General features: G+C 63.4%; 56 protein-coding genes and 1 pseudogene (2 of these 57 only partly in view). 41 read left to right on the forward strand and 16 right to left on the reverse strand.

Annotation, left to right across the window (positions count from 1 at the left end):
* The 6 genes from ACMGG9_RS01355 to ACMGG9_RS01380 all read left to right on the forward strand — a co-directional run.
* Positions 1–549: the 3' portion of a CoA transferase subunit B gene (locus tag ACMGG9_RS01355; RefSeq protein ID WP_046688166.1), read on the forward strand. 105 nt of this gene lie to the left of the window's left edge; only the last 549 of its 654 coding nucleotides appear in the window; its start codon lies beyond the left edge, outside the window; the stop codon is at positions 547–549.
* A gap of 14 nt (positions 550–563) precedes the next feature.
* The gene (locus ACMGG9_RS01360) at positions 564–1,748 is read left to right on the forward strand and encodes an acetyl-CoA C-acetyltransferase (protein WP_414161864.1); all 1,185 of its coding nucleotides are present in this window, start codon (positions 564–566) and stop codon (positions 1,746–1,748) included.
* Between the two features lie 18 nt (positions 1,749–1,766).
* On the forward strand, positions 1,767–2,690 hold the full coding sequence (locus ACMGG9_RS01365; RefSeq protein ID WP_414161865.1) for a 3-hydroxyacyl-CoA dehydrogenase family protein: 924 nt from the start codon (positions 1,767–1,769) through the stop codon (positions 2,688–2,690).
* Positions 2,691–2,732: 42 nt separating this feature from the next.
* A complete protein-coding gene (locus ACMGG9_RS01370) occupies positions 2,733–4,127 on the forward strand; it encodes a GntP family permease (protein ID WP_197761378.1) in 1,395 nt (464 codons plus the stop codon).
* Positions 4,128–4,139: 12 nt separating this feature from the next.
* Entirely contained in the window at positions 4,140–4,910 is a 771-nt protein-coding gene (locus tag ACMGG9_RS01375) for a 3-hydroxybutyrate dehydrogenase (protein ID WP_047025151.1), read from the forward strand.
* A 369-nt stretch (positions 4,911–5,279) separates the two neighbouring features.
* Positions 5,280–6,416: a porin gene (locus ACMGG9_RS01380; RefSeq protein WP_342174175.1), complete on the forward strand. Its 1,137-nt coding sequence runs from the start codon at positions 5,280–5,282 to the stop codon at positions 6,414–6,416.
* 22 nt (positions 6,417–6,438) lie between these two features.
* Here the strand turns inward: ACMGG9_RS01380 and ACMGG9_RS01385 are convergent, their stop codons facing one another.
* Complete coding sequence (locus ACMGG9_RS01385) at positions 6,439–7,260, reverse strand: AraC family transcriptional regulator (RefSeq protein WP_164119948.1); 822 nt, start codon at positions 7,258–7,260, stop codon at positions 6,439–6,441.
* Between the two features lie 120 nt (positions 7,261–7,380).
* Here ACMGG9_RS01385 and ACMGG9_RS01390 point away from each other — a divergent pair, with 120 nt between their 5' ends.
* The 3 genes and pseudogenes from ACMGG9_RS01390 to ACMGG9_RS01400 form a co-directional block, all read left to right on the forward strand.
* Entirely contained in the window at positions 7,381–7,758 is a 378-nt protein-coding gene (locus ACMGG9_RS01390) for a hypothetical protein (protein ID WP_047025152.1), read from the forward strand.
* 10 nt (positions 7,759–7,768) lie between these two features.
* Positions 7,769–8,644, forward strand: a complete 876-nt coding sequence (locus ACMGG9_RS01395; RefSeq protein WP_047025153.1) for a helix-turn-helix domain-containing protein — start codon at positions 7,769–7,771, stop codon at positions 8,642–8,644.
* 233 nt (positions 8,645–8,877) lie between these two features.
* Positions 8,878–9,795: pseudogene (locus ACMGG9_RS01400) on the forward strand (L,D-transpeptidase family protein); the annotation flags it as partial.
* Positions 9,796–9,969: 174 nt separating this feature from the next.
* Here the strand turns inward: ACMGG9_RS01400 and ACMGG9_RS01405 are convergent.
* Positions 9,970–10,272: a hypothetical protein gene (locus tag ACMGG9_RS01405; RefSeq protein ID WP_033651388.1), complete on the reverse strand. Its 303-nt coding sequence runs from the start codon at positions 10,270–10,272 to the stop codon at positions 9,970–9,972.
* Positions 10,273–10,764: 492 nt separating this feature from the next.
* Between ACMGG9_RS01405 and ACMGG9_RS01410 the strand changes: the two genes are divergently transcribed.
* The 5 genes from ACMGG9_RS01410 to ACMGG9_RS01430 are packed head-to-tail and all read left to right on the forward strand — an operon-like array spanning position 10,765 to position 16,140.
* Positions 10,765–11,172, forward strand: a complete 408-nt coding sequence (locus ACMGG9_RS01410) for an ExbD/TolR family protein (protein WP_004933244.1) — start codon at positions 10,765–10,767, stop codon at positions 11,170–11,172.
* Between the two features lies 1 nt (position 11,173).
* Positions 11,174–11,917 (forward strand): TonB N-terminal domain-containing protein, encoded by a 744-nt coding sequence (locus ACMGG9_RS01415; protein WP_342175096.1) that lies wholly within the window; start codon positions 11,174–11,176, stop codon positions 11,915–11,917.
* A 39-nt stretch (positions 11,918–11,956) separates the two neighbouring features.
* Positions 11,957–14,200, forward strand: coding sequence for a TonB-dependent receptor family protein (locus tag ACMGG9_RS01420; protein WP_033651386.1), 2,244 nt, complete (start codon positions 11,957–11,959; stop codon positions 14,198–14,200).
* 46 nt (positions 14,201–14,246) lie between these two features.
* Positions 14,247–14,897, forward strand: coding sequence for a MotA/TolQ/ExbB proton channel family protein (locus ACMGG9_RS01425; RefSeq protein ID WP_016929215.1), 651 nt, complete (start codon positions 14,247–14,249; stop codon positions 14,895–14,897).
* Positions 14,890–16,140, forward strand: coding sequence for a phospholipase D-like domain-containing protein (locus tag ACMGG9_RS01430; protein ID WP_414161866.1), 1,251 nt, complete (start codon positions 14,890–14,892; stop codon positions 16,138–16,140). Before ACMGG9_RS01425 ends, ACMGG9_RS01430 begins: the two co-directional genes overlap by 8 nt.
* A gap of 34 nt (positions 16,141–16,174) precedes the next feature.
* On the opposite strand, the gene ACMGG9_RS01435 is transcribed toward ACMGG9_RS01430, so the two are convergent.
* The 4 genes from ACMGG9_RS01435 to ACMGG9_RS01450 form a co-directional block, all read right to left on the reverse strand.
* Positions 16,175–17,284 carry a P1 family peptidase gene (locus ACMGG9_RS01435; protein WP_089192538.1) on the reverse strand — a complete coding sequence of 370 codons (1,110 nt, stop codon included), beginning with the start codon at positions 17,282–17,284 and terminating at the stop codon, positions 16,175–16,177.
* 2 nt (positions 17,285–17,286) lie between these two features.
* Entirely contained in the window at positions 17,287–18,663 is a 1,377-nt protein-coding gene (locus ACMGG9_RS01440) for an APC family permease (protein WP_414161867.1), read from the reverse strand.
* Between the two features lie 125 nt (positions 18,664–18,788).
* Entirely contained in the window at positions 18,789–20,297 is a 1,509-nt protein-coding gene (locus ACMGG9_RS01445; protein WP_042783620.1) for a CoA-acylating methylmalonate-semialdehyde dehydrogenase, read from the reverse strand.
* A 10-nt stretch (positions 20,298–20,307) separates the two neighbouring features.
* Positions 20,308–21,648, reverse strand: a complete 1,341-nt coding sequence (locus ACMGG9_RS01450) for an aspartate aminotransferase family protein (RefSeq protein WP_033641748.1) — start codon at positions 21,646–21,648, stop codon at positions 20,308–20,310.
* A gap of 135 nt (positions 21,649–21,783) precedes the next feature.
* Between ACMGG9_RS01450 and ACMGG9_RS01455 the strand changes: the two genes are divergently transcribed.
* A complete protein-coding gene (locus ACMGG9_RS01455) occupies positions 21,784–22,713 on the forward strand; it encodes a LysR family transcriptional regulator (protein WP_033651382.1) in 930 nt (309 codons plus the stop codon).
* 135 nt (positions 22,714–22,848) lie between these two features.
* On the opposite strand, the gene ACMGG9_RS01460 is transcribed toward ACMGG9_RS01455, so the two are convergent.
* Entirely contained in the window at positions 22,849–23,976 is a 1,128-nt protein-coding gene (locus ACMGG9_RS01460; protein WP_308383131.1) for an iron-containing alcohol dehydrogenase, read from the reverse strand.
* Positions 23,977–24,205: 229 nt separating this feature from the next.
* On the opposite strand from ACMGG9_RS01460, the gene ACMGG9_RS01465 reads away from it, so the two are divergent.
* The 3 genes from ACMGG9_RS01465 to ACMGG9_RS01475 all read left to right on the forward strand — a co-directional run bounded on the left by ACMGG9_RS01465 (position 24,206) and on the right by ACMGG9_RS01475 (position 26,751).
* A complete protein-coding gene (locus ACMGG9_RS01465; protein ID WP_089192541.1) occupies positions 24,206–24,964 on the forward strand; it encodes a helix-turn-helix transcriptional regulator in 759 nt (252 codons plus the stop codon).
* 101 nt (positions 24,965–25,065) lie between these two features.
* Entirely contained in the window at positions 25,066–26,367 is a 1,302-nt protein-coding gene (locus ACMGG9_RS01470; RefSeq protein ID WP_414161868.1) for an NAD(P)/FAD-dependent oxidoreductase, read from the forward strand.
* Positions 26,368–26,385: 18 nt separating this feature from the next.
* A complete protein-coding gene (locus tag ACMGG9_RS01475) occupies positions 26,386–26,751 on the forward strand; it encodes a cupin domain-containing protein (RefSeq protein WP_015376517.1) in 366 nt (121 codons plus the stop codon).
* 46 nt (positions 26,752–26,797) lie between these two features.
* Here ACMGG9_RS01475 and ACMGG9_RS01480 read toward each other — a convergent pair whose 3' ends face one another.
* The 5 genes from ACMGG9_RS01480 to ACMGG9_RS01500 form a co-directional block, all read right to left on the reverse strand.
* Positions 26,798–27,604 (reverse strand): alpha/beta fold hydrolase, encoded by an 807-nt coding sequence (locus ACMGG9_RS01480; protein WP_197666610.1) that lies wholly within the window; start codon positions 27,602–27,604, stop codon positions 26,798–26,800.
* Positions 27,605–27,699: 95 nt separating this feature from the next.
* Entirely contained in the window at positions 27,700–28,812 is a 1,113-nt protein-coding gene (locus ACMGG9_RS01485; RefSeq protein ID WP_414161869.1) for a class II histone deacetylase, read from the reverse strand.
* Positions 28,809–29,996, reverse strand: coding sequence for an MFS transporter (locus ACMGG9_RS01490; RefSeq protein ID WP_414161870.1), 1,188 nt, complete (start codon positions 29,994–29,996; stop codon positions 28,809–28,811). The genes ACMGG9_RS01485 and ACMGG9_RS01490 overlap by 4 nt, the downstream gene beginning before the upstream one ends.
* Before the next feature lie 140 nt (positions 29,997–30,136).
* Positions 30,137–30,784, reverse strand: coding sequence for a helix-turn-helix transcriptional regulator (locus ACMGG9_RS01495; RefSeq protein ID WP_033651375.1), 648 nt, complete (start codon positions 30,782–30,784; stop codon positions 30,137–30,139).
* Between the two features lie 328 nt (positions 30,785–31,112).
* The gene (locus ACMGG9_RS01500) at positions 31,113–31,310 is read right to left on the reverse strand and encodes a hypothetical protein (protein WP_033651374.1); all 198 of its coding nucleotides are present in this window, start codon (positions 31,308–31,310) and stop codon (positions 31,113–31,115) included.
* 96 nt (positions 31,311–31,406) lie between these two features.
* Here ACMGG9_RS01500 and ACMGG9_RS01505 point away from each other — a divergent pair, with 96 nt between their 5' ends.
* Genes ACMGG9_RS01505 through ACMGG9_RS01525 form a run of 5 tightly spaced genes read left to right on the forward strand, consistent with a single transcriptional unit; the run spans position 31,407 to position 35,844 of the window.
* Positions 31,407–32,900 (forward strand): APC family permease, encoded by a 1,494-nt coding sequence (locus ACMGG9_RS01505; RefSeq protein WP_042783631.1) that lies wholly within the window; start codon positions 31,407–31,409, stop codon positions 32,898–32,900.
* Positions 32,875–33,465 (forward strand): DUF3156 family protein, encoded by a 591-nt coding sequence (locus ACMGG9_RS01510; protein ID WP_042783632.1) that lies wholly within the window; start codon positions 32,875–32,877, stop codon positions 33,463–33,465. The genes ACMGG9_RS01505 and ACMGG9_RS01510 overlap by 26 nt, the downstream gene beginning before the upstream one ends.
* The gene (locus ACMGG9_RS01515; protein ID WP_046688188.1) at positions 33,458–34,240 is read left to right on the forward strand and encodes an SDR family NAD(P)-dependent oxidoreductase; all 783 of its coding nucleotides are present in this window, start codon (positions 33,458–33,460) and stop codon (positions 34,238–34,240) included. Before ACMGG9_RS01510 ends, ACMGG9_RS01515 begins: the two co-directional genes overlap by 8 nt.
* Before the next feature lie 10 nt (positions 34,241–34,250).
* A complete protein-coding gene (locus ACMGG9_RS01520; protein ID WP_089192546.1) occupies positions 34,251–35,048 on the forward strand; it encodes a molybdenum cofactor biosynthesis F family protein in 798 nt (265 codons plus the stop codon).
* A 4-nt stretch (positions 35,049–35,052) separates the two neighbouring features.
* Positions 35,053–35,844: an SDR family oxidoreductase gene (locus ACMGG9_RS01525; RefSeq protein ID WP_096242788.1), complete on the forward strand. Its 792-nt coding sequence runs from the start codon at positions 35,053–35,055 to the stop codon at positions 35,842–35,844.
* 93 nt (positions 35,845–35,937) lie between these two features.
* Here the strand turns inward: ACMGG9_RS01525 and hpaR are convergent, their stop codons facing one another.
* Positions 35,938–36,390 carry a homoprotocatechuate degradation operon regulator HpaR gene (gene hpaR, locus ACMGG9_RS01530; protein WP_042783637.1) on the reverse strand — a complete coding sequence of 151 codons (453 nt, stop codon included), beginning with the start codon at positions 36,388–36,390 and terminating at the stop codon, positions 35,938–35,940.
* 328 nt (positions 36,391–36,718) lie between these two features.
* Between hpaR and ACMGG9_RS01535 the strand changes: the two genes are divergently transcribed.
* The 11 genes from ACMGG9_RS01535 to hpaC all read left to right on the forward strand — a co-directional run bounded on the left by ACMGG9_RS01535 (position 36,719) and on the right by hpaC (position 47,134).
* Positions 36,719–37,351, forward strand: coding sequence for a fumarylacetoacetate hydrolase family protein (locus tag ACMGG9_RS01535; protein WP_033651368.1), 633 nt, complete (start codon positions 36,719–36,721; stop codon positions 37,349–37,351).
* Positions 37,348–38,112: a fumarylacetoacetate hydrolase family protein gene (locus ACMGG9_RS01540; RefSeq protein ID WP_164106864.1), complete on the forward strand. Its 765-nt coding sequence runs from the start codon at positions 37,348–37,350 to the stop codon at positions 38,110–38,112. The genes ACMGG9_RS01535 and ACMGG9_RS01540 overlap by 4 nt, the downstream gene beginning before the upstream one ends.
* Complete coding sequence (gene hpaE, locus ACMGG9_RS01545; protein WP_033651367.1) at positions 38,109–39,563, forward strand: 5-carboxymethyl-2-hydroxymuconate semialdehyde dehydrogenase; 1,455 nt, start codon at positions 38,109–38,111, stop codon at positions 39,561–39,563. Before ACMGG9_RS01540 ends, hpaE begins: the two co-directional genes overlap by 4 nt.
* 50 nt (positions 39,564–39,613) lie before the next feature.
* Positions 39,614–40,471: a 3,4-dihydroxyphenylacetate 2,3-dioxygenase gene (gene hpaD / locus ACMGG9_RS01550; RefSeq protein ID WP_015376537.1), complete on the forward strand. Its 858-nt coding sequence runs from the start codon at positions 39,614–39,616 to the stop codon at positions 40,469–40,471.
* 9 nt (positions 40,472–40,480) lie between these two features.
* Positions 40,481–40,867 (forward strand): 5-carboxymethyl-2-hydroxymuconate Delta-isomerase, encoded by a 387-nt coding sequence (locus tag ACMGG9_RS01555; RefSeq protein ID WP_004933172.1) that lies wholly within the window; start codon positions 40,481–40,483, stop codon positions 40,865–40,867.
* Positions 40,868–40,881: 14 nt separating this feature from the next.
* Positions 40,882–41,685, forward strand: coding sequence for a 2-oxo-hept-4-ene-1,7-dioate hydratase (gene hpaH / locus ACMGG9_RS01560; protein WP_033641768.1), 804 nt, complete (start codon positions 40,882–40,884; stop codon positions 41,683–41,685).
* Positions 41,686–41,761: 76 nt separating this feature from the next.
* Positions 41,762–42,556 carry a 4-hydroxy-2-oxoheptanedioate aldolase gene (gene hpaI / locus ACMGG9_RS01565; RefSeq protein WP_182074365.1) on the forward strand — a complete coding sequence of 265 codons (795 nt, stop codon included), beginning with the start codon at positions 41,762–41,764 and terminating at the stop codon, positions 42,554–42,556.
* Positions 42,557–42,559: 3 nt separating this feature from the next.
* Positions 42,560–43,930, forward strand: coding sequence for a 4-hydroxyphenylacetate permease (gene hpaX / locus ACMGG9_RS01570; RefSeq protein WP_021505400.1), 1,371 nt, complete (start codon positions 42,560–42,562; stop codon positions 43,928–43,930).
* 34 nt (positions 43,931–43,964) lie between these two features.
* Entirely contained in the window at positions 43,965–44,861 is an 897-nt protein-coding gene (gene hpaA, locus ACMGG9_RS01575; protein ID WP_414161871.1) for a 4-hydroxyphenylacetate catabolism regulatory protein HpaA, read from the forward strand.
* 178 nt (positions 44,862–45,039) lie between these two features.
* Complete coding sequence (gene hpaB / locus ACMGG9_RS01580) at positions 45,040–46,602, forward strand: 4-hydroxyphenylacetate 3-monooxygenase, oxygenase component (protein WP_004933158.1); 1,563 nt, start codon at positions 45,040–45,042, stop codon at positions 46,600–46,602.
* A gap of 16 nt (positions 46,603–46,618) precedes the next feature.
* On the forward strand, positions 46,619–47,134 hold the full coding sequence (gene hpaC / locus ACMGG9_RS01585; protein ID WP_016929186.1) for a 4-hydroxyphenylacetate 3-monooxygenase, reductase component: 516 nt from the start codon (positions 46,619–46,621) through the stop codon (positions 47,132–47,134).
* A 33-nt stretch (positions 47,135–47,167) separates the two neighbouring features.
* Here hpaC and ampH read toward each other — a convergent pair whose 3' ends face one another.
* Both ampH and ACMGG9_RS01595 read right to left on the reverse strand, forming a co-directional pair.
* Positions 47,168–48,310, reverse strand: a complete 1,143-nt coding sequence (gene ampH / locus ACMGG9_RS01590) for a D-alanyl-D-alanine-carboxypeptidase/endopeptidase AmpH (RefSeq protein WP_164057717.1) — start codon at positions 48,308–48,310, stop codon at positions 47,168–47,170.
* A 125-nt stretch (positions 48,311–48,435) separates the two neighbouring features.
* Positions 48,436–49,194 (reverse strand): FadR/GntR family transcriptional regulator, encoded by a 759-nt coding sequence (locus ACMGG9_RS01595; protein WP_033641770.1) that lies wholly within the window; start codon positions 49,192–49,194, stop codon positions 48,436–48,438.
* A 236-nt stretch (positions 49,195–49,430) separates the two neighbouring features.
* On the opposite strand from ACMGG9_RS01595, the gene ACMGG9_RS01600 reads away from it, so the two are divergent.
* The 7 genes from ACMGG9_RS01600 to fucP are packed head-to-tail and all read left to right on the forward strand — an operon-like array spanning position 49,431 to position 55,592.
* Complete coding sequence (locus ACMGG9_RS01600) at positions 49,431–50,171, forward strand: SDR family oxidoreductase (protein ID WP_033651365.1); 741 nt, start codon at positions 49,431–49,433, stop codon at positions 50,169–50,171.
* Positions 50,172–50,196: 25 nt separating this feature from the next.
* Positions 50,197–51,042: a fumarylacetoacetate hydrolase family protein gene (locus tag ACMGG9_RS01605; RefSeq protein WP_414161872.1), complete on the forward strand. Its 846-nt coding sequence runs from the start codon at positions 50,197–50,199 to the stop codon at positions 51,040–51,042.
* Between the two features lie 14 nt (positions 51,043–51,056).
* Positions 51,057–52,334, forward strand: coding sequence for an L-fuconate dehydratase (locus ACMGG9_RS01610; RefSeq protein WP_223084973.1), 1,278 nt, complete (start codon positions 51,057–51,059; stop codon positions 52,332–52,334).
* A 14-nt stretch (positions 52,335–52,348) separates the two neighbouring features.
* Positions 52,349–53,212, forward strand: coding sequence for an amidohydrolase family protein (locus ACMGG9_RS01615; protein WP_414161873.1), 864 nt, complete (start codon positions 52,349–52,351; stop codon positions 53,210–53,212).
* Positions 53,190–53,966, forward strand: coding sequence for an SDR family oxidoreductase (locus ACMGG9_RS01620; RefSeq protein ID WP_033651361.1), 777 nt, complete (start codon positions 53,190–53,192; stop codon positions 53,964–53,966). Before ACMGG9_RS01615 ends, ACMGG9_RS01620 begins: the two co-directional genes overlap by 23 nt.
* On the forward strand, positions 53,963–54,322 hold the full coding sequence (locus ACMGG9_RS01625; protein WP_015376547.1) for an L-rhamnose mutarotase: 360 nt from the start codon (positions 53,963–53,965) through the stop codon (positions 54,320–54,322). The genes ACMGG9_RS01620 and ACMGG9_RS01625 overlap by 4 nt, the downstream gene beginning before the upstream one ends.
* Positions 54,323–54,362: 40 nt before the next feature.
* A complete protein-coding gene (fucP, locus tag ACMGG9_RS01630; protein ID WP_033651360.1) occupies positions 54,363–55,592 on the forward strand; it encodes an L-fucose:H+ symporter permease in 1,230 nt (409 codons plus the stop codon).
* A gap of 1 nt (position 55,593) precedes the next feature.
* Here fucP and ACMGG9_RS01635 read toward each other — a convergent pair whose 3' ends face one another.
* On the reverse strand, positions 55,594–55,882 hold the 3' portion of the coding sequence (locus ACMGG9_RS01635; protein ID WP_414161874.1) for an MFS transporter. 914 nt of this gene lie beyond the right edge of the window; 289 of the gene's 1,203 nt are visible here — the last part of the coding sequence; its start codon lies off the right edge, out of view; its stop codon occupies positions 55,594–55,596.

Here is a 55,882-nt window from a genome sequence, read left to right on the forward strand (position 1 = left end):
CCGGCGGGCATGGACGTGATGCTGCAGTCGGAAAACGGCCTGCTGGGGATGGGCGAGTTCCCGACCGAGCAACAGCTGGACGCCGACATGATCAACGCCGGCAAGCAGACGGTCACCGCGCGCCTCGGCGCGTCGATCTTCGATTCGGCGCAGTCGTTCGCCATGATCCGCGGCGGCCATGTCGATCTGACCGTGCTGGGGGCGTTTGAAGTGGACGTCGAGGGCAACATCGCCTCGTGGATGATCCCCGGCAAGATGGTCAAGGGCATGGGCGGCGCGATGGATCTGGTGGCGGGGGCGGAGAACATCATCGTGGTGATGACCCACGCAGCGAAGGGCGGCGAGTCCAAGTTGCTGCCGCGCTGCACGCTGCCGCTGACCGGTGCCAACTGCATCCGCAAGGTATTGACCGATCTGGCCTATCTGGAAATTGAAGACGGCGCCTTCGTGCTGCGCGAACGCGCGCCGGGCGTCAGCGTGGCGGAGATTGTCGCCAAAACCGCCGGCCGGCTGATCGTGCCGGAGCATGTGCCGGAAATGCGTTTCTGAAACGGGAGGTGAATGTGCAACAACGTGAAGTGGTGATTGTGGCGGCGACGCGCACGCCGGTCGGCAGTTTTCACGGCGCGCTGGCGCCGCTGACGGCGGTGGAACTGGGTACGGCGGCAGTGCAGGGGCTGCTGGCGCAAAGCGGCGTGGCGCCGCAGCAGATCGATGAAGTGATCCTCGGCCAGGTGCTGACCGCCGGCTGCGGGCAGAATCCGGCGCGCCAGACCGCGCTGAATGCCGGGCTGCCCGTGACGACGCCGGCGCTGACCATCAACAAGGTGTGCGGCTCCGGTTTGAAGGCGGTGCATCTGGCGGTGCAGGCGATCCGCAGCGGCGACGCCGACGCGGTGATCGCCGGCGGCCAGGAGAGCATGAGCCAGTCGCCTTACCTGATGGCCGGCGCGCGCGCCGGCCTGCGCCTCGGTCACGCGCAGATGGTGGACAGCGTGATCCACGATGGCCTGTGGGACGCGTTCAACGACTACCACATGGGCATCACCGCCGAGAACCTGGCGGAGAAATACGCCATCAGCAGAGAAGAACAAGACAGGTTCGCGCTGCGCTCGCAGCAGAAGGCGCAGGCGGCGCAGCAGGCCGGGCGTTTCGCGCAGGAGATCACGCCGGTGACGGTGCCGCAGCCGAAGGGCGAAGCGCTGCGGGTAGAGCGCGACCAACAGCCGCGCGACACCAGCCTGGAGGCGCTGGCGCGGCTGCGCCCGGCGTTTCGCAAAGAGGGGACGGTGACCGCCGGCAATGCCTCGTCGCTCAACGACGGCGCCGCCGTGGTGCTGCTGATGAGCGCGGAAAAAGCCGCCGCGCTGCGTTTGCCGGTGCTGGCGCGCATCGCCGGTTACGCCTCGTCGGGCGTCGATCCGGCGATCATGGGCATCGGCCCGGCGCCGGCCGCGCGCCGCTGCCTGGAAAAAGCCGGTTGGCGGCTGGAGGAGGTCGATCTGATCGAAGCCAACGAAGCCTTCGCCGCGCAGGCGCTGGCGGTGGGCAAAGAACTGGGCTGGGAGGCGGAGCGGGTGAACGTCAACGGCGGAGCGATCGCGCTGGGGCATCCGATCGGCGCGTCCGGCTGCCGCATTTTGGTGTCGCTGCTGTACGAAATGCAGCGCCGCGAGGTGAACAAGGGGCTGGCGATGCTGTGCATCGGCGGCGGGCAGGGCGTGGCGCTGGCGGTAGAGCGCCCGTAAACAACCGAGGAAGGCACGATGCAGTCATCTGACTATGCGGTACTGGGCGCCGGGCTGATGGGGGTGGGCATCGCCACCCACTTTATTCACCACGGCCATGAGGTGTTGCTGTATGAACCGGATCCGCAGCGCCGGGTGGAAGCGCCGGCAGTGGCGAGCGGCATTCTGGCCGAGCTGAGCGATGTCGGGCAGTTTGATCGCGACGAACGCGAAGCTTCGCTGGCGCGGCTGCGCGTGACCGGCGATCTGAACGCGGTAGCGCACGCCCGGCTGCTTATCGAGGCGATCCCGGAACGGCTCGAGCTGAAGCACGCGCTGTATGAGCAGTTGGAAGGGCTGATCGCTGACGACGCGGTGATTGCCAGCAACACCAGCGGCTTGCCGCCGGACGAGCTGGCGGCGCGCATGACCCATCCGCAGCGGCTGCTGATCGCCCACTTTTGGCACCCGCCGCACCTGATCCCGCTGGTGGAGATCGTGCCCGGCAGCGCCACCGAGCCGCACCATCTGGCGGCGGTGCAGGCGCTGCTCGGCGAGATGGCGCTGGAGGCGGTGATGCTGGAACGCGCCGCGCCGGGGTTTGTCGGCAACCGGCTGCAGTTTGCGGTGCTGCGTGAGGCGCTGCACATCGTCCACAGCGGCATCGCCAGCGCCGAGGTGGTGGATCAGGTGATGCGCGCCTCGCTGGGGCGGCGCTACGCCATGGTCGGCCCGCTGGAGGCCGCCGACATGACCGGGCTGGGGACGGTGGCGGACATCGCCCGCCACCTGTTCCCGGAGCTGGCGACCGGCGACGAGATGATGGCGCTGGTGGAACAGCGGCTGCAGCGCGGCGATATCGGCCAGCGCAGCGGCCGGGGATTTTATCTTTGGGATGAAGCGCGCAGGGAACGCATTCAACGGCGACGGGCGCATCAGCTGCGCTTTGCGCTGAAACCGTAATTTCGCACGCCGTACCTGACAATAACAACGATAGCGAGGTGCCTGATGAGCGTTTTGATTGCCCTGGCAGCACTGGGATTACTGATGCTGGCCGCCTACCGCGGCTACAGCGTGATTTTGTTCGCCCCGATAGCCGCGCTGGGCGCGGTGCTGTTGACCGACCCCGGCGCGGTGGCGCCGACCTTCACCGGGCTGTTTATGGAGAAGATGGTCGGCTTCGTGAAGCTCTACTTCCCGGTGTTCCTGCTGGGGGCGGTATTCGGCAAGCTGATCGAGCTGTCCGGCTTCTCCCGTTCGATCGTCGCGGCGGCGATCCGCATTCTCGGCCGGCGTCACGCCATTCCGGTGATCGTGCTGGTGTGCGCGCTGCTGACCTACGGCGGGGTATCGCTGTTCGTGGTGGCGTTCGCGGTTTATCCGTTCGCCGCCGAGCTGTTCCGCCAGAGCGGCATCCCCAAGCGGCTGATCCCGGCCACCGTGGCGCTCGGTGCCTTTTCCTTCACCATGGACGCCTTGCCCGGCACGCCGCAGATCCAAAACATCATCCCGACCAGCTTCTTCGGCACCAACGCCTGGGCCGCGCCCTGGCTGGGGCTGATCGGCTCGCTGTTCATCATCGCGGTCGGTTTGCTGTATCTTGAACGCCAGCGGCGCAAGGCGCAGCTGAAGGGGGAGGGGTACGGCAGCGATCTGCTGAACGAGCCGGAAACCCCGGACGACATCAACCTGCCGAACCCGCTGATCGCCATCCTGCCGCTGATTTTGGTCGGGGTATTCAACCTTGGCTTCACCCATTGGATCCCGCAGTGGTACGGCGCCAGCCACGAGCTGACGCTGCCGGGGCTGGCCAAGCCCATCACCACCGATGTGGCGAAGATCACCGCCATCTGGGCGGTGGAAGCGGCGCTGGTGTCGGGTATTCTGCTGGTGGTGGCGTTCGGCTTTCGCAATATTCGCGGGCGGCTGGCGGAAGGCAGCAAGACGGCGGTCGGCGGCGCAATTCTGGCGGCGATGAACACCGCCTCCGAATACGGCTTCGGCGCGGTGATCGCCGCGCTGCCGGGCTTTTTGGTGCTGTCGCAGGCGCTGTCGGCGATCCCCAATCCGCTGCTGAACGAAGCGATCAGCGTCACCCTGCTGGCCGGCATCACCGGGTCGGCCTCCGGCGGCATGAGCATCGCGCTGGCGGCGATGTCCGACAGCTTTATCGCCGCCGCCCATGCGGCACACATTCCGCTGGAGGTGCTGCACCGGGTGGCCTCGATGGCCAGCGGCGGCATGGACACCTTGCCGCACAACGGCGCGGTGATCACCCTGCTGGCGATCACCGGCCTTAGCCACCGGCAGGCCTATGGCGGCATTTTCGCCATCACCCTGATCAAAAGCGCCGCGGTGCTGTTTGTGATTGGCGTGTTCTACCTGACCGGCATTGTTTAAAGGAGCGATACCATGAGTGTACAAGGCAAGACCGCGCTGGTGACCGGCTCGACCAGCGGCATCGGCCTCGGGATAGCGTCCGTGCTGGCCGCCGCCGGCGTGCGCGTGATCCTCAACGGCTTTGGCGATGTGGAAGCGGCGAAAGCGCAGGTTGCCCGGCTGGGCGCCGCGCCGGGGTATCACGGCGCCGATCTCGGCGATGCAGCCCAGATAGCGGACATGATGCACTATGCCGAGCGTGAGTTCGGCGGCGTGGACATTCTGGTGAACAACGCCGGCATTCAGCACGTGGCGCCGCTGGATCAGTTCCCGGTGGAGAAATGGAACGCGATCCTCGCCATCAACCTGTCGGCGGTGTTCCACACCTGCCGGTTGGCGCTGCCGGGTATGCGCGAGCGCAACTGGGGACGCATCATCAACGTGGCGTCGGTGCACGGGCTGGTGGCGTCGAAAGACAAATCGGCTTATGTGGCGGCCAAGCACGGCGTGGTGGGGCTGACCAAGACGCTGGCGCTGGAGACCGCCCGCACGCCCGTGACCTGCAACGCCATCTGCCCCGGCTGGGTGCTGACGCCGCTGGTGCAACAGCAGATCGACAAGCGCATTGCCGCCGGCATCGATCCGCAGCGGGCGCGCGATGAGCTGCTGGCGGAGAAGCAGCCGTCGCAAGCGTTCGTCACGCCGGAGCAACTCGGCGAGCTGGCGCTGTTCCTGTGCAGCGATGCGGCGGCGCAGGTGCGCGGCGCCGCCTGGAACATGGACGGCGGCTGGCTGGCGCAGTAGTGAGATTTTCCCCGGAGCGCGCAACGCGCTCCGTCGTTATTTCCCGCCTTTAATTAATTCCCTCGCGTGACGGTTTACCTGCGGCAATAATATTTATTTGTTATTTGCTATCTTTATTCCCAGATAATCACGCCGGGTTATTTTGGGTAAAAGATGCGGATTGGTTTATTTCGTGCTGCGGTTATTACATTATTTTTCTCCGTGTTACAGGTGAACACGTTTCTGCTGAAAATAAATCCAACCTGAAATAATGGCAGATTATGACGTGAATTTTTATATCTTGCGTGCGCTGTTGACATCGGGTAATTATTTCCGCGTGGCTTAAGACCACCGTGTTTATAACAATAATTTTTTCGGGCAGGGGTAATAATGAGAAAGAATACAACGCCAATATTCATTGGCGGCGTCTTGCTGTCGGCGTTATCCGCCGGCGCACAGGCCGAGATCACCATTCTGGATAAAAACCCGCAGAGCAATGTGTTGCTGGCGCCGCTCAGTTTAAAAGTGGGCGGCAGCATTCGCCCCGAGTGGATCTTCAATAACGGCCCGGAGCCGGGCTATGACAAAAACGGTCACGACGGCGGCACGCGTTTTCGCTTCAGCGGCGACTATGCGCTGACGCAGGACACCTCGATCATCGGCTATTACGAGTGGGGCGTCGATCTGGCGCACGCGCTCAGCTGGGACGGGCACTACAATGAGGACGGCAAACGCGACTATCAGCGCCAGCTGTACGCCGGTTTCAAGGACGATCGTTACGGCACCCTGACCTATGGCCACCAGTACGGCATCTATTATTCTGTGGTCGGCATCAAAAGCGACGTCTGGGATAACGACGGCCACGCGGGCGGCACCGGCATCGGTATTTCCGGCGATTATGACGGCGGCAATAAACCGAAAAACAGCATCAAATACACCAATGATTTCGGGCCGGTTACGCTGTACGCCAACTATTTATTGCCGGAAGACGATCTGCACACCGCGGATAACCTGATTTACCGCCGCAAGGGCGGTGGCGGGCTGGGCTTCGATTATAAGGTGACGAAGGATTTCACCTTCAGCGCCGCCTACAGTTATACCGACGCGAAGATCAAAGATAATCTGTACAACGAAAAGGATTATCACCAGCAGCTGTCCGGCACCGCGTTGACCTGGCAGCCGAACAACTGGTACATCGTCGGCACCGCCAGCTATTACAAAGACTATGTGCCGAGCACCCACCAGCGCACGCTGTCGCACTTCTTCGCCGGCGACGGCTACGGGCTGGAAGGCTTCGTCGGTTACACCTTCAATATCGACAAGCCGTTCCTCAAATCCGTTCAGCCTTACGTCGCGGCGGACTCGCTGCGGCTGAAAGGAGACGAGGCGTATCACGCCAACCACGTCTACCTCGGCGCGGGCACCACCATCGGTTACGGTCTGTCGGTGTATGTGGAGCGCACGCTGGCCAACAGCAGCGACAACGAGCCGGATTCCACCTGGATTACGGTGTTCTACGACTTCTGATGCGACTCTTGCCGCCGGCCGTTCACATGCTGATCGCACCGTCCAGGGGTTGCCCTGAGGCGTTGCGCTCCGCCAGGTAACGCGCCGGCGGTTTGCCCACCGCCTTTCTGAACATGGTGACGAAGCCGCTGGCGCTCTCGTAACCCAGATCCAGCGCCACCGTCTGTACGCTCTCGCCCTGCGTCAAGCGCTGCAGCGCCAGCATCACGTGCAGCTGACGCCGCCAGTGGCCGAAGCTCATGCCCATCTGTTGTTGCAGCGTGCGGCTGAGGGAGCGCTCGCTCATGCCGATGCGCTGCGCCCACTGGCCGAGGGTGGATTTGTCCGCCGGGCAGCTCAGCATGCCTTCGGTTAACTGCCGTATGCGCGCGTCGTCGGATACCGGCAGATGCAGATTCTCGATCGGTGCGGCCACCAGCTGATCCAGCAACACCGCCGTCAGGCGCCCTTCGGCGCCCTGTTCGTCGTAGAGCGGTTCGAAGGTGGTGGCCTGCAGCAGCAGTTCGCGCAGCAGCGGCGAGACCGACAGCGTGCAGCAACTCTGCGGCAAGCCGGCGACGACGTGTTGATCGACGAACAGGCAGTAAGCCTCGGTCGAGCCGGCGCCCTGGGCGTTGTGCAACACGTTGCCCGGCATCCACAGCGCGCACTGCGGCGGCACCAGCCACAGGCCGTTTTCCACTTCGCAGCGGATCATGCCGCGCACGGTATAGATCAGCTGCGCCTTTTGATGACGATGCGGCTCGACTTCCCAGTCCTGCTCGATGGTGGAACTCTGCACGGCGAACAGCGGGCGCGGCACCTGATCGATATCAATATTGCGGCGTGGGATCTGGACTTTCATGAGAACAATTCTCAATTTGGCGGAATTGAAAAGTATTATGTCCTGATTGCGCAATGTGGTCTAGCGCCGGTGCCGATAAAGTAAGCGCCAGTCCTAAACCCTTTCGCGAGGAAACTGATTATGTCACTCGATACTGCCGATTTTCCGCTGGTGTGGATGCGCCGAAACGGGCGCGATACCCAGGCCGAGCTGGCTGAATTCAGCGCGCTGCTGGCGCGCGCCGAGCCTTTCGTCCTGATAACCGATCGCAGCGTCGGCGATGAAGGTGAAGAGCACGATCGCGACGCCCGCACTCAGGTGGCGCTGTGGAAGCGCGATAACCGCGCGGCGCTGAAGCGGTGGGCGAAAGGCATGATCATGCTGGAACCGGACGACGCCAAACGCGCGGCGGCGGAAGCATTCGCCGAATACGGCGCCAAATTCTGGGGCTATCCGGTACTGGTGGCCGCCGATGAAGCCGCAGGCCGGATGTTGGCGCTGACATTACTGAGCAAATAAGGGGAACACCATGCACCAGCAACAGGTGATTGAGCAGCTGCTGGCCTGGATCGAGCAGAGCCTGGATCAGCCGCTGACGCTGGACGACATCGCCGCCAAATCCGGCTATTCCAAGTGGCATTTGCAGCGGATGTTCAAGCAGCACACCGGCCATATCCTCGGCACGTACGCCCGCCGCAGAAGGTTGACCGCCGCCGCGCGCGAACTGCGCCTGACCGGCACCAGCGTGGCCTGTATCGCCGATACGTACCAGTTCGATTCGCAGCAGACCTTCACCCGCTGCTTCCGCAAGCAGTTTGGTCTGCCGCCGGCCAGCTATCGTCGCAGCCAGGATTGGTCGAGCTACGGTCTGCAGCCGCCGCTGCGGCTGACCGAAGCGCCGCTGCCGCAGGCCGACATCGTGACGCTGCCCGCCATGCAGCTGGTGGGCAACACGCAACGCCGCAGCTTTACGCTGGGGCAGTTGGCGGCTTCCAAATGCGAGCTGCGTCGCCATGCCTGGCGGCAACTGCTGCGGCCGCAGACGCTGCCCGAGGTGATGTATGGCCTTACCAGCCTGGAGATCGACCGGCAGCGTCGGGGCTGCCCGCGCATGGCGTATACCGCCGCTTTGCCGGACGAAGGGGCGGTGGGGGAACGGGTGACCATCGAACAGGGGGAATACGCCCGTTTCACCTATCAGGGGCAGGCGGAAGGGTTACAAAACTTTATTGTCCGGCTGTATGACACCGCCATGCCGCAGATGAACGCCATCCGCCGGCCAGGGCAGGATATCGAGCGGTTCTACCCGGCGCAGGAGGGCAGTTGCCCGCTTGGCGGCGCGGCGATCCGCTGTGAATATCTGATCCCCATTCGGCGGGCGGAGGCGCTGGCCGCCGCCAGTTAGGCGGCGGTTCTCGCAGAAAATCGCCTTCGTGGCGCGTCAGGTTACAAAAAATTGCGATATTACATCGGTAATGGTTCACACTTTGATTGATGTGCACATATAATGCGCATCCGGTCAAATCCCCCCTGGTTTTTCAGGCCGCAGCGCCGTTGGCTGCCGGCTGAAATTCAACGGGGCAAAGTGGCCGTAGAAACCAATACCCATAATCGCCAGTGGCCTTGACCAACACGAAGATGAAAATGAGCATTCGCGCGTTATTAACCCTGTTTACGGCACTGGTTGCATTCAGCCAGGCTGCCTTCGCCGTCGTCTACCCGCTGCCGCCAAAAGACAGCCGTTTGGTGGGCGAAAATATCCAAATCACCGTACCGGAAGACAGCAAACTGCCGCTGGAGAGCTTCGCCGCCCAGTATCAGATGGGGCTGAGCAACATGCTGGAGGCCAACCCGGGCGTGGATCCGTTCCTGCCGAAGGCCGGCAGCACCCTGACCATCCCGCAACAGCTGATCCTGCCGGACGCGCCGCGTGAAGGCATCATCATCAACAGCGCCGAAATGCGTCTGTACTACTACCCGAAAGGTTCCAACACCGTCGTGGTGTTGCCGATCGGCATCGGCCAGCTGGGTAAAGACACCCCGCTGAACTGGACCACCACCGTGCAGCGCAAGAAAGACGGCCCAACCTGGACGCCGACCGCCAAAATGCGCGCCGAATACGCGGCAGACGGCGAGATCCTGCCTGCGGTGTTCCCGGCCGGCCCGGATAACCCGATGGGGCTGTATGCGCTGTATGTTGGCCGCCTGTATGCCATTCACGGCACCAACGCCAACTTCGGCATCGGCCTGCGCGTGAGCCACGGCTGCGTGCGTCTGCGCGCCGACGACATCAAGTACCTGTTCCAGAACGTGCCGGTCGGCACCCGCGTGCAGTTCATCAACGAACCGATGAAGGCCACCGTCGAACCGGACGGCTCGCGCTACGTGGAAGTGCACAACCCGCTGTCGGCCAACGAAGAGCAGCTGCAATCCAAGGATCCGGTGCCGCTGACCATTTCCGCGCCGGTCGGCAAAGTGCTGATGGACGCCGGCGTCAACCAGAGCGAAGTGGACGCGGCGATCAAGGCTCGTTCCGGTATGCCGGTGAAAGTGAACTGATCGCCTCGGGCTTCAGTGACAATGCCAAGAAGACGCCTGCGGGCGTCTTTTTTTATGAACCGAAGTGCTGCCAGGATATTTGCGCCGGCGCGTCTCCGGGATTAACGGTTTTTTTATTCCCCGCGCGTCAAAAATAAAATAGCCGCCGCGCCGGCGGCCATTTTATTTCTATTACAGGCTGCCGCCGACCGAGGTCGAGGTGGAGCCGATCGTCTCGCGGAAATGTTTCGCGTAGTCGGCCACTTCCTGCTGCGTATGCGTCAGGCCATAAAGACCCAGCCCCACACCGCCTGCAACGCCGCCGATGAGGGTGCCGACCAATTGGCCGACCGCACCGGCAATAAAGCCGCCTGCGCCTGCGGATTTGCCTGCAATCAGCGCGCCGGTCATGGCGCCGTCCAACAGCCCATCCCAGGCCGCGTTCAGATCGCCACCGCTAACGTACTGTTCTTCATATTGACTAAGTACTTTCATATACAATCCTTATAAATAAAAGGGTGACTTAGTGGGTTTAATTAAATTCTAAAATAACGCCGTAGCGCTATTTCACTTTAAAAATATAACAGCTGATATTTGATTGGCAATATTCTATTCAATGAAGGGTATTATTTGGTTAAATATAGGCGCATTCATTTTTGGCGAGTGTTTTAAAGAGGGGGATTGGGAATGTTCTTGGGAAAAATAGCAGATATCGCTGGAAGGTGAGAGGCAAAGCCGTCGCCGGTTGGCGCAGCTTGTCACTATTTTCACATTTATTGTCTCGTCATCCGCGCGGCGTTAGGCCCACATTGCAATTATTCCGATAAAAACTATCGCTAATTAATGGGTTATATAGCCCTTGCCATCGTTAGTTATTGAAAAAATTCTCGCAAAAAATCCGCACTGTGAAAATAAGATCACACAAGCGTAACAAAAGGTAAACAAACCCCTCCTATATTGGCTGCTTCGCTTTTGTGAGGGAGTGTCATGCGTAACTGGAACGAACCGAAAAAGAACAAAGCGCACATCGAACTGATCCCGATGATCGACGTGATGATGTTTTTATTGGTGTTTTTCGTCTTGATCAGCCTGAACGTCATTCCGGCGCTCGGGTTGAAAACGCAGCTGCCGTCCGCCGGCAGCGCGCAACAGCTGAAACCGCAGAAGAAAGCGATTATCACGCTGGGGGCCGACGAACAGCTGCAGCTGGATGGCCAGCCGATCGCGCTCGACGCGTTGGTCAACACGCTGAAGCAACAGCAGCAGGCCAACCAGACCACCACCATCATCGTCAACAGCGACAAAGGCGTGGCGGTCGAGCGGCTGGTGGCGGTCATGGATAACCTGCGCCAGGGCGGTTTCTTCTCCGTCTCCATCGCGACACGGAAGCTGTGACATGTATCTGCTCTATCGCTCACGTCATCTTTTCAGCTGGTTGCCGGCGCTGATTGTCGCCGGCTGCCTGCTGTTCGCCAGCCAGCAGGCGGCGCTGAAGATCCAGCCGCGCTACGACGAAACCGCCATCGAACTGGCGCTGGTGGAGCCTGAACCGGCGCCTGAACCTCAACCGCAAACGCCGCCGGACCCCCAGCCCGAACCGCCGCCCGAGCCGGAGCCGATCCCCGAACCGGTGGTGCCGGCGCCGGAACCGATCGTGGAAGCCAAGCCGGTGCCGAAACCGCAACCGAAGCCCAAACCCAAGCCGGTGAAAGAGAAAGCCAAACCGGTGGAAAAGCCTAAACCGACGCCGGCGCCCGCCGCGCCGCGCGCGCTGGTCAGCAAACCGGCGGCGCAACCCGCCCCGGCCGCCCCGGCGGCGCCGAAGGTGAATGCGCAGGCGATTGAAAACGGCTATCTGCTGGCCTTGCGCCGCGAACTGGAACAGCGCAAGCGCTACCCGACCGGCCGTCAGGCCTCCCTCGAGCGCCCGCAGGGCAACGTCGAGGTATGGCTGGAGGTCGATCGCAGCGGGCGGGTGGTCTCTTCCGGCATCGCCAACAAAGCCGCCAGCATGCTGCTGAATCGCGCGGCGATGAGCAGCCTGCAAAGCATCAGTTCAGTAACGCCTTTCCCGAGCGACGCGTTCGCCGGGCAAACAACCAAAAGATTTACCGCGACGTTCAATTATCAGGCGCCTTAGCGCAAGGGTTAATCGTTTGATTTTTAAGGGATGCACACCATGAAATCGTTCAATCGTTCTGGGATCTATCTGGCGGTGATGTCGGCGATGCTGCCGGGCGCCGCGCTGGCGGCCGACGGCACCGACGTCGGCACCATCAGCGTCAAGGGGCAGTCGCTCGGTGGCGGCATGATGGTGCAGGACGACAGCGCCAAAGCGCGCTCCACCGTCACCAAAGAGGCGATGGATAAAATGCCGTCGGCGGCCAACGCCATCGACAAGCTGAAGTTCACGCCGGGCCTCAACGTCAACAGCAATGACGCCAGCGGCCTGAGCGGCGTGGACTACACCATGCGCGGCATGAACTCGGATCAGATCGGCCTGTCGATGGACGGCATCCCGATCAACGACTCCGGCAACTACGCGGTATACCCGAACCTGCTGGGCGATGCGGAGAACCTGGAGGAGGTGTTCGTCACCCAGGGCTCTTCCGAAGCGGACGGCCCGCATATCGGCTCCAGCGGCGGCAACATCGGCCTGGTAACGCGCCGCCCGGCGAAAGACTTCGGCGGTTTCGTCAAGCAAACGCTGGGCAGCAACAGCCTGAGCAAAACCTTCGCCCGCCTGGACACCGGCGAGTACAACGGCTTCAGCAACTGGCTCTCCTATTCGCACACCGAGGCGAAGAAGTGGCGCGGCGAGGGGCGGCTGTACTCCGACAAGTTCGAGATGAACTCGCTGTACGAAGACGGCAACGGCAACAGCAGCAATCTGGTGATGAAGTACAACCGCCAGAACAACACCAACTACAACACTCTGAGCAAGGCGCAGTTCCAAAACGACGGCCGCGACACCGACTATGCCACCACGCCGGAGTACAACAGCCGCGGACAGTTGAACAAGTATTACAAGCTCGAGCGCAACCCGTTCGAGAACTTCACGCTGTCGTTCACCCAGAAGCTGCAGCTGCGCGACAACCTGTCGCTGACCCTGCAACCGTATTACTACTGGGGCAACGGCGGCAGCTTCAACGGTCAAACCGCGTCGGTATTGTCCAGCACGTCGGACAGGGCAGGGCAGTACGATCTCAGCAACCTGAAATCCAACACCTACTACCGCCCGTCGTGGACGCAGACCTGGCGGCCGGGCATCACCACCAAGCTAAAGTGGGACATCAACGATCAGCACAGTCTGGATATCGGTTACTGGTATGAGCGCGCGCGCCAGCTGCAGACCCAGCCGTTCATCAGCATCAAGGGCGACGGCAACCCGTCGCAGATTTGGGGGCCGCCGGGCGGTTCCGATCAGGTGAAGGACGCCAACGGCAACACCGTTCAGGGGCGCAACCAGTACACCATCACCCCGGCGCAGAAGGTGTGGCTGCAGGATACCTGGTTCGCCACGCCGGACTGGACCTTCGTCGGCGGCCTGGCCTATCAGTACGTGGAACGTAAAGGGGACAATCGCGGCAGCTTGTACAACGCGCCGGAGAAACGCAAAGCCACCTATCATGAATTCCTGCCGAACTTCAGCGCCAGCTATAAGGTGAACCAGGAAAACCAGGTGTTCTACAACCTGACGCGCAACATGCGCACGCCGCCGAACTACGTGCTGTACAACGTCGGCGATTCGCTCAGCACCAAGCCGGAGCTGAGCTGGAACCACGAGCTGGGCTGGCGCTTCCAACAGGAAGACATGCTGCTGAGCGCCACGCTGTTCTACATGCGCTACAGCGATCGCCAGATCTCCACCACCAACGCGGCCGGCGACTACGAGATGATGAACATCGGCAACGTAGAGAACAAAGGGCTGGAGCTGGAGTGGAGCGGCCAACTGCCGCATAACTTCAATTACTACACGTCCTATACCTATACCCAATCGAAGCAGAAGAGCGACATCGTCAGCAACGGCGGGTTGCCGCTGCCGACCTCCGGCAAAGAGGTGCCGAACGTACCGAAAAACCTGCTGAACATGACGCTGGGTTATGACGACGGCCTGTACTACGGCAGCGTCAGCGGCAAGTACGTCAGCGCGTTCTATGGCGATCTGACCAACGACGAGAAGATCGGCGGGCGCACGGTGTTCGATCTGGCGGCGGGGGTGCATCTGCCGGTGGACAAGAAAATCGTCAAAAGCGCCGCGCTGCGTTTTGGCATCAGCAACCTGTTTGACAAGGAATACCTGACTTCGGTGCGCACCACCACCTTCAACGCGGCGCCCTACGGCGGCGTGAAGGCCAGCACCCCGTATTACAACGTCGGCGAAGAACGCACCTTCAGCGTCTCGCTGGAAGCCACCTTTTAACTGAATGCCCCGCCGTCTGCCCGGCGGTGGGGAAGAGGAACCCTGTATGGACGCCAATCTGTTGCACGACATTATTTTCTACGTGATGTACGCCGCGCTGGCGATCGCGCTGGTGATCATCATCGAACGCACGCTGTACTTCGCCTACACCCAGCGTCAGGCGCGCCGGCTGGAGCAGGCGCTGACGCCGGAGGTGCGCCGAGCGGCCGATCTGCCCGACGCGCTGACGCAGCGCAACAGCCTGCCGATGGCGGTGATCGCGCCGGTATTGGCGCAGAAGCACCGCGCCGGCGACCGTGAGGCGATCGGCGATCTGATCGACGCCCAGTACCTGCTGAGCAAGCCGCCGATGGCGCGCGGCCTGTGGCTGCTGGAAACCGTGGTCACCGCCGCGCCGTTGCTGGGGTTGCTGGGCACGGTGATGGGGATCATCGAAACCTTCAAGGCGCTGGCCGCCTCGGGGGTGTCCGAGCCGAGTCTGGTGTCGGCCGGCATGGGCACCGCGCTGTACGCCACCGGGCTGGGCATCGCCATCGCGCTGCTGTGCCTGGTGGCCAACAATTTCCTGCAGAGCCGCATGGAGCGCATCAACGAACTGCTGAAGGTGCTGCTGATCCGCGCCGGTCAACCGGCCAGCCGTCCGGAGAGCGGCAGCGGCGAACAATGGGTTGACAGCGGAGCGCCGCGCTATGCCTAATGGCCATCCAGCACGGCGGCCGAGAGGCCGCCTTTATACGGCATTGTGGAGCGGTTGTTTGTTGATGTTGAGCCAGAGCGCTGCGGCGCGTTTTGCTATTCCCGGTTACGAGCTGGTGTACACCGCGCCGGTGGAAACCGCGCTGCAGGCCGACGACCTGCGCAACACCGCCGAGGTATGGCGCGAGATGTTCGACGCGGCGAAAACCCGCATCGATCTGGGGCAGTTCTACGTGGCGAATCAGGACGGTTCGCTGCTGGACGGCGTGCTGCAGCACCTGAAGGCTGCCGGTGAGCGCGGGGTGAAAATCCGCTTTTTGCTGGAAGAGAAGGGCATTCGCCTCTCCACCGCCGAGACGCTGGAACGGCTGAAGGCGATCCCCAATCTGGAGCTGCGCATCATCCCATACCAGAAGCTGAGCGGCGGCATTCTGCATGCCAAGTATCTGCTGGTGGACGGCGAGCAGGCGTTCGTCGGCAGCCAGAACTTCGACTGGCGCGCGCTGGAACATATTCACGAAACCGGGCTGCGCATCAGCGACGCCAGGGTGGTAGGGCAGATCCAGGCGATCTTCGAACAGGACTGGCGGGCGCAGGCGCTGCTGGCGCAGGATAAGCCGGTGCCGACGCTGCCCGATTCGCCGCCGACGGTGCCCCCGCAGGGCAACTATCTGGTGGCCAGCCCGCGCGCCTACAACCCGGCGGGCGTGCTCGATTCGCAGGCCGAGCTGCCGCGTCTGCTGGCCGACGCCAAACGGCGGGTGCGGGTGCAGGTAATGGATTACGCGCCGCTGTCGTTTGGCCCGGAACGCAGTCGCCCCTTCTATGCGGTCATCGACAACGCGCTGCGCGGCGCGGCGGCGCGCGGCGTGCAGATCGAGTTGATGGTAGCCAACTGGAACACCAAAAAGCCGGATATCGCCTGGCTGAAGAGCCTGGCGCTGGTGCCGAACGTGCAGATCAAGGTGGTGACCATTCCGCCGGCCAGCAGCGGCTTCATCCCGTTTGCCCGGGTGATCCACAGCAAGCTGATGACCATCGACGATGAGATTGCCTGGGTGGGCACCAGCAACTGGACCGGCGGCTATCTGGACAACTCGCGCAATCTGGAGTTGGTGCTGCACAGCACGGCGATGAGCGGGCGGTTGGACAGGCTGTACCAACAGCTGTGGGACAGCGTCTACGCCGAGCCGTTGAAGCTGGATTACGATTACCCGACGCCCAAGCCGGGCGGCGAATCCTGATAATCAGGGCGCATTAACCCGCGCCCCGCGTTGTTTACCGCCGCCAGCCGGCCTTCTCCAGCGCCGTCACCAGCTGTTCGGCGCTCAACCCTTCCGCCCGATGGCCGTTGCCGCTGACGGTATTGGCCGCCAGCAGCGCATTGACGATCGCCTCTTCCACCGCTTCCGCCGCCGCGGCGAACAGCGCCGAAATGTAGTCGTTGTTCACCATGCGCAGCGGCGTGGTGAAATCGCCTTTATTGGCGTAGTCGGCGGGCGGCAGGCCGTCGTTGCCGGTGGCGAAGGCGATAAAGATATCGCCGCTCGAATCCTCGGTGCCGCCGCCGGTGCGGGCGATGCCGATGCTGGCGCGCTGCGCCAGCCGCGCGCACTGGTGCGGCAGCAGCGGCGCGTCGGTCGCCAGCGCCACCACGATGGAGCCCATGCCGGGATGCGGCAACTGCGGCGTGAACGGCGAGGGGATATGCCCCAGGTGGCGGCCCACCGGGTAACCGCCGACCAGCAGCGACTCGCGCTTGCCGTGGTTGGCCTGCACGATGGCGCCCACCGTCCAGCCGCCTTGATCGGCGGGCAAGCGGCGCGATGCGGTGCCGCTGCCGCCCTTGAATTCATGACAGATCATGCCGCTGCCGCCGCCGACCGCGCCTTCCTGCGGCAAGCCGCCTCGGGCCGCCTGCTGCGCCTGGCGTACGTGCTCGGCCTTGACGTGAAAGCCGTTGATGTCGTTGAGCAGGCCATCGAAGGTTTCCATCACCACCGGCATATTCCAGTACACCGCGTTGTCGCTCGCGGGCAGCGTTGCACGCTCCAGCGCGATCAGCGCATCGCGCACTACCCCCACGCTGTGGGTGTTGGTGAAGGCGATCGGGCTGGTCAACAGGCCCGCTTCTCGCACCCATTCCAGGCCGGTGGCGTCGCCGTTGCCGTTCAGCACGTGCACGCCGGCGAAGCAGGGCGCGTGGCGAGCGGAGCCGGGGCGCGGTTCGATCACCGTCACGCCGGTGCGCACGCTGCGCCCGTCCGCCAAGTCGGCATGAAGGCTGGCATGGCCGACGCGCACGCCGGGCACGTCGGTGATGGCGTTCAGCGGGCCGGGCGTGCCCTGGCCGATGGTGATGCCCAGATCCTGAGCGCGCTGCGTCATGGTTATTCTCCTTCTATTGAGGGGGTGGCGAGGGGCGCCGTCTGGCGGCCGCGCAAGTGGTTCAGCGCCAGCCCGAAGCCGATGATGCCGGCAATGATAATAAAGTCTTTCAGGCTGCTGGCGATCAAAATCGTCCACAGCACGTACAGGCAGCACAGCAGCGCCGCCGCCACCGGCAGCGGCCACAGCGGCATCAGGTACGGGTGATGGAAGTGGCGTCGACGGCGACTGATCAGCGCCGCCACCGCCATGATGATGTACACCAGCAGCAGCAGGATCACGGTGAATGAGGTCAGCGATTCGAGGTCGGAGCAAAACGCCAGCAGCGCCGAGGGGACGCCGAACAGCAGGGTGGCGATCCAGGGGGTGCCGAAGCGCGGGTGGATGATTTTCAGCGCGCGGTTGAACGTCGGCAGCCAGAAGCCGTCGCGCCCGCTGGCGAACATCATGCGGCTGAACTGCGCCACGATGGCGATGATGGCGTTGAATACCGACAGATAGATCGCGCCGCTCACCACCCGCGCCAGCGTCGGGCCGCCGAGCTGGGTGACCACATAACCGACCGGATCGGCCTGTTTGACCATCTCCGCCAGCGACGGCGAGCCGATCAGCAGGGCGGTGAACGGCACCAGTTCCACCAGCACCACGATGACCAGCGTCAGCATGATCGCGACCGCCATCGGTTTGCCCTGCTCGCGCATATCTTCCGCCATGTACACCGCCGCGCCGTAGCCGTTGTAGGAGAACAGCGCGACCCCGACCATGGCGACGATCAGCGGCAGCGAAACCGGCGCCAGGCTGCCCTGCGCGTCCAGCATCACCGGCGCGGTGAGGATCTCCGCGCTTTGATGCGGATGGCTGAAACCGAGCCAGGCGATCAGCGCCAGGACCGCCACTTCCACCACCAGAAAGGCGCCGGTCAGCAGGGCGTTGGCCTTGATGTTGAAAATGGCGCAGGCGCCGCCGATCAGCACGGTGATCATGCCGGCGGTGGAGGCGTCGAATGAGGTGCCCAGCGCGGTATTCAGATAGGGCACGGCGCCGGTGGCCAGCACCGCCGGCACGAACAGCGCGGCGCTGAGAATAAACAGATAGGTCTGCAACCCGCACAGGGTGCCGAACAGGCGTTTGATAATGCTGTATTCGCCGCCGGCGCTGGGGTGCGCGGCGCCGAGCTCGGCATAGCACAGCGCGATGGTGGCGGCGACGCAGGCGGCGATCAGAAACGACAGAAAGGCGCCGCTGCCGGCGCTGGCGATCGCCAGCGGCGCGATGACGAAGATAGAGCTGGCCGGCGTCACGCCGGAAGCGGTAATCATCACCACGTCGAGGACGCTGAGATTGCCTTTGAAAGTGTGTTCAGGGGCGGACTCTTTCATGGTTAACGACTCCATTAACGTGTGAGTGAGTAATTGTTTTGCTGCACAGGCTGTACGCAGAAATCAAATGGAGCGCGCTAAATGCCGGGGAGCGTTGCTCCCCGGAAGTTTATTGTTCTTATGTGTTACCCCTGCCCCGACGGGAAGCTGAAGCTGGCGCGCCGGGCATCACCGGAGGCCGGCCAGCGCTGGGTAATGGTCTTGCGTTTGGTGTAGAACCTGACGGCGTCCGGGCCGTAGGCGTGCAGATCGCCGAACAGCGAGCGCTTCCAGCCGCCGAACGAGTGGTAGGCCACCGGCACCGGCAGCGCCACGTTGATCCCCACCATGCCGACCTGAATGCGGCTGGAGAAGTGGCGCGCCGCTTCGCCGTCGCGGGTGAACAGGCAGGTGCCGTTGCCGTATTCATGGGCGTCGATCAAGGCCATCGCCTCCTGCAGCGACGCCGCGCGCACCACGCCGAGCACCGGGCCGAAGATCTCCTCCTGATAGATGCGCATGCCGGGCGTCACGCGGTCGAACAGCGTCGGGCCAAGGAAATACCCCTGGCTGGGGCGGCCGTCGGCGTCCGTCACGCGCAGTTCGCGGCCGTCCACCAGCAGCTCGGCGCCTTCGGCCACGCCCTGATCGATATAGCCTTTCACCTTCTGATAATGCTGTTGAGTCACCAGCGGCCCCATGTCGTTGCGGTTGTCGCTGCCGGGGCCGACGCGCATGGCGGCCATCTGTTGCCGCAGCCCGGCGATCAGCGCGTCGGCGGTGCCGTCGCCCACCGCGACCACCAGCGGGATGGCCATGCAGCGCTGGCCGCAGGAGCCGAACGCCGCGCCCATCAGCGCGCCGACCGCGCCGGGGATATCGGCGTCCGGCAGCACCACCGCGTGGTTTTTGGCGCCGCCCAGCGCCTGCACCCGTTTGTTCTGGCCGCAACCGGTGTGATAGATGTGTTCTGCGACCGGCGTCGAACCGACGAAGCTTATCGCCTTCACGCGTCCGTCATGCAGCAGCGTCTCCACCGCTTCGCGATCGCCGTTGACCACGTTGAGCACCCCCGGCGGCAGCCCGGCCTCCGCCGCCAGCCGCGCGATATACAGCGCGGCGGAAGGGACGCGCTCGGAAGGTTTCAGCACGAAGGTATTGCCGCAGGCGACCGCCATCGGCCACATCCACAGCGGCACCATCGCCGGGAAGTTGAACGGGGTGATGCCCGCCACCACCCCGAGCGGTTGAAACTCGCTCCAGCTGTCGATGCCCGGGCCCGCCTCTTTGCTGTGTTCGCCTTTCAGCAGTTCCGGCACATAGCCGGCGTATTCGATATTCTCGATGCCGCGCTGCAGTTCGCCCAGGGCGTCGCTGAGCACTTTGCCGTGCTCGGCGGTGATCAGTTGGCAGATGGCGTCGGCGTGCTGCTCCAGCAGATCCTTGAGCTTCATCATGATACGCGCGCGCTTCAGCGGCGGCGTGTCGCGCCAGGCGGGATAAGCCTGCTCGGCGGCGGCGATGGCGCGCTCCACCGTGGCGCGATCGGCCAGCAGCACCTCCTGCGCCGATTGGCCGGTGGCCGGGTCGTAAACCGGCTGGCTGCGTTCGCCGCCAGCGGCGGGTTCGCCGTTGATCCAATGGGTAATGGTCATGGTTCGCTCCTTATTCGGTGGCGTTGAGGGCATCGCCGACGGCGTTGATCAGCGCATCGATCTGCGCTTCGCTGCTGATGAACGGCGGCGCCAGTTGCAGGGTGTCGCCGCCGTAGCGCACGTAAAACCCGCTTTCCCAGCAGCGCATCGCCGCTTCGAAGGGCCGCCGCGCCGGTTCGCCGGGCCGCGCCGCCAGCGTGATGCCGGCTGCCAGGCCGATATTGCGAATGTCGGCGACGTGTTTGGCCCCCTGCAGGCTGTGCACCGCGCGCTCGAAATAGGGCGCCAGCGCCTGTACGCGCTCCACCATCTGTTCGCGCTGCAGGATGTCCAGCGTCGCCAGCGCCACCGCGCAGCTGACCGGATGGGCGGAGTAGGTGTAACCGTGTGGGAATTCGAGCTGGTAGTCCGGCTCGCCGCCGTTCATGAAGGTTTGGTAGATCTCCGGCCGCACCACCACGGCGCCCATCGGCTGCGCGCCGTTGGTCACCTGTTTGGCGATGTTCATGATGTCCGGCGTGACGCCGAACGCCTCGGCGCCGGTCATCGCGCCGCAGCGGCCGAAGGCGGTGATCACTTCGTCGAAGATCAGCAGAATGTCATGCTGGGTACAGATCTCGCGCAGGCGCTGCAGATAGCCGACCGGCGGCACGATCACCCCGGCGGAGCCGGAGAACGGTTCGACGATCACCGCGGCGATCGTCGAGGCGTCGCGCAGCGCGATGATGCGGTTGAGCTCTTCCGCCAGCTCCGCCCCCTGTTGCGGCATGCCGCGCGAAAAGGCGTTGCCGGCCAGCAGGGTGTGCGGCAGATGGTCCGCCTCGGCGCCGGCGCCGAACGCCTTGCGGTTGCCGGCGATGCCGCCGACCGAGATGCCGCCGAAGTTAACGCCGTGGTAGCCCTTTTCCCGGCCGATAAAGCAGGTTTTGCCCGCCTGGCCTTTGGCGCGCCAGTAAGCGCGCGCCATTTTCAGCGAGGTGTCCGCCGCTTCCGAGCCGGAGCCGGTGAAGAACACATAATCCAGCCCCGCCGGCGTCAGCGCCTTGATTTTGTTGGCCAGCTCGAACGACAGCGGGTGGCCGAACTGAAACGCCGGCGAGTAATCCAGCGTCGCCAACTGGCGCTGGGCGGCGTCGGTGATTTCCTGCCGGCCGTGCCCCAATCCGCAGCACCACAATCCGGACAGGCCGTCGAAAATCTTTCTGCCGTCGTGGCTGGTGTAATACGCCCCTGCGGCCTGAGTAATGATGCGCGGCTGCGCTTTAAAATTGCGGTTGCCGGTAAAAGGCATCCAATGGGCTTCTAACCCTTCGGCATCGAGACGATTAAGCGAATAATTTTCAGCGGCCATGTTTTCCTCCGGGCAGGAAAATAAGAGCGATTAATTAAATAAAATGAGTTGTTAACGAATTGTTGTGCGAAATTGACTATGTACCGCTTGTTCTCTACTGTGAATAATCATATGTCGAAACTTACTTAAGGTTTTATGCAAGTAAAAAAGCGCGCGTTGCTGGGACAATTGTCGGATATGGATCTGCGTTTGCTGCGGGTATTCAAGGCCGTGGTCGACTGCGGCGGCATGAGCGCCGCCGAACTGGAGCTGAATATCAGCCTGTCGACCATCAGCAAGCACATCAAGGATCTGGAGCAGCGGCTGGGCCTGACGCTGTGCCAGCGCGGGCGCGAGGGCTTTGCGGTCACCGACGAGGGACTGATTATCTACCAGGAAACCGTCAACCTGCTGGCGGCCACCGAGGCGTTCCGGCGCGGGGTGGATGAGGTGCACCAGCGCATGGGCGGGCAGTTGCACGTGGCGATATTCGACCATACGGTCAGCAATCCGCAGGCGCAGATCGGCCGGGCCATCGCGTTATTCAGCGAGCGCGCGCCGGAGGTTTCTTTGCAAATGTACGTGGAGCCGATTAATACCATTGAACGTGGCGTTATTGACGGGCAATTTCAGGTTGGCGTTATTCCCATGCACCGCAGCGCGGAAAGTTTATCTTATCATTCGTTATTCAGTGAGAGGATGTTCTTATATTGCGGTGCGCAGCATGAATTATTTTCCGCCCGCCATGAAACATTAAATTGGGATCTGCTGCACAATTATGCTTTCGCCGGATTGGGCTACCATTCGCCGAATATGGAACTGAGCCTGCAGCAACATTTGCATCGCAAGGCGACGGGGTTCGCGCAAGAGTCGATCGCCACGCTGATCCTGTCCGGCAAATACGTCGGCTTTTTGCCGGATCACTACGCGGCGTTTTTTGTGGCGCAGAACCTGATGCGGGCGATCAAACCGGCGCTGTTTCGCTATCACTGCGAGTACTCCAGCGTGCTGCGCCGCTCGCCGGTGCCGCAACGGGTGGTGAAGCTGTTCCATGAGTGCCTGCTGGCGGCCCACGGAACAGCGTGACGCTTACTGCTCTTTCTTCTTGCCGAAGATTCTGATCAGCGCGCCGACCAGGATGCCGACCGCGATGCCGGCGAAGATCCAGCCGATGATGCCCATTTCCTTAACTCCTGCTAGTGCGTTGATCTGATTATATAATCATTCGACGCGAAACGCCTCTTCGATCATCCGTTGCCGCTGCGCCGGCGCATAGTCGATCCAGGAATTCTTGCTGTTGGATTTCTCCAGCGCCACCGCCAGCTCCTGGCCGGAAATCGGCAAATCGTCCTGCCAGAACGGCGCGATGGCGTGGCGGGTGATGAAATCGCTCAGGTAGCTCTCCGGGCTGCCCTGCCAGTGCGGGTACAGTCTGGCGGCCAGCTCGGCCATCAGCGCGCGCTGCTGCGGCTGTTCGCTGCTTTCCAACAGGGCGAGGAACGGCAGCAGCAGGCGACCGCACACCTGCCCGTGGTGGTAATCGCGCAGCGCGCCGATCTCGCCGGCGATGCCGTGAATGACCCCCAGCCCGGCGGCGCTCAGCGTCAGCCCGCCGAGGTAGGAAGCCTGCATGATTGCCTCGCGCGCCGCGTCGCTGCGGTTAAGCGCCGGCCAGGCGGCGAGGAAGTGGCGGATGCCGCTCAGCGACATATCGCGCGTCATGGCGCCGGCGGTTTTCGACAGATAGGCCTCGAACAGGTGGGTGAAGGCGTCGATGGCGCAGTAGGCCAGCACCTTGTCCGGGGCGCCCGCCAGCAGCTGCGGATCGAGAATGGCGGTGTGCGGCACGAAGTTGTTATGGCGCAGCGAGGCTTTCACCTTGCTGACCTGGGTATCGGTGATCACCGCGTTCTGCGTCACCTCGCTGCCGGTGCCGGCGGTGGTGGGAATGGCGATCAGCGGCAGGGTGGCGCCGCTGATTTTGCTGTCGCCCACCTTTTCCATATAGCGCAGCGTTGGCAGCGGGTGCTCAACCAGCGCGGAGAACGCTTTGGCGGCGTCCAGCACGCTGCCGCCGCCGATGGCCACCACGCGCCGCGCCTGGCCGCGCCAGCGCGCCACCCAGGCGTCGATTTCCTGCGGCGACGCCTCGTGGCTGACGATTTCGGTGCCGATGAGCAGCGGCGCCAGCGCTTCGCGCAGGCCGGCGTACACCGGGCCGTTGAGAAAAGAGCGGCAGCTGAACAGCAGCGTCGGCTGCGGGTCGGCAAGCAGCAGCGGCGGCAGCTGCTGGATGCTGCCGTGGCCGAACCAGGTCTGGCGGTTGGCGATGATGTGGCTGACGGACATGAGGTCTCCTTGACGGCGTTGCAGGTCGCGATGCCACAGCATAAGCCAGCGGGCGCGGAGCGGCCACCGCTTTCCCCGCCGCGGCAACCTGTGAGTTGTTTAACATGTAAACGATCGCGCTCTTGCATTTCGGCGCTGCGGATGCTTTTTTTAACAGTACCGGCCGTCGTGCGGCCAACCCCATCCGAAATCGGTAGATTGTTAATGTGTTAATAATGGCGAGGCGGGTATGGAAATTCAGGTTGAACGCTTGTCTGCGGTGATCGATGCGGTGGCCAGCCCACGCTTTTATCCCAGCCTGTTGAACTGGCTGGAAGGGTTTTTCGCCTTCGACAACGCCATCGTCTATGCCTTCGAACGCGGCCGGCCGCCGCGCTGCCTGATTAAAACCGAGCGCGAAAACAGCGACGCGATCAATCAGCTCTACCAGCAGGGCGCCTACCTGCAGGATCCGTTTTACCGCGCGCTGAACGACGGCGGCGAAGGCGAGGTGCTCACGCTGCGCCAGCTGGCGCCCTGCGGGTTTTATCACAGCGACTATTACCGTAATTTTTATCGCAAGACCGGCTGGCACGACGAGGCCGGCGTGCTGCTGCAGCTGACGCCGGAGCGCGGGCTGGGCGTCTTTTTCGGTTCGGCGCGCCGCACGGTGGCGGTGCGTTACCCGCAGCGGGCGGATCTGCGCAGCGCGTTGACGCTGGTGAAAAGCGTGGCGCGGCTGCACGGCGAAGTGGTGGCGGCGCCGGCCGAGGCCGCGACGGTGAACGATGACGGCGCCCAGGCGCGCTATCTGCTGACGCCGCGCGAGCGCGAGATTGTCGATCTGATCCTCGCCGGCTGCGGTTCGCAGCAGATCGCCGACCGGCTGTTCATCAGCCTCGGCACGGTAAAAAACCACCGCAAGAACATCTACGGCAAGCTGAACATCGGTTCGCAGGCCGAACTGTTCAGCCTGCTGCTGGCCGCCCCGCAGCGGCGCAGCGCGTGAATGTTAATTTTTTGTAGCGAATGTCCCTAAGGGGACATAGCGGACGATCCCACTGCTCCCGATAATCCGATGTCATGGCATAGGCAATCGGGAGTGCGGCAGTGAACAACGAAATCGAGTCCTTAACCTACTACGCGGCGACCAAAAAATACGATCTGCGCTTCCCGACGCTGGAAGAGGATCTGGACGTTGACGTGGTGATCATCGGCGGCGGCTTCTCCGGCATCAACACCGCGCTGGAGCTGGCGGAGAAGGGCATCACCAACATCGTCATTCTCGAGGGCCGCTATCTGGGCTACGGCGGCACCGGGCGCAACGGCGGCCAGGTGATGGCCGGCATCGGCCACGATCTGGAGAAGATCAAACGCCACGTCGGCCCGTCCGGGCTGGAAACCATCTTCAAGATCAGCAACCTCGGCGCCGGCATTATCCGCGAGCGCATCAAGAAATATGACATCGACGCCGACTTCTGCTTCGGTTACGGCTACCTCGGCAGCAATGCGCGCCAGGAGAAGACCCTGCGCGGCTGGCTGAAGGAGTTCAGGGCGGTGGCGCCGCAGGAGGAAATTGAGCTCTACACCGGGGCAGAAGTGAAGCAGGTGGTGGGCTCCGACGCCTACACCTGCGCGCTGAAACACATGGGCGGCGGCCACGTGCATTCGCTTAACCTGTTGCTGGGCGAGGCCAAGGCGCTGAGCGGCTACGGGGTGAAAATCTTCGAGAACAGCAGCGTGCTCAACGTGGAGTATGGCCCGCGCATCACGGTGCGCACCGCCATGGGCTCGGTGCGCGCCAACAAGATGCTGTGGGCCTGCAACGGCTTTCTCAACGGCATGGAGCCGCAGATCTACCGCAAGACCATCAATACCTACGCCTTCCAACTGGCCACCGAGCCGCTGTCTGACGATCTGATCCGTCAGATCAGCCCGATCCGCGGCGCCTACAGCGACATTCGCCCGGTGATCGACTATTACCGGGTGACCAACGAGAATCGGCTGCTGTTCGGCAGCGCCACCCGCCTGATCGAATATTTCCCGTCGGATCTCAAGGCCTGGAACCGCAACCTGATGCTGAAGGTGTTCCCGTACCTGAAAGACGTGAAGATCGATCTGGCCTGGGGCGGCCCGCTGTGCTGCAGCGCCAACCTGTTCCCGCAGATCGGCACGCTGCCGGATCGCGACAACGTGTTTTACGTGCAGGGCTACTCCGGCTTCGGCGTGACGCCGAGCCACATCGTGTGCAAGGTGCTGGCGGAGGGCATGAGCGAAGGATCCGATCGTTACGATCTGATGAGCTCGATCCCGCACGTCAACATCTTCGGCAAAGACAAGCTGCGGCGGGTGATGACCACCGCCGGCAAGGTTTGGCACCAGACATCCGGCTACTGGAAAGGCCGCCGTTAACCCTCAGAGGAGAATCACATGAAACCGTTACTGCTTAAACAACCGCTGCCGGAACTGCTGGAGATCGGCAGCGTCAGCAACCTGGGCGCCACGGTGATCGCCGGCACGCCAAACGTCGGCGTGGCCAGCATCTTCGGCGAACCGACCGACAACCTGAACTGCGGCGTGTTCAGCTGCACCCGCGGCAGCTTCGTGATGGAGTACCCGTTCGCCGAGCACGCCACGGTGTGGGAAGGCAGCGCCACCCTGACCAACGAACGCACCGGCGAATCGGTGCAGTATCAGGCCGGCGATTCCTGGTTCGTCGAGAAGGGCACCCCGGTGCGCTGGGACATCACCTCGGATCGCTTCGTCAAACACTACCTCGCCATCGTCGAGGGCTGACGCCGTCATGCCCCCCTCAGCAGGCTGAATGCCGAGGGGGAGCGCCTTAACCTAACGCCCGCGCAATAAAGTCGGTTACCCGCTTGAGGATCTGATCCTTATTGGTTTCGTTAAAGCTCTCGTGCCGCCCGCCTGCATTGATCAGCTGTTCGAAGTCGTCGCCCCGCAGACGGTCGAGCGCGGTTTGCGTTTCACTCATCAGCACCAGCCGATCGTCGTCGCCGTGGATCCACAGCGTGGGCAGCGCGCCGAAGCCCGGCCCGGCGTTGATGGCGGCGAGCATCCGCTGCATGGCGCGCAGGGTGGGGCGCTTGAACGGCCCGTGCCACACCAGCGGATCCTCCTGATAGGCCGCGCCGACCGCCGGATCGCGCGCCAGGGTGGCGGTATCCAGCGGCGCGTCGGGGATCGTCGGCAGTTCGGCCAGATCGGAAATCGCCGTTCTGTCGCCGAGCAGCGGGCCGGACAGCACCAGCGCGCGCACCTCCTCGCCATGGCGCTGCACGTAGCGGGTGGCGATCATGCCGCCCATCGAGTGGCCGATCACCACCAGCGGCAAGGTGGGATATTGCTGCCGGAAATGGCTGACCACGCGCTGCACGTCGTCGACCACGGCGTCATAATCATCGATCAGCACGCGTTCGCCCTGCGACAGACCGTGGCCGAGATGGTCGGGGCCGAACACCCGCGCGCCCTGCGCCTGCAGCGTGCGCGCCACGTATTGATAGCGGCCGAGGTGCTCGCCGTAGCCGTGCACCAGCAACGCCAGATAGCGCGGCTTGTCGTTTCCCCAGTCGTGCACGGCGATATCGCCATGACGGCCTTTGATAAAGCTGACGGTTTGTTCGGACATGTTATTGTTCTCATGGTGGTAGGGTTGCCCTTCAGCGTAGCGGCTGGCGGCGAGGTTGTCAGGGGCGCCGGGTGCGGCGCCCGCAGAGAGGGGGATTACAGGCCGAACTGGCGCGCCAACGCGTCGAGCGCTTCGCGCTGGAAGCGGTTGAACGCGTCGCGCGGCTGCTGTTGCTGGATGAACGCCAGCAGCGGATCCTGCACTTCCGTGCGCACGCCGCTCAGCTGTTCCATCACCGCCAGCCCGCAGAACGGCACGTAGGATTCGGCGTAGCCGCCTTCATGCACCATCACCAGTTTGCCGCCGCACAGCCGATCGGCGGCCTCCTGCACCAGCGCGGTCATGGCGCGGAAGCTGTCGCTGTGCAGCTGCATGCGCGCCAGCGGATCGAGCGCGTTGGCGTCGTAACCGCAGGCGACGATGATCATTTCCGGCTCGAATTTTTCCAGCGCCGGGATGATGATGCGCCGCATGGCGTGCAGGTAGCCGTCGTCGCCGGCGCCGGCCAGCATCGGCACGTTGACGTTGCAGCCCGCCCCGGCGCCTTCACCGCGATCCTGTTCGCCGGAATAGCCCGCCGGGAAGCAGCCGTCCTGATGCAGCGACAGCGTCAGCACGTCGCCGCGCCGCCAATAGATGTGCTGGGTGCCGTTGCCGTGGTGCACGTCCCAGTCGAGCACCGCCACTTTTCCGAGGCCGTAACGGGCCTTGGCGCGCTCGATGGCGATCGGGATATTGGCCAGGAAGCAGAAGCCCATCGATTGATCCGGCAGGCAGTGGTGGCCCGGCGGGCGCGACAGCGCATAGGCATTATCCAGCTCTCCCTGCAGCACCGCCTCCACCGCCGCACAGGCCAGCCCGACGGAGAGTTTGGCGATTTCATAGCTGCCCGGCCCCAGCGGCGCCTCTTCCCCCAGCAGGCCGCCGCCGCTGTCGCTCACCTGTTTGAAGCGCTGCAGGTAGTGGGCGGGGTGGATGCGCAGCAGGTCTTCTTCCGTCGCCGGTTCGGCGCTCAGCAGGGTGAGCTGGCGCGACAGGCCGGACACGTCCATCAGGTTCTTCATGCGCCGTTTGGTTTCCGGCGATTCGGCATGGCCGGCGCCCGAGGGCGGTTGCACCCAGCCGCCGACCGGCAGGGTGGTGGCGTGCAGGCCGGTGCTGTGCCAGAAACAGCGTTCATCAAACAAGAAACCGGTTGTTCTTTTCACCTTTCTCCTCCTGTTATACGGCGCGGTGCGCGCGGTGAAGCCAGCGAAATCAACAGCAGCGACAGCAGCGCGCAGCCCAGCGCGCCGAACAGCAAGGCGTTGAAACCGCCGGAAGATTCGATCAGATAGCCGGCCAGCGTCGGGCCGATGGCCATGCCGCCGCCGATCACCAGGTTGATGCCGTTCATCAGCTTGCCGTCGTTATCCAACCCGGCGACCCGCGCCAGAATGAACGGCAGCACGAAGGTCCAGGTGAATTTGAACAGCAGGGCCGCCAGGGCGAAGCGCAGCAGCAAGGGTTGACCCGCCAGCAGCGCCACGCTGGCCAGCAGCAGGGCGTAACCGAGCGCGATCGGGCGCCCGCCGCCGAAGCGCGCGCCGATCAACGCTGCGGCGCCGGCGCCGACGATGCCGAGCAAGGTGGCGACGGCCAGCACCTGGCCGCTGTGGGTCGGCGACAGCCCGGCGCCGGCGGCGATGCCGCCGATAAAGGTCCAGACCGCGCTCAGGCTGATGTAAAAGGTCAGCACCGCCAGCACGGCGCACAGCTTGCGCGCCAGCGAGGCGGCGGGGCCGCTGCGGGCGGTGCGGGCGGCGGTGAAACCGTTGGGGAACGCCGGGATGAGCGGCAGGCAGCACAGCATGATGGCGGCCAAAATCAGGTAGACCGCCATCAGGCCGAAGTGCGCAAACAGCGGTGGCAGCACCAGCAGCCCGACCGCACCCAGCACCAGCTGGCCGAGCACCCAGAAGGCATAGACGCGGCTGGGATTGGCGGTGCCGGCAGCGCAGGTGATGCACAGGATCATCAGGGTGCCGCCCGCCAGCGAGGCGATGAAGCGCAGCGGCAGCAGCAGGGTGAAATCCTGCACCAGCGCCGAAGCCAGGTTGCCGGCGATAAACACCAGCGCCGACAGCGTAGCGACCCGCCGCCAGTTGATGCGCCCGATCCACCACCACGCCGGCAGCGTGGCCAGGCTCATGGCGCCGAGTTCGGTGGAGAACAGATGGCCGATCTGCGCCGGGCCGAGCTGCCACTGAGTAGTGAGCTGGGCGGCCACGGCGGGGGCGGTCATCAGAATGCCCGGCGCGATGGCGGCGAAGACGATAATGGCGGTCAGCAGCCGCGGCGGGCAGGGGAGCGCCGCGCCGGCGGCGGGTGCGGAAACCGAATCACTGGACATAAACCTTATTCCCCAAGCGTTGAGTGACGATGAAATATCCCGCCCGGCCCGATTGCGGGCAGGGGGGAGCCGCGCCATAAATGGCGAATACGTTTTGGCATTATTTTCCGGCCGTCGGCAGCGGCGGCCGTTATCGGGCGTTAACCGTGGGCGAGAAAGCCGCCGGCGACCAGTTCGGTGCGGTTCACCACGTCGGTTTTGGCGAAAATGTTGCGCATATGGGTTTTCACCGTGGACAGCGAAATGCCCAGCTTCAGGGCGATGCGCTTATTGCTGGCGCCTTCGCGCACCAGGTTGACGATCTCTTGTTCCTTGGCGGTCAGCAGCTGCGCCTCGCTGTCGGGCAGCAGATCGCGCGTCGCCAGCTCGATCAGCGGCAGCACCGCGCGCAGGCGGCCGCGCTCCAATTCGGTAAACGGCGTATCGCGGATCAACGACACCCCGGCGACGATGCGTTTGCGTTGGCGAATGAAAATCTCCGTCATGTCGCGCATGTCGTTCGGCAGCATAAAGTCGTGGTAATAGCGGCGGTTGTCGGCGATCGCCGCCGGGCTCATGCCGACCATGGTGATGTCTTGCCGATGGAAGTTGGCTGGCTGCAGCGGGTCTATTTGCTGGAAGTGGTTCAGGTATTGCTGATGCGTTTTATCGGGCATGCCGTGCAGGATGTAGTGATCCGGCCGCAGGTCGCGATCGACCAGATAAAACACTCCGGCGGACACCGGGATCAGGTGCGTGATGGTCGCCAAACAACTGTTGATAAAGGCATCGGATGCTGTGCTGTGCATGATTCGTATTCCTCCCTTTATCGTTCAATCTGGAGAATGTTGGCGGTCAATATATGAACGATACAAGCATAGTTGTAGCAATTTGGCAACACAATAAAAACATATTAACAACGTGAGGCCGATTGCAATAAAACACAGAAATAACAAGATGACACTGCGTTAATCAGGGCTTTTTTGTTCGGATTTATCGCGATTTTCATTAATAGGTTAATGAAATAATTCGACGTTTTTCCCGCTGAATTTACAGCGCTTTTCAACGCCTGCCCGGGGGAGGCCATCGCCGCTGCGCGCGTGCTACAGCCGACGTCGCTTCCGCTGCCCCTCGTTCTTAAGAACGATAGCCAGGCTTTTCCGCCGCTTCCTGTATTGCGCATTGAAGATAGCGCCAGTCGGCGCCAAACGTATAAGACGAAAAAATGATGACCTTGCTTGGGCTGAGCCGATCCGCTTCATGCTGAGCGAGCGCGCCGCCGTGAGCGCGGCCGCAGGTTGAAACCGTCTCGTCCTTAAGGACGATAGTCAGCATTTTCCTTTCCTCTCTATAGTGAGATGACCGCCGCTGGCGGTGAAAAACCTGCAAGCACCTGCATGCATCAGGCCAAAACTATAAGAGGAAATAACCATGAACCTGTCGTCGCGGTTGCACGCCCACCTGGCTCGAGGCAAGGTCGGCTTTCCCACCACCCTGGCCAGTTCGGTCGGGGTGATCATGGCCAGCCCGGTGATCCTGACCGTCACCAGCGGCTTTGGCATCGGCGGCGACACCTTCGCGCTGGCGATGCTGATCGCTTTCGTCATGATGCAGGCGCAGCTCACCACCTTCTCCGAAGCGGCGGCGCTGCTGCCGACCTCTGGTTCCGTTTACGACTATATTTCCTGCGGCATGGGGCGCTTTTTCGCCATCACCGGCGCGCTGTCGGCCTACCTGATCGTGCATATCTTCGCCGGCACCGCCGAGACCATTCTCTCCGGCATTATGGCGCTGGTGAACTTCGAACACCTCAACACCCTGATGGAAAGCCACAACGCCTCCTGGATGGTCGGCGTCGGGCTGGTTGTCGTGTTCGGCATGCTCAACGCGTTCGGCATCGAGGCCTTCGGCAAGGCGGAGATCGTGCTGACCTTCGCCATGTGGAGCACGCTGGTGATTTTTGGCATCGTCGGGCTGCTGTCGCCGCATGCGGTGCCGCTCGAAGGCTGGTTCGGCAGCACGTTGAACCTGAACGATCCCTTCGCGGTGTTCAGCCTGATCGGCATGGCGATGTTCATGTTCGTCGGCTGCGAGCTGGTGACGCCGATGGCGCCGGAGATCAAACGCTGCGATCGGGTGATCCCGCGCGCGATGGCGCTCGGGCTGTGCGGCGTGGCGGTATGCATGGCGCTGTACGGCGCGGCGCTCAGCCACCAGGTGGAAAACGTGGTGATCGACGCCGCCAGCGGCACGCGTCTGCTGGAAACGCCGATGGCCATCCCGGCGTTCGCCGGCCAGGTGATGGGCCAGTTCGGCAAATACTGGCTGGGCGTCGGCCTGCTGCTGGCGGGCGCGGCAACCATCAACACGCTGATGGCGGCGGTGCCGCGCATTCTGTACGGCATGGCGCTGGACGGCGCGCTGCCGCGCATGTTCGCTTATCTGCACCCGCGCTTTAAGACGCCGGTGGTCGGCATTCTGGTGGCGGTCCTGATCCCCTGCGTACATGCCTTCGCCATTCAGGGCAACCTCGACAAGATCATTCCGCTGGTGCTGGCGGCGGTGTGCGCCTGGGGCGTGGCCTACCTGCTGGTGACCTGCTCGGTGGTGCTGCTGCGCCTGCGCCGCCCCGATCTGCCGCGCGCCTATAAATCGCCGTGGTTCCCGCTGCCGCAGATCGTCTCCAGCGTCGGCATCGTGCTGGCCATCGTTTACATCACGCCGCCGGGGATGAATCCGCGCGACGTCTACATTCCCTTCGGCTGGATGATCGGCCTGACCGCCGCCTATGCGCTGTTCTGGACGCTGTGCGTGCAGAAAGTGAATCCGTTCAAGCCGGTGCCGGTCGAGCGGGTGCTGGAGAACGCGTTCGCCAAGGGCGAAAACGAGGAGGCGCAGTTTGATCGGCTTACTTCCCTCACTTAATCGCGCCTGGCGGCGAGCGCCGTCGGGCTATCGGCCGGGCGCCGCGCTGGACCGTCTGGCGCGCAACCTGGAACCCTACGCGTGCGAACGCCTGGCGCCGAGCCTGCTGCGGCTGACGCTGCCGCAGGGGCCGCAGATCGAGGTCAGCGAACAGGTGCAGGGGCTGTTTATGGCGCATATCGTCAGCCACCGCTTTCGGTTGCAGGGCACGTGCACAGCGCAGCCTCCGCTGACGCTGGACGTGGTGACCGGCGGCTGGCTGCGGCGGCGCGGAGTGCGCTATCTGCTGCGCCAGCGCCATGCGGCCGCGCAGCGGCTGTTGGACGGCCTGCTGCGCTACCCGCAGATCGGCGAGACGCTGGCGCAGCTGGATTTTCGCCGCGTGCGGCTGACGGTGAACGACGGGCGCTGGCAGGCGGATATCGAGCATTTCGCCGCCTCGGAGGTGGTCAGCCGCGTGCCGGCCGGCCGCCGCTATCTGCGGCTGGATGCCGAACAGCGGCGGTTGCTGTTGAGCAGCCTGCTGATGATCGGCCAACTGATGGAGAAGCTGAATCATGAATAGAGTGGTTGTGATTACCGGCGGCGGCACCGGCGTTGGCGCCGCCTGCGCCCGTTTGCTGGCGGCGCAGGGCGATCGGGTGTTCATCATCGGCCGCCGCCCGGAACCGTTGGCGGCGCTGGCGCAAGAGATCGGCGCGCAGGCGCTGGTGGGCGACGCCGCCAGCGGCGAGAGCTGGGCCCACACGCTGCTGCCGGCGATTCTGCGCGACGCCGGGCGCATCGACTGCCTGATCGGCAGCGCCGGCGGCATGGGCTTCAAGCGCATTACCGAGATGAGCGACGCGCAGTGGCAAGGGGCGATGGACAGCAACCTCAACAGCGCTTTCGCCAGCGCGCGCGCCTGCCTGCCGGAGCTGATTAAAAGCGGCGGCAACCTGCTGTTCGTGGCCTCTATCGCTTCGCTGGCCGCCGGGCCGGAGGTCTGCGGCTACGTCACCGCCAAGCACGCGCTGATCGGCCTGATGCGCTCCATCGCCCGCGACTATGGCCCGCTGGGCGTGCGCGCCAACGCGGTGTGCCCGGGCTGGGTGACCACGCCGATGGCGGACGAAGAGATGCAGCTGTTGATGGACGCCCATCAGATTTCGCTGGAGCAGGCTTACCAGATGGTCTGCCGCGACGTGCCGCTGCGCCGGCCGGCCAGCGCCGAGGAGATCGCCCGCGTCTGCCGTTTCCTCTGTTCCAGCGAAGCCTCAATCATTACCGGCGCGACGCTGGTGGCCGACGGCGGCTCCACTATTGTCGATGTGCCGACCCTGGCTTTCACTTCCCTGTAAGGAGCATTCCATGAGTTCAGAAGCGGTATTCATTCAGGTTGGCGCGCTGGCGGAAGGCTTTGCGCCGCACAGCAATACGCTGGAACGCCAGCACGGCCTGGCGGGCACCACGCTGACGCTGCGTTTCAGCGACGGCGCGACGCAGCGCTGTCGGTTTACCGATGCGCAGACGCTGGAGTGGGGGGAGCGGCGCGGTATCGCCTATCGCGCCACCAGCATTCGCCCCGGCGTGCTGTTCATCGATTTTCTCGATCCCGCCCGCGCCAACGCCAGCATTACGCTGGTGTGCGACCGCAATCAGGGCAACTTCACTGCGGTATACGGCCAACTGCCGGACGAAGCGCAGGCGCGGCTCGACGCCTTTAGCCGGGTGGAGCAGGGGCTGCCGCTGACCGCGGTCGAGGCCGAATTCCGCTTCGGCACGCTGGATGACGCCGACGTGGCGCCGCCGGGCTTTACCGATGAGCTGATCGGCATGCGCAACATGTACACCTACAGCCCGACCGAACGGTACGAGCACATCTACCTGAACGACAACTTCTACGCCTGGCAGTGTCTGGACGGAGTGGAGAAGGGGCTGGCGGACGTCGATCGCTGCCACTACGTGAAGGTGGCGGAGCAGCTTTATCTGTTCGTCTGGCGCGAGAAAATCATCCCGACGCTGGGCGTGGTGATGATCGATCTGCAGGGCATGCGCACCGACGGCAAAATCCTCGGTTATCAGGGCAGCGATTTCAGCGCGCTGAGCAACTTTGCGGTCGGTGCCCACGCACAGGTGCTGAACACCACGCGCCACCCGCGAGGATAGGCCGATGAGCGCAACCTATGCGGCCGACGCCTTCGCCGGGCAGGCGGTGCTGGTGACCGGCGGCGCGCAGGGCATTGGGCTGGCGATCGTCAGCGCCTTTGCCCGGCTGGGCGCCGAGGTGACGATCGCGGACGTGCAGCTGCCGCAGGCGCAGGCGGCGGCGCAAACGCTGCGGGGCGAAGGGTGGAACGTACAGGCGCTGGCCTGCGATCTGGCCGAGCCGGGGCAGATTGCCGAGTTGGTGGCGGCGGTGGGCGAGCGGCACCAACGGCTGGACGTGGTGATCCACAACGCCGCCTATTTTCCGCTGACGCCGTTCGCCGCCATCGACGCGGCCCTGTTGCAACGCACGCTGAGCGTCAATCTGATGGCGCCGTTCTTTCTGGCGCAGGCGGCGCTGCCGTGGATGCGCCGCGCCGGCGGCGGCAGCCTGCTGGTGACCTCGTCGGTGACCGGCCCGCGGGTGGCGTATCCGGGACTGGCGCATTACGCCGCCTCCAAGGCCGGGGTAAACGGCTTTATTCGCGCGGCGGCGCTGGAGTTGGCGGCGGAGAACATTCGCGTCAACGGCGTGGAGCCGGGGATGATCCGCACGCCGGCGATGGCCAACCTGGGCGACGCGCAGGTGAATCAGGCGATCGCCGCCGCGGTGCCGCTCGGGCGGCTGGGGGAACCGGAAGACATCGCCGCGGCGATGGTGTTTCTCGCCTCGCCGGCGGCGGCCTACATCACCGGCCAGACGCTGGTGGTGGACGGCGGCGCGCTGTTGCCGGAAACGAATGCTCTGCTTACTTGACGCAGCCACGTACCCCAGTCGCTTACTTGAGTAAGCGACGGGGGATTTACGCCTTGGCAACGCCAATTAATGTGAGAATTCCGGTTGGTTAAATCACTTCTTGGCGGGATGCGCGGTGACGTTGGCGGGCAGGCTGTCGCCCAGGGTGATCAGCTCGTCCAGCAACGTCATCAACTGGTCCATTTTTTGCCGCGAAAAGGCGGCTTCAATCTCGGCGTAGCCTTGCTCCACCTGATGGCGCGCCACTTCATACAGCTCCTGACCCTGCTGGGTCAGCGACACGTACAGCTTGCGCTGATCGTTGACCGGTTTGAGGCGGAAGATCAGCTTATCGCGCTCCATGCGCGACAGAATGCCGGTCAGGCTGGGACGCAGGATGCAGGTTTCCGCCGCCAGTTCGTGGAATTCGATCGAACGGCTGTTGGCCAGCACGCGGATGATGCGCCACTGCTGCTCGGTGAGATTGTGGCTTTTCAGGATCGGGCGGAAGAACCCCATGGCGGTTTCACGCGCCTGCAGCAGGGCGATGGTTAACGATTCATGCATAAGTTTGGCCTTAGCTATCAAGGTGTTCGTTGTTACGGCGCTCGTTATGGGGGCGCCTGCCCCGCAAAGCCCGATTTTGTTAATAACTTAATAGTAGCCAAAGTTACCCGTAGGGATAAAGCAAAAATGCGAGGCGCAGCTAAAAGTGGCGTGAAAAATGGTTAATGCATTGAATAATCACGCTAATGTTCGTAATTTGTGAATATTTTGTTATCACGATCACAAATCACTCCAAGCGCGTTGCGTAAAAGCTGCACAGCGTATAAAAGTAATCGTTAATATATTAATGAATGCCGGTTGTCATGTTTTTGCCATTGGAGGAGTTCGCATGAAAGGCACCGTATTTTCCGTTGCGCTGAACCACCGCAGCCAACTGGACGCCTGGGATCAGGCGTTTCACCAGCCGCCGTATCAAACCCCGCCCAAAACCCCGGTGTGGTTTATCAAACCGCGCAATACCCACCTCGCCAACGGCGGGGCGATCCCGTTTCCGGCCGGTGAAACCGTGCAGAGCGGCGGCACGCTGGCGGTGATCATCGGCGACACCGCGCGCAAGGTGCCGGCGGCGCAGGTGAGCCGTTATCTGGCCGGTTACGCGCTGGCCAACGACGTCAGCCTGCCGGAGAGCAGCTTCTATCGCCCGGCGATCAAGGCCAAATGCCGCGACGGCTTCTGCCCGCTGGGGGAGATGGGGCAGTTGGAGAACGCCGATCGGCTGGAGATCGTCACCGAGATCAACGGCGTGGAGCAGGATCGCTGGTCCACCGCCGATCTGGTGCGCTCGGTACCGGAGCTGATCGCCGCCATCAGCGATTTCATCACCCTGCAGCCGGGCGATGCGGTGCTGATAGGCACCCCGCACCAGCGGGTGGCGATCAAACCGGGGGATGAGGTGACGGTGCGCGCCGCCGGCCTGCCCACGTTGACCAACCGCGTCACCCAGGCAGGAGCCGCATCATGAAACATGCCCGTATTCGCCATCATGGCCAGATCGTCAACGTTCAGGTAGATGACCAGCTGCGCGTCACGCTGCCGAACGGCGAGGTGCTGCAGGAGCGTGAAGTGGAATGGCTGCCGCCGGCGCAGGGCACGGTGTTCGCCCTGGGACTGAACTATGCCGACCACGCCAGCGAGCTGGAATTTAAAGCACCGGAAGAGCCGCTGGTGTTCCTCAAGGCGCCGAACACCCTGATCGGTCACCGTCAGGTGTCGGTGCGTCCGGCCGGCGTGGAGTACATGCATTACGAAGCCGAGCTGGTGGCAGTGATCGGCAAGACCGCGCGCAACGTCAGCCGCGAGCGCGCCATGGAGTATGTGGCGGGTTACACCCTGTGCAACGACTACGCCATCCGCGACTACCTGGAGAACTACTACCGGCCGAATCTGCGGGTGAAGAGCCGCGATACCCTGACGCCGATCGGGCCGTATATCGTCGATCGCGACGACGTCGCCGATCCGCATCGGCTGGCGCTCAGCACCTACGTCAACGGTGAGCTGCGCCAGCGCGGCAGCACCGCCGACATGATTTTCGACATTCCGTTCCTGATCGCCTACCTGAGCGAATTCATGACGCTGCAGCCGGGCGACATGATCGCCACCGGCACGCCGAAAGGGCTGGCCGACGTGCAGCCGGGCGACGAAGTGGTGGTGGAGATCGAAGGCATCGGCCGTTTGGTTAACCACATTATCAGTGAAAAAGATTACGAGGAGAGCCTGCGATGAAAACCATCAACCACTGGATCAACGGCAAGAACGTCGCCAGCAAAGAGTATTTCACCACCACCAACCCGGCGAACGGCGAGGTGCTGGCGGAAGTGGCCTCCGGCGGCCAGCTGGAGATAGACCAGGCGGTGGCCGCAGCGAAAGAGGCGTTCCCCAAGTGGGCGAATACGCCGATGAAAGAGCGCGCGCGCCTGATGCGCCGTTTGGGTGAACTGATCGACCAGAACGTGCCGCAGATCGCCGAAATGGAAACCGCCGACACCGGTCTGCCTATCCATCAGACCAAAAACGTGCTGATCCCGCGCGCCTCGCACAACTTCGAATTTTTCGCCGAGGTGTGCCAGCAGATGAACGGCAAGACCTACCCGGTGGACGACAAGATGCTCAACTACACGCTGGTGCAGCCGGTGGGGGTATGCGCGCTGGTGTCGCCGTGGAACGTGCCGTTCATGACCGCCACCTGGAAAACCGCGCCTTGCCTGGCGCTGGGCAACACGGCGGTGCTGAAAATGTCCGAACTGTCGCCGCTGACTGCCGATCGCCTGGGCGAGCTGGCTCTGGAAGCCGGCATTCCGGCCGGGGTGCTGAACGTGGTGCAGGGCTACGGCGCCACCGCCGGCGACGCATTGGTGCGCCATAAAGACGTGCGCGCGGTCTCCTTCACCGGCGGCACCGCCACCGGCCGGCGCATCATCGAAAGCGCCGGGCTGAAGAAATTCTCCATGGAGCTCGGCGGCAAGTCGCCGGTGCTGATCTTTGAAGACGCCGACATCGAGCGGGCGCTCGACGCCGCGCTGTTCACCATCTTCTCGATCAACGGCGAACGCTGCACCGCCGGTTCGCGCATCTTCATTCAGGAGAGCATCTACCCGGAATTCGTCAAACGTTTCGCCGAGCGCGCCAACCGTCTGCGCGTCGGCGATCCGCAAGATCCCAACACCCAGGTGGGCGCGTTGATCAGCCCGCAGCACTGGGAAAAAGTCTCCGGCTATATCCGCCTCGGGGTGGAGGAAGGGGCGACCCTGTTGGCCGGCGGCCCGGATAAACCGGCCGGCTTGAGCCACGGCAACTTCCTGCGCCCGACGGTGCTGGCGGATGTCGACAACCGGATGCGCGTGGCGCAGGAGGAGATTTTCGGGCCGGTGGCCTGCCTGCTGCCGTTCAAATCAGAAGAAGACGGCCTGCGCATGGCCAACGACGTGGAGTACGGCCTGGCGTCGTACATCTGGACGCAGGATGTGAGCAAGGTTCTGCGCCTGGCCCGCGGCATTGAAGCGGGCATGGTTTTCGTCAACACCCAAAACGTACGCGATCTGCGCCAACCGTTCGGCGGCGTGAAAGCCTCCGGCACCGGCCGCGAAGGCGGGGAATACAGCTTCGAAGTGTTCGCCGAGATGAAGAACGTGTGCATTTCCATGGGTGATCACCCGATCCCACGCTGGGGCGTTTAATCAGGCCCCGGCATCGTTCACGGAATCATTTTTGTTTCATGTGAGGACTTATGGGTAAGTTAGCGTTAGCCGCCAAGATTACACATGTGCCATCGATGTATCTGTCGGAAATCCCTGGGAAAAACTTTGGCTGCCGGCAGGCGGCCATCGACGGCCATAAAGAGATCGGCGCGCGTTGCCGCGAGATGGGCGTCGACACCATCGTGGTGTTCGACACCCACTGGCTGGTGAACAGCGCCTATCACATCAACTGCAGCGCGCATTTCTCCGGCGTGTACACCAGCAACGAGCTGCCGCATTTCATCCGCGACATGACTTACGACTACGACGGCAACCCGGCGCTGGGCCAGCTGATCGCCGATGAGGCCTGCAAGCGGGGCGTACGCGCCAAGGCGCACGACATCCCGAGCCTGAAGCTGGAATACGGCACGCTGGTGCCGATGCGTTACATGAACGCCGACAAGCATTTCAAGGTGGTGTCGATCTCGGCGTTTTGCACCGTGCATGACTTCGCCGACAGCCGCCGGCTGGGCGAAGCGCTCAAAAGCGCCATCGAGAAATACGACGGCACCGTGGCGGTGCTGGCCAGCGGCTCGCTGTCGCACCGCTTTATCGACGATCAGCGCGCCGAAGAGGGCATGAACAGCTACACCCGTCAGTTCGACCAGCAAATGGACGAACGGGTGGTCAAGCTCTGGGAAGAGGGGCGCTTTCGCGAGTTCTGCGAAATGCTGCCGGAGTATGCCGATTATTGCTACGGCGAAGGCAACATGCACGACACCGTGATGCTGCTGGGCCTGCTCGGCTGGGACAAGTACGACGGCAAGGTGGAGTTCATCACCCCGCTGTTCGCCAGTTCCGGCACCGGGCAGGTCAACGCCGTGTTCCCTTTGCCCGCTGAAGCCTGAGGTGTGTGAATGCCCCATTTTTACGCTGAATGTACCGACAACATCCGCCGCGAGGCGGATTTGCCCACCCTGTTCGCCAAGGTCAACGAGGCGCTGGCGGCGACCGGCATCTTCCCGCTGGCCGGCGTGCGCAGCCGGGCCATCTGGCTCGATACCTGGCAGATGGCCGACGGCAAGCAGGATTACGCCTTCGTGCACATGACGTTGAAAATCGGCCACGGCCGCAGTCTGGAAAGCCGTCAGCAGGTGGGCGAGATGCTGTTTGCGCTGATCAAGGAACACTTCGCCGCGCTGATGGCGCAGCGTTACCTGGCGCTCTCTTTCACCATGGAAGAGCTGGATCCGGTGCTGAATTACAAACAGAACAATGTCCACGCGCTGTTCAATAAAGCGTGAATAAGGGGTCGTAAATGCTGGATAAAGAGCAGGTTAACCGCGCCGTGCAGCGCCTGCATCAGGCGGAAAAGAGTCGTGAGCAGATCCGCGCGCTGTCGCTCGATCATCCCGAGATCACCATCGAAGACGCCTACGCCATTCAGCGGCAGTGGGTGGCGCTGAAGATCGCCGAGGGGCGTGCGCTCAAAGGCCACAAGATCGGCCTGACGTCGCGCGCCATGCAGGTCAGCTCGCAGATCACCGAACCGGACTACGGTGCGCTGCTGGACGACATGTTCTTCAACGACGGCAGCGATATTCCGATCGATCGCTTCATCGTGCCGCGGGTGGAGGTGGAGCTGGCGTTCGTGCTGGCCAAGCCGCTGCGTGGGCCGAACTGCACGCTGTTCGACGTCTACAACGCCACCGACTACGTCATTCCGGCGCTGGAGATCATCGACGCGCGCAGCCACAACGTCGATCCCGAGACGCAGCGGCCGCGCAAGGTGTTCGACACCATCTCCGACAACGCCGCCAACGCCGGGGTGGTGATGGGTGGGCGGCCGATCAAGCCGGATGCGCTGGATCTGCGTTGGATCTCTGCGCTGCTGTACCGCAACGGCGTGATTGAAGAGTCCGGCGTGGCGGCGGCGGTGCTCAATCATCCGGCCAACGGCGTGGCCTGGCTGGCCAACAAGCTGGCGCCGTATGAGGTGGAGCTGGAAGCGGGGCAGGTGATCCTCGGTGGTTCCTTCACCCGGCCGGTGCCGGCGCGGCGCGGCGATACTTTCCACGTCGATTACGGCCCGATGGGCTGCATCAGCTGCCGCTTCGTCTAATAAGCAGGCTCGGCGAACCGAGCCGCAATAACCGGGCGGGGGCCACGCGCCGCGCCCGCTTGTCAGGGAGAATGCGATGTTAACCAACCACTTCAAGCGAGCGCTGCAGGAAAAACGCCCGCAGATCGGGCTGTGGCTCGGGCTGTGCAGCAGCTACAGCGCCGAACTGTTGGCCGGCGCCGGTTTCGACTGGCTGCTGATCGACGGCGAACATGCGCCCAACAACGTGCAGACGGTGCTGGGGCAGCTGCAGGCGATCGCCCCTTACCCGAGCCAGCCGGTGGTGCGGCCGCCGTGGAACGACGCGGTGATCATCAAGCAGTTGCTGGACGTCGGCGCGCAAACCTTATTGATCCCGATGATTCAGAACGCCGAACAGGCGCGCGACGCGGTGCGCGCCACGCGCTATCCGCCGCATGGCGTGCGCGGCGTCGGCAGCGCCCTGGCGCGCGCCTCGCGCTGGAACCGGGTGCCCGATTACCTGCAGCAGGCCGACGAGCAGATGTGCGTGCTGGTGCAGATTGAAACCCGCGAGGCGGTGAAAAACCTGGAGGCGATCCTGCAGGTGGAAGGGGTGGACGGCGTGTTTATCGGCCCGGCGGATCTCAGCGCCGACATGGGCTTCGCCGGCAATCCGCAGCACCCGGAGGTGCAGCGCACCATCGATGACGCCATTGCGCGCATCCGCGCCGCCGGCAAGGCGCCGGGCATTTTGATGGCCAACAAGGCGCTGGCGCAGCGCTATCTGGAAGCCGGCGCGCTGTTCGTCGCGGTAGGAGTGGATACCACCCTGCTGGCGCGGGCGGCGGAAGCCCTGGCGAACGAGTTCAAACAGGGCGGGGCGCAAGCGCCTTCATCGGGAGTCTACTGAACCATGAACCACGTCGATTCGCTGCCGCCGGCCAACCCGGCGCAGCAACATAAAGCGTTAACCGCCGCCGAGCAATCGGTGATTAAAAAGTTGTTTCGGCGCCTGATTATTTTCCTGTTCGTGTTGTTTGTTTTCTCTTTCCTCGACCGCATCAACATCGGCTTCGCCGGGCTGACGATGGGCAAGGATCTCGGCCTCAGCTCGACCATGTTCGGGCTGGCGGCGACGCTGTTCTACGCCACCTACGTGATCTTCGGCATTCCGAGCAATATGATGCTGAGCCGGGTCGGCGCGCGGCGCTGGATCGCCACCATCATGGTGCTGTGGGGCATCGCCTCCACCTGCACGATGTTCGCCACCGGGCCGACCAGCCTGTATGTGCTGCGCATGATCGTCGGCATCACCGAGGCCGGCTTCCTGCCGGGAATTCTGGTGTACCTCACCTACTGGTTCCCGGCGTTTTACCGCGCCCGGGCCAACGCCTTGTTCATGATCGCCATGCCGGTGACCATGGCGATCGGTTCGCTGGTCTCCGGCTATATTCTGGCGCTGGACGGGGTGATGAACCTGAAGGGCTGGCAGTGGCTGTTCCTGCTGGAAGGGATCCCGTCGGTGCTGCTGGGCGTGGTGGTGTGGTTCTACCTCGACGACACCCCGGCCAAGGCCAAGTGGCTGACCGACGAGGAAAAAGCCAGCCTGAAAGCGATGATGGAGGCCGACAAGCTGCAGCTGGTGCAACCCAACGGGCCGAGCAGCCACCGCGCGCTGCAGCAGCGCAGCCTGTGGCGCGAGATCTTCACGCCGATCGTGCTGATGTACACGCTGGCCTATTTCTGCCTGACCAACACCCTGAGCGCGATCAATATCTGGACGCCGCAGATCCTGCAGAGCTTCAACCAGGGCAGCAGCAACGTGACGATCGGCATTCTGGCGGCGATCCCGCAGATCTGCACCATCGCCGGCATGGTGTGGTGGAGCAAACGATCCGACAGGCTGCAGGAGCGTAAGCATCACACCGCGCTGCCGTATCTGTTCGCCGCCGCCGGCTGGCTATTGGCTTCCGCCACCGATCACAGCCTGATCCAACTGCTGGGGATCGTGATGGCGTCGGTCGGTTCCTTTACCGCCATGGCGATCTTCTGGACCACGCCGGATCAGTCGATCAGCCTGGAAGCGCGGGCGGTGGGGATCGCGGTGATCAACGCCACCGGCAATATCGGATCGGCGCTCAGCCCGCTGTTGATCGGCTGGTTCAAGGACATGACCGGCAGCTTCAACTCCGGGCTGTATTTCGTCTCGGCGCTGTTGATCGTCGGCGCCGTGCTGGTGTGGCGCATCCCGATGAAGGATTCGCGCCCGAGAGCGACGCCTTGATACGCAGATAGGCAGGATTGCAGGAGGTAATGAGGTGCGGAAAAGTACCGGTTTTATCGCCAACATCGATATTTGCAAAGAGTATGACGCGCGCTACGCCGCCGACGAGGTGCACTACGAAACCTTCGCCGGGCTGGCGGCGTTCTTCGGCCGCGACATGCAGGTGCACTGGCACGACTGCTTCTTCCAGGTGCATTTTCTGGAGACCGGCAAGATAGAGCTGCAGCTCGACGATCAGCACTATTCGGTGCAGGCGCCGCTGTTCATCCTCACGCCGCCGTCGGTGCCGCATGCGTTCTTCACCGAACCGGACAGCGACGGCCACGTGCTGACGGTGCGTCAGGAGCTGATTTGGCCGCTGCTGGAGCGCCTGTATCCCGGCAGCAATCTGGCGCTGGACATGCCGGGCATCTGCCTGTCGCTGGCCGATGAGCCGCAGGAGCTGACGGCGCTCAGCCACTATTGGGCGCTGATCCGCCGCGAGTTCGCGCAGAACCTGGCCGGGCGCGAACAGACGCTGGCGCTGTTGGCGCAGGCGGTGTTCACGCTGCTGCTGCGCAACACCGCGCTGGAAGACAGCGCCAACAGCGGCGTGCGCGGCGAACTGCAGCTGTTTCAACGCTTCAACAAGATGGTGGACGAGCGTTTCCGCGAGCATCTGCCGGTGCCGGAGTATGCGCAGGCGTTGGGCGTGACCGAATCGCGGCTCAACGACCTGTGTCGGCGCTTCGCCAACCGGCCGCCCAAGCGGCTGATCTTCGATCGATTGCTGCGCGAGGCTAAGCGCATGCTGCTGTTCAGCGCCTGCACGGTGCATGAAACCGCCTACAGCCTCGGCTTCAAGGATCCGGCCTATTTCGCCCGTTTTTTCAATCGGCTGGAAGGCTGTTCCCCTTCAACCTACCGCGCGGCGCAACACGCCCTTTCGTAACCGCGATCACAGTTTGCCGCGAAAGCGGCAAACTGACCTGAAAAGTACCGGCGATTGCCGCAAAAGTCTCTTCTCGAAACCGGCTTTGGCAGCTTCAATTAAGCAACCAAAAGAAAACATTATTTTAACAAATGGCCGACTCCACGGCCTGAAAAATGCCGATTACGAGGAAGACCCGATGAAACCAGAAGACTTTCGTGCCGACAGCAAGCGTCCGTTCACCGGCGCCGAGTACCTGAAAAGTTTGCAGGACAGCCGCGAAATCTACATTTACGGCGAACGCGTAAAAGACGTCACCACCCACCCGGCGTTCCGCAATGCGGCGGCCTCGGTCGGCCAGCTGTACGACGCGCTGCACGATCCGGCCAGCCAGGATCGCCTGTGCTGGAATACCGACACCGGCAACGGCGGTTACACCCACAAGTTCTTCCGCTATGCCCGCAGCCCGGAAGAGATGCGCCAGCAGCGTGACGCCATCGCCGACTGGTCGCGCCAAAGCTACGGTTGGATGGGGCGCACGCCGGATTATAAGGCGGCCTTCGGCTGCGCGCTGGGCGCTTATCCGGAGTTCTACGGCCAGTTCGCCGACAACGCGCGCCACTGGTACAAACGCATTCAGGAAACCGGGCTCTATTTCAACCACGCTATCGTCAACCCGCCGATCGATCGTCATAAGCCGGTCAACGAGGTGAAGGACGTCTACATTCAGGTGGAGAAAGAAACCGACGCTGGCATCATCGTCAGCGGCGCCAAAGTGGTGGCTACCAACTCGGCGTTGACCCACTACAACTTCATCGGTTTCGGTTCGGCGCAGGTGATGGGCGATAATCCTGACTTTGCGCTGATGTTCGTGGCGCCGATGGATGCCGAAGGGGTGAAGCTGATTTCGCGCGCCTCCTACGAGCTGGTGGCCGGCGCCACCGGTTCGCCGTTCGACTACCCGCTGACCAGCCGCTTCGACGAGAACGACGCGATCCTGATCATGGATCATGTGCTGATCCCGTGGGAAAACGTGCTGATCTACCGCGATTTCGACCGCTGTCGCCGCTGGAGCACCCAGGGCGGTTTCGCCCGGCTGTTCCCGCTGCAGGCCTGCGTGCGTCTGGCGGTGAAGATGGATTTCATCACCGCGCTGCTGCAAAAGAGCCTCTCGTGCACCGGCGTGCTGGAGTTCCGCGGCGTGCAGGCCGATCTGGGTGAAGTGGTGGCCTGGCGCAACCTGTTCTGGTCGCTGAGCGACGCGATGTGCGCCGAAGCCACGCAATGGGAAAACGGCGCTTACCTGCCGGATTCCGCCGCGCTGCAAACCTACCGCGTGATGGCGCCGATGGCCTACACCAAGGTGAAACACATCATCGAGAAGAACGTCACCAGCGGCCTGATCTATCTGCCGTCCAGCGTGCGCGACATGAACAACCCGGAGATCGACAAGTACCTGGCGCGCTACGTGCGCGGATCGGACGGCATGGATCACGTCGAGCGCATCAAGATCCTCAAACTGATGTGGGATGCGATCGGCAGCGAGTTCGGCGGGCGCCACGAGCTGTATGAGATCAACTACGCCGGCAGCCAGGATGAGATCCGCCTGCAGTGCCTGCGCCATGCGCAGGGATCTGGCAACATGGATCGCATGATGCAGATGGTCGACAAGTGCCTGGCCGATTACGATCAGCACGGCTGGAAGGTGCCGCACCTGCGGAACAATGACGATATTAATCAGTTGGATAATCTGCTGAAGTAATTCAGGAGGAGGTTGTATGTCTCAGGAAAATGAACAGCGGCTGCGCTTTCGCGACGCCATGGCCAGCTTGTCGGCGGCGGTGAATATTGTCACCACCGACGGCCCGGCGGGGCGCTGCGGCATCACCGCCACGGCGGTGTGTTCGGTGACCGATACGCCGCCGACGCTGCTGGTGTGCATCAACCGCAACAGCGCGATGAACCCGGTGTTTCAGGAAAACCGCAGGCTGTGCGTCAACGTGCTTAACCACGAGCAGGAGCTGATGGCGCGCCACTTCGCCGGCATGACCGGCGTCAGCATGGAAGATCGTTTCCGGCTGGAAGAGTGGCAGCTCGGCGCGCTGGGGCAGCCGGTGCTGCGCAATACCCTGGCAAGCCTGGAAGGGGAGATCGAGCAGATCCAGAGCATCGGCACCCACCAGATGTACCTGGTGCAGATCAAGCAGATCGCGCTGAGCGAAGCGGGCAACGGCCTGATCTACTTCAAGCGCAACTTCCATCCGGTGATTCATCAGATGGCGGTGCCGGCCTGACGCCTGGGGGCGCAGCCAGCTGCGCCCCTCATCTCAACTCTTGTTGGCCGCCAGATCGCTCACCAGGCGGTTGACCGGATCGCTCATGTTGGTGAACTTGCTCAGCTCCGAACGGGTCACCACCACGAACACCCCGACGTTTTTCGCCGGGATCATCGCCATATAGGTGATGAATCCGCCGCCGCCGCCGGTCTTCTGAATGATGCCCGGCAGCCCGTCCTTCGGCGCCATATACACCCAGCCCAATCCCAATGCATCCGCTTGCCCCGGCACGTCCATGCCCTTCAGCGACACCAGATCGTGGCGCTGGAAGTACATGGTTTGCTCGCTGGCGGCGGTGGCTTTGCGCGGGCCGCTGGCGCTGGAGGAGAGGAACTGCTGCATCCAGCGCTGCATGTCGCGCGGGGTGGAGTAGACGCCGCCGCTGCCGGCCGCGGCGGTGGTGTCGCGACAGGCGCTTGGGCCGGCCGCCGCCACCATCAGGCGCGAGCATTGTTCAGGGCTCGGCGTCAGCGTGGTGTCGACCATGCCGAGCGGTGCGGTGATTTTCTCTTTCAGCAGCGCGTTGTATGGCTTGCCCGCGGCGCGCGACAGCGCGTCGGCCAGCAGATCATACGCCAGGTTGGAATACGCGGCGTGCACGCCCGGCGGCGTCGTGATGTTGGCATGCGCCAGCCACTGCCAGCGCTGGGCCTTGGTCGGCCAGGTGAACACCGGCGTTTTCGGCGGCTTCTTGCCCGGCTGCTCGCGCGGCAGCGCGCTGGTGTGGGTCGCCAGGTTCAATAAGGTGATCGGCTGGCTGGCGTTGTAAGCCGGCACATAGGCGCCCTTGGGGGCATATTTGCGCAGCGGGTCGGTCAGCTTGACCTGGCCTTCCGCCGCCATCTTCACCATCACTTCGCTGGTCATCAGCTTGGTGATCGAGGCGATGCGGATCAGCGAATCCGGGCGCGGGCGCAGGTTGTTGCCGGGCTTGGTGTCGCCAAAGCTGCGGTTAACCACTTGATTGCCGTCGATTACCACCAGCGCCATGCCGGTGGCGCCGCTGTTGTAGAAAATATGTTCGGCATACTGGTCGACGATTTGCGAAGCCAGCTGCGGGGGCGCGGCCTGCACGGCCAGCGGCGCGGCGCACAGGCCCAGCGCCAGCAATAAAGCGGAGACAGAGTTCTTCAACGGTCGTTATCCATTTAACAATGCAGCGGGAAAGGGCGTTATTCGTCGCCCAGTGTAATGCCCCCAGGCCCCTGCTGCATGTAGAAAAAAGAGCGGTGGCGATAAAAATTTTTAACCGCCGCGGCCTATTGCGCGCGGGCGAAAATGGCGATCACTTCGTCCAGGTGCGCCTTCATCGCCTTGCGGGCGCCGCGCACGTCGCGCGCTTCAATTGCCGCCAGGATCGCCCGGTGTTCCAGCTCGGAGCGGTGCGGCATGTCGTCCGGCGTATAGTGGCGCTGCAGCACGCGGAACATGCTGCCGTAACGGTGGCCGAGCAGGTGCCCGATGATGAACGCATAGGCCGGGTTGCCACTGGCCTGGGCGATGCGGATGTGGAACAGCCGATCGCCGGGGTGGGTGGCGGAGCCGGCCCGGTTATCGCGGCAGTTCTGCTCATAGGCGGCGCGGATGCCCGCCAGCTCTTCGTCGGTGGCGTGGCGCGCGGCCAGCGCGGCGGTCTCCGGTTCGATCAACAGGCGGGTTTGCAGCAGTGAAAACGGCGGCAGCTCGGCGTTGAAATCCAGCTCGATATTCAGTTCGTCGTCGATTTCCGCCCACTGGTTGCGGCCGGCCTGGGCCATGACCGGTTCTTGCGACGCCGGCGGCGGCGTTTGCGAACGCACGATCACCCCGTTGCCCACCTTGACGTCCACCAGGCCGATCACTTCCAACGCGATCAGCGCCTCGCGCACCGACGCGCGGCTGACCTGCAACTGCTGGGCAAGATCGCGCTCCGAGGGCAGGCGGCTGCCCGGCGGAAATTCGTTGTTCTCGATAAGACGTTTGAGCTGGTCAGCTATCTGTCTGTAAATCCTTGGGTTTTCCAGTCGGGTAATCGGCATTTTTGACCTTTGACGATTCGGCGTTCAGTGATTTGGCGCACAATTATGCGACAAGGCGCTTGAGTAATCGTTATTCAAGTGTAAAAAAAAGGTTAATCGAAATGCGGTTTCAAGGCTGTTTTTATTAACTTCTTCCCCCAACGATAACGCGTAAAGCGTCTTTTGTCATGTTAGAGGCCTGACCTTTAACCGCCTCTAGTGGCCTGACCATTAGACCTTTAGGCCGAGGAGTCAAGATGGATTTAACCGGGAAACGCGTACTGATCACCGCCGCCGGGCAAGGGATCGGATTCACCACCGCCAGGCTGTTCGCCGCCGCCGGCGCCGACGTGATCGCCAGCGACATCAACCTCGAGCGCCTGCAGGGCTGCGCCGGGATCCGCGCGCTGGCGCTGAACGTCACCGATCCGGCCGCCATCGCGGCAGCGGCGGAAGCGATCGGCCCGATCGACGTGTTGTTCAACTGCGCCGGCGTGGTGCACAGCGGATCGATCCTCGATTGCAGCGAGGATCAGTGGGCGTTCGCGCTCGATCTCAACGTGACCGCGATGTTCCGCATGATCCGCGCCTTCCTGCCGGGCATGCTGGCGCGCGGCAAAGGCTCGATCATCAACATGTCCTCGGTGGCCTCGAGCGTGAAAGGGGTGCCGAACCGCTTCGCCTACGGCGCCAGCAAGGCGGCGGTGATTGGCCTGACGCGCTCGGTGGCGGCGGATTACGTCACCCAGGGCATCCGCTGCAACGCCATCTGCCCCGGCACGGTGGAATCGCCGTCGCTGCGTCAGCGCATCGCCGAGCAGGCGCGCGAGCAGGGGCGTAGCGAGCAAGAGGTGTATCAGGCGTTCGTTGCCCGCCAGCCGATCGGGCGCATCGGCACCACCGAGGAAATTGCCCAGTTGGCGCTGTATCTGGCCTCCGACGCCAGTTCGTACACCACCGGCACGGTGCAGATCATCGACGGCGGCTGGAGCAACTGAGCCGCCATTTTTGAGAGAGGAACGCATGAAACTTTTACGTTATGGGCAACCCGGGCAAGAGCGCCCCGGCATGTTGGATGCGCAGGGCCGCCTGCGCGATCTGTCGCAGCATATCGCCGACGTGGGCGGCGCCGCGTTATCGCCGGCGTCGCTCGCCAAACTGCGCGCGCTGGACAGCGCCGCGTTGCCGCTGGTCGAGGGGCAGCCGCGCCTCGGCGCCTGCGTCGGCGGCATCGGCAAGTTCATCTGCATCGGCCTGAACTACGCCGATCACGCGGCGGAAACCGGCGCGACCATTCCTGAAGAACCGGTGGTGTTCAACAAATGGACCAGCGCGGTGGTCGGCCCCTACGACCGGGTGGAGATCCCGCGCGGCTCGCAGAAAACCGACTGGGAAGTGGAGCTGGGCGTGGTGATCGGCCTGGGCGGGCGCTACATCAGCGAAGCGGACGCGATGCGCCACGTCGCCGGTTATTGCGTGATCAACGACGTCTCAGAACGCGAATATCAAATTGAGCGCGGCGGCACCTGGGACAAGGGCAAAGGCTGCGACACCTTCGGGCCGATCGGCCCCTGGCTGGTGACCGCCGACGAAATCGCCGATCCGCACAGTCTGAACCTGTGGCTGGAGGTGGACGGCAAGCGCTATCAGGACGGCAACACCAGCACCATGATTTTCCGCATTCCACAGATCGTCAGCTACCTCAGCCGCTTTATGAGCCTGCAGCCGGGCGACGTGATCTCCACCGGTACGCCGCCGGGCGTCGGCATGGGGCAGAAACCGCAGCCCGTCTATCTGCGGGCGGGCCAGACGATGCGTCTGGGCATCGAAGGGCTGGGCGAACAGCGCCAGCAAACCGTACAGGCTTAACCGGGAGCGCCGCCATGACCACCATTACCGCACTGCGGGTTGAAGACATTCGCTTCCCCACCTCGTTGGGGCTGGACGGATCCGACGCCATGAATCCGGATCCCGACTATTCCGCCGCCTACGTGATCCTGGAGACCGATCGCACGGATCTCAGCGGCCACGGGCTGACGTTCACCATCGGGCGCGGCAACGAGATCTGTTGCGCGGCGATCCGCGCGCTGGAACATCAGATCGTCGGTGAGCAACTGGAGACGATCGCCGCCGACATGGGCGCCTTCTGGCGGCGCTTCACCAGCGACAGCCAGCTGCGCTGGATCGGGCCGGACAAAGGCGCCATTCACCTGGCGACCGGCGCGGTGGTCAACGCGGTGTGGGATCTGTGGGCCAAATCGGTCGGCAAGCCGGTGTGGCGGCTGGTGGCGGAGATGACGCCGGAGGAACTGGTGCGCTGCATCGACTTCCGTTACATCACCGACTGCATCACGCCGCAGGAAGCGCTGGCGCTGCTGAAACAGCGGGCCGAGGGCAAAGAACGGCGCCTGGAGCGGCTGCTGCAGGAAGGGTACCCCTGTTACACCACCTCCGCCGGCTGGCTGGGTTACCCGGATGACAAGCTGCGCCGCCTGTGCCAGGAAGCGGTCGACGCCGGTTTCTCCTACCTGAAGCTGAAGGTCGGGCGCGATCTGGAAGACGACATTCGCCGGGTGCGCATCGCCCGTGAGGTGATCGGCCCGGATCGCCGGCTGATGATCGACGCCAACCAGGTGTGGGAGGTGGGCGAAGCCATTCCGTGGGTGAAACATCTGGCGTTCGCCAACCCCTGGTTTATCGAAGAACCGACCAGCCCGGACGACGTGGAAGGGCATCGCCGCATCCGCGAAGGGGTGGCGCCGGTCAAGGTGGCCACCGGTGAGATGTGCCAGAACCGCATCATGTTCAAGCAGTTCATCATGCGCGGCGCGGTGGACGTGGTGCAGATCGACGCCTGCCGTCTCGGCGGCGTCAACGAAGTGCTGGCGGTGATGCTGATGGCGGCCAAATACCAGCTGCCGGTCTGCCCGCACGCCGGCGGCGTCGGGCTGTGCGAATACGTGCAGCACCTGTCGATGATCGACTACCTGTGCATCGCCGGCACCCACGAAGGGCGGGTGATCGAGTACGTCGATCATTTGCATGAACACTTTGTCGATCCCTGCGTGATCAACGGCGCGGCCTACATGCCGCCGAGCCGTCCCGGTTACTCGATCGAGATGCATCCGTCGTCGATCGAGCAGTATCGGTTCCGCGGGTGAGGCGGGAGGATCGCATGCCGCGCATCGACGCTCACCAGCACTACTGGCGCTACCACCCGCAGCACTACCCGTGGATCGACGAGCGGATGCGCGTGCTGCGACAGGATTTCGATCCGCCCCGGCTGCGGCAGCTGTTGCAGGAACACGGCTTCGACGGCGCACTGGCGGTGCAGGCGCGCCCCAGCGAGGACGAGACGCTGGCCCTGCTGGCGCTGGCTGAGCAGAGCGAGGGCGTATGCGGCGTGGTGGGCTGGTTGGATATCGCCGCGCCACAGCTGGCGCAGCGTCTGGAGGCCTGGCGGCCTTACAGCGCGCTGCGCGGGGTGCGTCATCAGGTGCAGGACGAAGCGGATCCGGCGGCCTGGCTGGCGCGGCCGGAGGTGGATCGCGGCATGCAAACGCTGCAGCGCGCCGGGTATGTGTACGAGATCCTGGTGACGCACCGGGATCTGGCGGCCGCGGCGGCGTTTGCCGGCCGCCACGACCAACACTGGCTGGTGCTGGATCACTTCGGCAAGCCGGACATCATGCGCGGCGCGCGGCACTGGGCGCAGCAAATCCGGCCGTTGGCGGCGCTGCCGCACGTGGCCTGCAAGCTGTCGGGGCTGATCACCGAGGCGCCGGGTGGCCGGTGGCGCGCGGAAGAACTGCTGCCGTTCTTCGATGCCGCGCTGGAGGCGTTTGGCCCGCAGCGGCTGATGTTCGGCTCCGATTGGCCGGTGTGCCTGCTGGCCGGCGACTACCGCCAGGTGGTGCAACTGTGTGAACGGGCCCTCTCGACGCTGGGGGCTGCCGAGCAGGCGGCGATTTGGGGCGACACCGCCTGGAGAATTTACGGGTTAACGGAGTCTGGTTATGGATCTGTATCTGCAAGATAAGGTGGTGCTGGTCACCGGCGGCGGTGCCGGCATCGGCGCGGCGATTTCTCATGTGCTGGCCGAGGAAGGGGCGATCCCGGTGCTGGTCACCAACGCCGCGCCGGAGGCGGCGCTGCTGGCCGATTTACAGCGGTTGCAGCCGCGCACCGGGGTGATCCTCACCGAATTGTGCGACGAGGCGGCCTGCCGCCGGGCGGTCAGCCAGACGCTGGCGACCTTCGGCCGCATTGACGGGCTGGTGAACAACGCCGGGGTCAACGACGGCGTCGGGTTGGAGGCGGGGCGCGAAGCGTTCGTCGGCTCGCTGGAAAAGAATCTGGTGCATTACTACCTGATGGCGCACCTGTGCCAGGCGGCGCTGCGGGAGAGCCGGGGCGCCATCGTCAACATCGCCTCCAAGACCGCACTCAGCGGGCAGGGGGGCACCAGCGGCTACACCGCCGCCAAGGGCGCGGTGCTGGCGCTGACGCGCGAATGGGCGGTGTCGCTGCGCCATGATGGGGTGCGGGTGAACGCGGTGGTGCCGGCGGAGGTGATCACCCCGCAGTACCAGCGCTGGCTCAACACCTTCGCCGAGCCGCAGCGGCAGATGGAGAAGATCACCGCGCGCATTCCGCTCGGGCAGCGCATGACCACGCCGCAGGAGATCGCCGATACCGTGGCGTTTCTGCTGTCGTCGCGGTCATCACACACCACTGGACAGTGGCTGTCGGTGGACGGCGGCTACCTGCATCTCGATCGGGCGCTGACGTGAGCGGCGCGGCGGCAGGGCGGCGCCGTTTCTGCCAGGCGCTCGATCTGATTGACTCACCGGCGCTGATTGCGGAGTACCAGCAGCATCATCAGCGCATTTGGCCGGGCATCGCCGCGCATTTGCGCGAGCACGGCATTCTGGACATGGAGATTTACCGGTTAGGCACCCGGCTGTTCATGATCGTGGAGGTCAGCGCCGATTTCGACGCCGCGCGTTTTGACGCCGCCAGCCTGAACAACCCCGAAGTGCAGCGATGGGAAGCGCTGATGTGGCACTACCAGGCCGCCACCCCCTGGACGCCGCAGGGCGAAAAATGGGTGGAAATGGCGCGGATTTTCTCTCTGCAACAGCAATAACGCCAACATCATCATCGCCAGACGATACGAGGGTATCACCATGCTTGCTGAAAAAAGTGCGGCCTCCGCGCAGCCGGGCGTCCCCGTGACCGCCAATCTGCGCTGGGCCTTTATCCTGGTCACCAGCCTGTTCTTCATGTGGGGGCTGTCCTATGGCCTGCTGGACGTATTAAACAAACATTTTCAGGAGACGCTGCACGTCACCAAGGCGCAGTCGGGGCTGCTGCAGGCGGCGTACTTCGGCGCCTATTTCCTGGTGGCGCTGCCCGCCGGTTATTTCATGGATCGCAAGGGCTATAAGGCGGGCATTCTGGTCGGGCTGTGCCTGTACGCACTGGGCGCGCTGCTGTTCGTGCCGGCGGCGTCGGCCAACAGCTTCGCCGTATTCCTGTTCGCGCTGTTCGTTATCGCCAGCGGCCTGGGCTGCCTGGAAACGGCGGCCAACCCGTACGCCACGGTGCTGGGCGACGCGCAGGGCGCCGAACGGCGGCTCAACCTGGCCCAGTCGTTCAACGGCCTCGGGCAGTTTATCGGCCCGCTGATCGGCGGCACGCTGTTCTTCTCCGCCGGCCAGTCCGTCGGCGGCGGCGATCAGAGCGCGGTGAAGATGACCTATGTGGCGATCGCCGCGCTGGTGCTGCTGATCGCGCTGTTGTTCAGCCGCACCCGGCTGCCGGCGATCCGCGAAGAGGAAAAACCGGTGCACGGCGTGATAGCGCAGGGGTTGTGGCAGCATCCGCATTTCGTCGGTGGGGTCATCACGCAGTTTTTCTACGTGGCGGCGCAGGTGGGCGTGGGGGCGTTCTTCATCAACTACGCCACCGAGCACTGGCGCGAGGTGTCTAACCAGAGCGCCTCTTACCTGCTGTCGATCGCCATGGTCTGCTTTATGGTCGGACGTTTCTTCAGCACCTGGCTGATGGGACGGGTCAAACCGGCGACGCTGCTGGCGGTCTATGCGCTGATCAACATCGCGCTGTGCGGCGTGGTAATGCTGAGCGTAGACGGCGTCTCGGTGGTGGCGCTGATCGCGGTGTTCTTCTTTATGTCGATCATGTTCCCGACCATTTTCGCCCTGGGGGTGAAAAATCTGGGCAAGCACACCAAGCGCGCCAGCTCGTTCATGATCATGGCGATCGTCGGCGGCGCCATCATGCCTTACTTTATGGGGGCGCTGGCCGACCGTTACAGCACCGCGCTCTCTTATCTGCTGCCGCTGCTGTGCTTCGCGGTGGTGTTGGTTTACGGCCTGCGGCAGCGCCGCGCCTGATTCACCCCGGCGGCGAATCGGCTTTCGCCGCCGTTTTCGGCCTCTGCCGCCGGGTCCCCATCAGGATGGCCAACGCCAGCAGCAGCACCAGGCCGGACAGCGCGCCGTTTATCGTCAGGCCACCGGCATCCACCACCAGCCCGCCCACCAGCGAACCGCAGGAAATCGCCAGGTTAAACAGCGCGATATACAGTGAAGAGGCGACCTCGGCCGCATCGGGAGCCGCCTTGAGCATCCACGCCATCAGCGCAACGGAAACGCCGCCGTAGGCGATGCCCCACAGCAGCAGG

Origin of the sequence: Serratia sp. BNK-10 (assembly GCF_047456065.1) — a bacterium.
Taxonomy (GTDB): domain Bacteria; phylum Pseudomonadota; class Gammaproteobacteria; order Enterobacterales; family Enterobacteriaceae; genus Serratia; species Serratia ureilytica.

What these genes read in the sequence shown, in the direction of transcription:
- ACMGG9_RS01365 (WP_414161865.1), top strand. Translation starts at nt 1,767, where the DNA reads ATGCAGTCATCTGACTATGCGGTACTGGGCGCCGGGCTGATGGGGGTG.
- ACMGG9_RS01375 (WP_047025151.1), top strand. Translation starts at nt 4,140, where the DNA reads ATGAGTGTACAAGGCAAGACCGCGCTGGTGACCGGCTCGACCAGCGGC.
- ACMGG9_RS01380 (WP_342174175.1), top strand. Translation starts at nt 5,280, where the DNA reads ATGAGAAAGAATACAACGCCAATATTCATTGGCGGCGTCTTGCTGTCG.
- ACMGG9_RS01385 (WP_164119948.1), bottom strand. Translation starts at nt 7,260, where the DNA reads ATGAAAGTCCAGATCCCACGCCGCAATATTGATATCGATCAGGTGCCG.
- ACMGG9_RS01390 (WP_047025152.1), top strand. Translation starts at nt 7,381, where the DNA reads ATGTCACTCGATACTGCCGATTTTCCGCTGGTGTGGATGCGCCGAAAC.
- ACMGG9_RS01395 (WP_047025153.1), top strand. Translation starts at nt 7,769, where the DNA reads ATGCACCAGCAACAGGTGATTGAGCAGCTGCTGGCCTGGATCGAGCAG.
- ACMGG9_RS01405 (WP_033651388.1), bottom strand. Translation starts at nt 10,272, where the DNA reads ATGAAAGTACTTAGTCAATATGAAGAACAGTACGTTAGCGGTGGCGAT.
- ACMGG9_RS01410 (WP_004933244.1), top strand. Translation starts at nt 10,765, where the DNA reads ATGCGTAACTGGAACGAACCGAAAAAGAACAAAGCGCACATCGAACTG.
- ACMGG9_RS01415 (WP_342175096.1), top strand. Translation starts at nt 11,174, where the DNA reads ATGTATCTGCTCTATCGCTCACGTCATCTTTTCAGCTGGTTGCCGGCG.
- ACMGG9_RS01420 (WP_033651386.1), top strand. Translation starts at nt 11,957, where the DNA reads ATGAAATCGTTCAATCGTTCTGGGATCTATCTGGCGGTGATGTCGGCG.
- ACMGG9_RS01425 (WP_016929215.1), top strand. Translation starts at nt 14,247, where the DNA reads ATGGACGCCAATCTGTTGCACGACATTATTTTCTACGTGATGTACGCC.
- ACMGG9_RS01430 (WP_414161866.1), top strand. Translation starts at nt 14,890, where the DNA reads ATGCCTAATGGCCATCCAGCACGGCGGCCGAGAGGCCGCCTTTATACG.
- ACMGG9_RS01435 (WP_089192538.1), bottom strand. Translation starts at nt 17,284, where the DNA reads ATGACGCAGCGCGCTCAGGATCTGGGCATCACCATCGGCCAGGGCACG.
- ACMGG9_RS01440 (WP_414161867.1), bottom strand. Translation starts at nt 18,663, where the DNA reads ATGAAAGAGTCCGCCCCTGAACACACTTTCAAAGGCAATCTCAGCGTC.
- ACMGG9_RS01445 (WP_042783620.1), bottom strand. Translation starts at nt 20,297, where the DNA reads ATGACCATTACCCATTGGATCAACGGCGAACCCGCCGCTGGCGGCGAA.
- ACMGG9_RS01450 (WP_033641748.1), bottom strand. Translation starts at nt 21,648, where the DNA reads ATGGCCGCTGAAAATTATTCGCTTAATCGTCTCGATGCCGAAGGGTTA.
- ACMGG9_RS01455 (WP_033651382.1), top strand. Translation starts at nt 21,784, where the DNA reads ATGCAAGTAAAAAAGCGCGCGTTGCTGGGACAATTGTCGGATATGGAT.
- ACMGG9_RS01460 (WP_308383131.1), bottom strand. Translation starts at nt 23,976, where the DNA reads ATGTCCGTCAGCCACATCATCGCCAACCGCCAGACCTGGTTCGGCCAC.
- ACMGG9_RS01465 (WP_089192541.1), top strand. Translation starts at nt 24,206, where the DNA reads ATGGAAATTCAGGTTGAACGCTTGTCTGCGGTGATCGATGCGGTGGCC.
- ACMGG9_RS01475 (WP_015376517.1), top strand. Translation starts at nt 26,386, where the DNA reads ATGAAACCGTTACTGCTTAAACAACCGCTGCCGGAACTGCTGGAGATC.
- ACMGG9_RS01480 (WP_197666610.1), bottom strand. Translation starts at nt 27,604, where the DNA reads ATGTCCGAACAAACCGTCAGCTTTATCAAAGGCCGTCATGGCGATATC.
- ACMGG9_RS01490 (WP_414161870.1), bottom strand. Translation starts at nt 29,996, where the DNA reads ATGTCCAGTGATTCGGTTTCCGCACCCGCCGCCGGCGCGGCGCTCCCC.
- ACMGG9_RS01495 (WP_033651375.1), bottom strand. Translation starts at nt 30,784, where the DNA reads ATGCACAGCACAGCATCCGATGCCTTTATCAACAGTTGTTTGGCGACC.
- ACMGG9_RS01500 (WP_033651374.1), bottom strand. Translation starts at nt 31,310, where the DNA reads ATGCTGACTATCGTCCTTAAGGACGAGACGGTTTCAACCTGCGGCCGC.
- ACMGG9_RS01505 (WP_042783631.1), top strand. Translation starts at nt 31,407, where the DNA reads ATGAACCTGTCGTCGCGGTTGCACGCCCACCTGGCTCGAGGCAAGGTC.
- ACMGG9_RS01515 (WP_046688188.1), top strand. Translation starts at nt 33,458, where the DNA reads ATGAATAGAGTGGTTGTGATTACCGGCGGCGGCACCGGCGTTGGCGCC.
- ACMGG9_RS01520 (WP_089192546.1), top strand. Translation starts at nt 34,251, where the DNA reads ATGAGTTCAGAAGCGGTATTCATTCAGGTTGGCGCGCTGGCGGAAGGC.
- ACMGG9_RS01525 (WP_096242788.1), top strand. Translation starts at nt 35,053, where the DNA reads ATGAGCGCAACCTATGCGGCCGACGCCTTCGCCGGGCAGGCGGTGCTG.
- hpaR (WP_042783637.1), bottom strand. Translation starts at nt 36,390, where the DNA reads ATGCATGAATCGTTAACCATCGCCCTGCTGCAGGCGCGTGAAACCGCC.
- ACMGG9_RS01535 (WP_033651368.1), top strand. Translation starts at nt 36,719, where the DNA reads ATGAAAGGCACCGTATTTTCCGTTGCGCTGAACCACCGCAGCCAACTG.
- ACMGG9_RS01540 (WP_164106864.1), top strand. Translation starts at nt 37,348, where the DNA reads ATGAAACATGCCCGTATTCGCCATCATGGCCAGATCGTCAACGTTCAG.
- hpaE (WP_033651367.1), top strand. Translation starts at nt 38,109, where the DNA reads ATGAAAACCATCAACCACTGGATCAACGGCAAGAACGTCGCCAGCAAA.
- hpaD (WP_015376537.1), top strand. Translation starts at nt 39,614, where the DNA reads ATGGGTAAGTTAGCGTTAGCCGCCAAGATTACACATGTGCCATCGATG.
- ACMGG9_RS01555 (WP_004933172.1), top strand. Translation starts at nt 40,481, where the DNA reads ATGCCCCATTTTTACGCTGAATGTACCGACAACATCCGCCGCGAGGCG.
- hpaH (WP_033641768.1), top strand. Translation starts at nt 40,882, where the DNA reads ATGCTGGATAAAGAGCAGGTTAACCGCGCCGTGCAGCGCCTGCATCAG.
- hpaI (WP_182074365.1), top strand. Translation starts at nt 41,762, where the DNA reads ATGTTAACCAACCACTTCAAGCGAGCGCTGCAGGAAAAACGCCCGCAG.
- hpaX (WP_021505400.1), top strand. Translation starts at nt 42,560, where the DNA reads ATGAACCACGTCGATTCGCTGCCGCCGGCCAACCCGGCGCAGCAACAT.
- hpaB (WP_004933158.1), top strand. Translation starts at nt 45,040, where the DNA reads ATGAAACCAGAAGACTTTCGTGCCGACAGCAAGCGTCCGTTCACCGGC.
- hpaC (WP_016929186.1), top strand. Translation starts at nt 46,619, where the DNA reads ATGTCTCAGGAAAATGAACAGCGGCTGCGCTTTCGCGACGCCATGGCC.
- ACMGG9_RS01595 (WP_033641770.1), bottom strand. Translation starts at nt 49,194, where the DNA reads ATGCCGATTACCCGACTGGAAAACCCAAGGATTTACAGACAGATAGCT.
- ACMGG9_RS01600 (WP_033651365.1), top strand. Translation starts at nt 49,431, where the DNA reads ATGGATTTAACCGGGAAACGCGTACTGATCACCGCCGCCGGGCAAGGG.
- ACMGG9_RS01605 (WP_414161872.1), top strand. Translation starts at nt 50,197, where the DNA reads ATGAAACTTTTACGTTATGGGCAACCCGGGCAAGAGCGCCCCGGCATG.
- ACMGG9_RS01610 (WP_223084973.1), top strand. Translation starts at nt 51,057, where the DNA reads ATGACCACCATTACCGCACTGCGGGTTGAAGACATTCGCTTCCCCACC.
- ACMGG9_RS01615 (WP_414161873.1), top strand. Translation starts at nt 52,349, where the DNA reads ATGCCGCGCATCGACGCTCACCAGCACTACTGGCGCTACCACCCGCAG.
- ACMGG9_RS01620 (WP_033651361.1), top strand. Translation starts at nt 53,190, where the DNA reads ATGGATCTGTATCTGCAAGATAAGGTGGTGCTGGTCACCGGCGGCGGT.
- fucP (WP_033651360.1), top strand. Translation starts at nt 54,363, where the DNA reads ATGCTTGCTGAAAAAAGTGCGGCCTCCGCGCAGCCGGGCGTCCCCGTG.